Here is a 56900-nt window from a genome sequence, read left to right as displayed (position 1 = left end):
TCTGGATAGGTTGGCAGCGGTATTTGGTGAAACTGATCGGGCGTGATGAGGATAACTTCATGCCCCAGAGCGGATAACTCGCGGCGCGTGATCTCTAAAACACGAACCACCCCGTTGATCTGCGGGTGCCAGGCATCGGAGACAATGACAATTTTCATCGGCCTATCCCCGCCAAGCTACCAGAGGGACAGGCAAGGGATTTTAGTCGTGTCGCAGCGATCAGAGTATTTTCTCGCAATATCAGTCACTTCCTCAAGCAACCGATCACTCAGCGTGATTGGCTCCAGTCCCATCTCCAGAAATTTGTGATTGGCCACCATCAAATCGTTTTCTGCAGCTTCCTTGCGCGGATTTTCCAGATAAGCAATTTCAACATTCGCCATATTGGCGACCATCTCAGCTAGATCACGAACCCGGTGAACCTCTGTCATCTGGTTGAGGATCTTTACACGATCTCCACGCTCTGGTGGATTTTCGACAGCGAGCTGAACGCAGCGGACAGTGTCCTGAATATGGATGAAGGCCCGCTTCTGGCCGCCTGTGCCGTGTACGGTCAGCGGATATCCAATTGCGCCTTGCATGAGGAAGCGGTTGAGTACGGTGCCATAGTCGCCGTCATAATCAAAACGATTGATGAGCCGCTCGTCCAGTGAGGTCTGCTCGGTCTGTGTGCCCCAGACGATACCCTGATGCAGATCGGTTATCCGCAATCCATAATTCTTGGCATAGAACTGGAAGAACAGCTGATCCTGCGACTTGGTCATGTGGTAGATGGAACCGGGGTTTGTGGGATAAAGGATTTCCTGCTCGCGCATATCTCCGTTCACATCCAGATGAACCCGCAAGTATCCCTCGGGGATTTCGCAGCCCACCGTGCTGTATCCATAAACCCCCATAGTACCGAGATGCACAAGGTGAGTATCCAGCTCCGCTTCAACAATTGCAGAGAGCACATCATTGGTCGCGTTGAGATTGTTTGAAACCGTGTAGCGCCGATGCCAGGAAGATTTCATGGAGTAGGGCGCTGCCCGCTGCTCTGCAAAGTGGATGATTGCATCCGGCTTCTCGTGCTTCAACAACTGCAACAGGCGGTCATAATCTGTGCCAAGCGTTATATTGGCAAAACGAATGGTGTTGCCCGTCAGCTCTTCCCATGTTGCCAGCCGTTCGCTGATCGGCTCAATGGGAGTGAGAGAGGAAACCTCAAGCTCTACGTCGATCTTGCGGTGAGAGAGATTATCGACAATGACGGTATCGTGGCCAAGGCTGGAGAACAACAGACTCGTGGGCCAGCCGCAAAAGCCGTCGCCGCCCAGTACCATAACTTTACCCACGAAATCGCCCTTCCCGCCGACTCACCCATGTCTGGATGAGGTAGCATCCGATTGGTACAGACTGATGACCTCGCCTTCTGCGGATGGCGAAAATCCTGCATGATTAGCCCACGTTCTTTCAAGTGGTCACAATGCGCAGTCCAAACACACGCTAGATAAGCACGTGTGCGGGTTGGCTTCATCTCCCTAAAATCAAGGGCAAAGATCGCTCAATATGCAGGCAGCAACGCTGTAACCTGAACTGTACCGCGTACGTCATGTTTATAACTTGGAGAATTTTCGTTTGAATTTGCGCAAATGTTTTGGGGTCGTCGAAACGTAATTTTGAGAGGAGTTGGTGAGATGTAACCCCTGTGAAGTTTCACGGGAACGTAACGGTCACTGGGAGTTTGCCGCAAGGTCTCGCAGACAAGAGGCGCTTTTCTTGCCAGCTGGAATTGAGAGATCTGGACAATATAATTACATTTTCTCAGCAATACCGGCCTGTACTTCCGCAAAAAACACGCTCTAATATACCACATATTTCAAGAGATTTGTTTTGGGAGAGGGACACCAATGAGAGTAAAACTAATTTCAATGCTGGGCGCGGCTGCGCTTTCCTTGTCATGCGCCACCGCAATGGCTGCAGATACAATTCGCGTTACTTTACAGCTGCCTGAAAGCCATAGCCTTGGCCAGAACTGGAATGCCTTCAAGGAAATCATTGAGGAGAAATCGGGGGGAGACCTGAGTCTTCAGCTGTTCCCGTCCGCTCAGCTGTTTAAGGACAAAGAGGTGCCTGAAGCTGTTGGTTCCGGCGCTATTGAAGCTGGCTCAGCGTTTCTTGGTCGTTTTGCTGGCTCCGTTCCTGCCGTTGAGATTGTCAACTTGCCGTTCTTCTTCCGTGATGAAGATCACCTGAGAGCTGCTGCTGCCAACGGCTCGCCGATGCGTGAGATTCTTGACAAAGCCGTACTGGAAGAAACCGGTGCCCGCGTTTTGTGGTGGCAGGCTTATGGCCGTAACATCTACCTCAACAACGGTGATCCGATCAGAACCCCTGAAGACATCAAAGGCGAAAAGGTTCGAACCTACGGCAAAGTCCTTGGTTGGACTGTCGAGGCCCTCGGCGGTGCACCAACTCTGATGTCTGGTTCCAAGCAGTTCCTCGCTTATCAGCAGGGTGCAGTTGATGTGGGCATGACCGGCACTTCTGGCGTAACCAGCCGCAAGCTCTATGAAGTTATGGAGAACATGACCCTCTCCTATGATTTCGCCATTGAGTTTGTTGCCGTGATCAACAACGAGTTCTTTGAGAGCCTTTCAGCTGAAAACCAGCAGATCATTTTGGATGCAGCGGCAGTTGTCGAAAAACAACTGCGTGATCAGGTGTATTCCGGTGAAGATGCTTTGGTTGAAAGCGTCAAGGACAAGATCAACGTGATCCGCTTGAGCGATGAAGAACGCGCCAAATGGGTGGAAGCAACAGCGTCTGTTCAGGACCGTTTTGTTGAAGCGGCTGGCCCTGTTGGTCAGCAAGCCATTGATGCTGCAAAAGGTATGTAAGATTTACGGGCAGGTTTGCCTGCCCAGGTCTTCAACTTGATTTGGAAAGGGAGCCATGCGGCTCCTTTTCTGCCCATCCTGTTTTAGGATCCCCTTTATTTTGAGGGAGCCGACTGCACATAATGTTCACTCCAAACAGTGCGTGTCTGCTCTCCGGCAAATCCATTTGGTGCTCAGCCGTGATTAAGCTCATAGATCATATTTCCGAATTCACCGGCAAGTTGGCTGCCTGGATGTTTTTCGCAATTGGTTTTTTCATCTGTTATGAAGTTGTCTCCCGGTACGTCTTCAACAGCCCGACTGTGTGGGTGGATGAAGTCTCGCGTATCGGTCAGATCTGGGGGGCTTACCTTGCCGCAGCCTTTGCGCTCAAGCACCGCGAAATGATCGTTATCGATGTGGCCTTTCGGCGCCCAGATACGGTGTTGCGTAAGGTGGTTGAGACCTTCTCCATTCTGGTGATCCTGATCTTCTGCATAACCGCGGTTTGGTACGGCTACGGCCTTTGGCTCAAGTCCACTTTGCGCGGTCACACCACAGATACTTATCTGGCTCTGCCCAAGTGGTTTACGCATGCCTCAGTCTGGGTTGGCTTCGCTTTGTTGGGCCTGCAATCCATTGCCGAGGCTGTAAAGATTTGGCGTGATGGGGTGCCTGCTGATGACACCTTGCAACATGAGATCTAGGGGCTACACATGACTGCGTTTCTCATTCTCGCAGCCCTGCTGCTGCTTCTTGTTCTCCGTGTTCCTGTTGCATTTGCGCTTGGCTCGCTCGGAGTTTTCCTGCTCTGGTATTTCCCGCTGCCACTGAATGCCGTCCCCCAGCGCCTTTATGGCTCCATGGACAGTTTTGAACTGCTGGCAGTGCCCATGTTCCTGCTCATGTCCAACGTGCTGCTGAAAGGCGGGGTTGGCAAAGACTTGTTTGCAGCTGTGCAAAGCTGGGTCGGTCACTGGCCGGGTGGACTTGGTGTCGCAACTATTCTGTCTTGCGGCCTGTTTTCTGCCGTTTCAGGCTCTTCCGTGGCGACTGCTGCAACCATCGCGACGGTGGCGATCCCCGAGATGACCTCGCGGGGATACGAGCGCCCGTTTGTGCTGGGTATGTTGGCGGCTGGTGGAACGCTGGGTATCCTCATTCCGCCGTCTATCCCACTGATCCTTTACGGCATTGTAACCGAAAGCTCGATCCCGAAGCTGTTCCTTGCAGGTATTGGGCCCGGCCTTTTCCTAGCTAGCGTGTTCATCATCTACGGCATGCTCTACTCGCGCTTTAACAGCAATTACGAGCGCATTGAGAAAGCGAGCTGGGCAGAACGCAGACGTGCGACCTTCATGGCTCTGCCGACCGTGCTGCTGGCTGGATCCATCATCGGGTCCATCTACATGGGCATCGCCACACCTTCGGAGAGTGCTGGCATTGGCTTTGTCATGGCGCTTCTCATCACATTCGTCATGGGGCGGATGAACTGGGAGAAGATGAAGGAAGCCACCTATAAATCCATGAAGACCACCACCATGGTCTTCCTCATCATTGCGGGGGCAAAGGTCTTCTCCTACGCCATCACTCTTTATCGTTTGCCGCAGGATATCTCCACACTGCTCACCACCAACATCTCTGAGCCGGGCCTGTTTATTCTCGCCGTTGGTCTGGTGTTGCTGATCGTTGGCTTCTTTCTGGAATCTCTCAGCATGTTGCTGATCATGGTGCCAGTCCTGTTTCCTGCGCTAGTGGGAATGTCCATTGATCCGATCTGGTTTGGCATCTTTTTCGTGGTGCTCATCGAGACTGCGCTGATTACACCACCCGTGGGAATGAACCTCTTTATTATTCAAGCTGTTGGCGGGGCGAAATTGTCAGAGGTCGCCAAAGGTGCGTGGCCGTTTGCACTCATGATGCTGGCAACTGCCGCCCTGCTTTACTTTTGGCAAGGGCTTGCCCTGTATATCCCTTATAACACATAGAAGATGGGCACATAAAAATGTCAAAAGCTCAGGTGCTTAAAGATCTGTTCGAAAGCGGCAAACTGAATGTAACGCCTTGTTGCTGGGATGCCCTCTCCGCTCGCCTGATTGAGCAAGCCGGTTTCCCCCTCGCCTTCATGAGTGGGTTTGGTGTTTCCGCGGCTCGTCTCGGACAACCGGATGCGGGCCTTATCTCCTATGCTGAAATGGTTGATCAGGCCCGTAACATTGCCGGTGCGACCGACATTCCCGTGATTGGGGATGGTGATACAGGTTATGGAAACGCTCTCAACGTCAAACGCACTGTCAAGGGCTATGCCAATGCAGGCATGGCTTGTGTGATGATTGAAGATCAGTTGGCGCCCAAACGCTGCGGTCACACGAAAGGCAAACACGTGGTGGATCGTGAGGAAGCCTTCATGCGCATTCGTGCCGCTGTCGATGCGAAGAACGAAGGTGCAGATATTCTGGTGCTTGCCCGCACAGATGCCCGCGCCGAGCATGGCCTGGATGAAGCCATAGAGCGCGCCAAAACCTTCCGGGAAATCGGTGCTGACATGACCTTTGTGGAAGCGCCGCGGACCGTTGAAGAAATGAAACGCTACTGTGATGAAGTTGAAGGTCCTAAAATGGCAAACATGCTGGAGGGCGGACTAACACCATTCCTTCAACCAGTTGAGCTTCAGGAGCTTGGTTTCGCCATCTCAACCTATCCGTTTACCGGCCTGATGGGTATGATCAAAGCGCAGCAGGAGGCCTTGGATAAGATGAAGCGAGACATCTTCTCTGACCCTGCCATGACCTTTGAAGACCTGCAAAAGGCTGTCGGCTTCGATGCGTATTATGAGGCTGAAGAGCGATATCGGCATTGAATATTTATTTGGAACGGTATGCGTCAGTGACAGCAACCTAACTTTGCAATGCACTGCGAATAATTAACTAAACTAATGAATTGAGCAAAGATGGAAATATGAGTGATTGCTTTGCAGTTATGCATGATCTTAGAATTATTAAAATATATCAATAACCTATGGAATATGACAACGCATTAAAACACAGCAAGAACTCGCGGATTTATTAGTCTGACATTTTCCATTCAAATTGCACCATCAAGTTTGTGAAATTTATTTTCTCAACAAAGTGGTGGTGCTTAAAATGTCAGAGAGTGTTCGGATATTCATTGGTTATGATTCCAATGAAACGATTGCCTATCATGTGCTTGTTCAAAGCGTAATTGAGAACTCATCCCTCCCACTTTCCATCACGCCCATTGCTCTGAATAACGTACGCAGTATCTTCAAGCGTGAGAAGCATCCTCTTCAATCCACCGAGTTCTCATTCAGCCGCTTTCTGGCGCCGTATTTGTCCAATTATGAAGGCTGGTCGATCTTTATGGATTGCGACATGATCGTGCGAAAAGATATTGCAGAGCTTTGGAACATGCGTGATGACGACTATGCCGTGATGTGCTGCAAGCATGATTACACGCCAGTGAGTGATACGAAGTTCCTCAATAACGTCCAGTCCAAATATGAGAAGAAGAACTGGTCGAGTGTTATGATGTTCAATAATGCCAAGTGCAAAGCTCTCACACCAGAATATGTAAACACTCGGTCAGGCCTCGAACTGCACCAGTTCAAATGGCTTGGAGATGACAAGCAGATAGGTTCTCTGCCGCTTGTCTGGAACCATCTGGTCGAGGATTATCCATACAACCCAGAGGCTGCCCTTGTTCACTACACCTATGGTGGCCCTTATTTCGAAGAGTATCTGGACTGTGATTACGCCGAGGACTGGCAGCAATACAAACGCAGCACTCTTCATGCAACACAGCGAGCTAAAGCAGAGCCTGAGCTGGCATAGGCTGGCGGTTCACTGATACTCCAAAACGTCCTCGCAGGTGAGCAACGCTTGCAGGGACGTTTCGATTTCTTTTGAGAACTGCCATAGGGGAAAGAGAGAGCCCAGCTCTTCCTACTCAGGCACCTTCTCCCCATCTCGCAATGTCAGCACTTCAAAGCCGTCGTTTGTCACCAATACGGTGTGTTCCCATTGGGCTGAGGGTTTGCGGTCGAGGGTTTCTACGGTCCAGCCGTCTTCTTTGGTAACGGTGAGGTCGGTACCTGCATTGACCATGGGCTCGATGGTGAAGGTCATGCCCTCTTTCAGCACAACGCCAGTGCCGCGTTTGCCAAAGTGCATCACGGAAGGGCCTTCGTGCATGTCGCGGCCAATGCCGTGGCCGCAGTAATCACGCACGATTGAGTAGCCGGCCTTTTCTGCCAGTTGTTGGATGGCAGCACCCACATCGCCCAGTCTTGCGCCGGGGCGGACTTCCTTGATGCCGGCCCACATGGCCTTGTAAGTGGTCTTGACCAGCTTTTGTGTTTTACGGGAGGCGCCGGGCATCACAAAGGTGGTGCTGGAATCTGCAATGAAGCCATCCTTCTCCAATGTAATATCTACATTGATGATATCTGAGGCTGTCAGCTTGCGTGCCTTGTCAGGTATGCCATGGCAAACAACTTCGTTGATGGAGGAGTTGAGCGCGAACTTATAGCCGTATTGGCCTTTGCTGGCTGGGCGGGCTTGCAGTTCGTTGACGATGTAATCTTCTACCCGGTCATTGATCTCAAGCGTAGAGATACCAGGCTTCACGACGTCTTCCAGCATTTTGAAGACTTGCGCGAGAAGTTTGCCGGACTGGCGCATCAGGGCGATTTCATCGGCGTTTTTGATGATGATCGCGCTCATGTCTCGATCACCTCTGGGGGAGCGACCTTGCAAGCTTTGAGCTGTTGTTGAACCAGTTCTGTGTAGCTCAGTGTCGGGTTCAGCTCTGCCAGCATACCCATTTTGATCCAGAATTCTGCTTGCGCGTTGATGGAGCGAGACATGACCGTGCTCGCTTTTCTGATTTCCTCATGCAGGTCATCAGAGATTTTTACAATGCCCATGGAAATGGTCCTTTATATGATTGATATACATATCGTATACGAATCGCATAAAGGCAAGAGGTGAGTTGCAGTGGGTGCAGCAGATCAGAAAGACTGTTTTGCTCTATTCCTTCAGGTCGTAGGTGAAGGGGTGAAGACGGTAGTTTTGCTGGTACTGGCGTTTATGATCGTTGAGCGTATTTAAAAAGGTCCTCCAATCCAGATCAGGCTCTCCGGTCATGTCGCTCAGCCTGGTAAAGCTCTCGAACACGCTGTTGTGGTACTCTTCTAGATTGGCAGGGTTCTTTTGCAGGACACAGCCACCATTGGCGATTTCCCTGTTGATCTCATTGGCAGACGGTAGATCCAATTCTCCGCTTAAGATCTTTGCGCAATAAATGCTTTGCAGATGAATGTTGGCGAAGTGGACGGTGAACCGCGGCAGACCTAGGAAAATAAGGGTCGGGTCTGGTGGGTAAAACATGTTCAGATACAGCGGTCCCATGGAGCACCCGCTCAGTTCAATGTCATCCAGTGAACCTTTCAGGAAGGGGAAATTGTAGATGTATCCTGTACAAAGAATGATATCATCCACGTTGTGCAGGACTTCCCCGTTTTGCAGGTAGACTTTACGTCCTTCAATGCGTTCTGGCCGTGCATGCTGGCTTATATTGAGCCCCTCCCCGTAAAGCCCGTCGCGCACATAGCATTTGTGACCGTTTGGCGGGAACGTACCACAGATATACACCTGCTCGGCATGTGGGCTCAGGTCCAGCGATATGTCCTCTGAGGAAACGCAGGCTCCAATCAAAACAACGCGCTTGCCTTCATAAAGGTTCGGCAGGCGGTAAGACTGCGAATGAGTGACTGGTCCTTCAAAACTTTCCAGTCCTTCGATCTTGGGAATGTTGGGGTAGCTGTCCTTACCGGTTGCGACAATCACATGCGTGAAGATCTTTTCGGTGCCTTCAGTGCTCACACGCCAACCATCACCGGCCTTGGCAACGTGCTTGACCGGAGTGTTGAACTCGATGAGCGGCTGGATACCTGCTTCTCTGGCGGTTGCGTCAATGTAATCCAGCACATCCACGCGGCCCGGAAACAATTGCAAGTCTTCCGGCAGCTTGTAATCGCTGATTTGCATGGCGCGTTTGGGCAGGTTGGCCCAAAGCTTGGGGTACATTGCGGAATAGACGCTCTGGCTTTGCGGATCGCGTACATCAACGGGCTCGTCCGTGAGAACCTCATAGGCCCACTGTCCACCCAGACAGTTGCGTGCTTCAAATATAGTTGGAATTATGCCGCGACGCTTGAGCTCAATCGCAGCAGTGAGCCCGGTTGGGCCAGCCCCGATAATGGCGATGTTAGGAGCCATGAAACCCTCAGCCTTATTATGGTTGCAGCTACTATGGGCCTTGCGGGTTAATTGCCCGTTCGCGTGTTTGTTAGGATGCGAGATGAGTGCGCGGCTCTAAAATGCAAAAGGGAGAGCTGGTGCCCTCCCTTTTTTCGTTGATCTCAGATCCGGTGTGGTTACATGGCTCCAACGAGCCACAAAGAGAACCACGGGAACGCGATCAGCAGCGCGAGGCGTACAAGGTCGGATACCCAGAATGGGAACACGCCCTTGAAGATCGTGGAAAGTTTGACATCCTGGAGGACGTTGCGCAGCACGAAAACATTGAGCCCGACCGGTGGCGAGATCAGACTTATCTCGGTAACAACCACCACAATCACAGCAAACCAGATGAGCACGGCTTCCGGATCGTTCAGTACTTCTGTGCCAAAGTCCAACTCCAGAATGAGCGGGTAGAACACAGGCACGGTCAGCAGGATCATGGAGAGGCTCTCCAGCACACAACCAAGTACGATGTAGATGAGCACGATGCCGAGGATCACCATGTAGGCGTTGACTTCAAGCTCAAGCACCCATTCTGCCAGCGTGTCCGGCAGGCCAGCAAAGTTCACGAAGTTGGAAAACACTTCCGCGCCAATAATGATCATGAAGATCATGGCCGTGGTGCGGGCACTCTCCAGCATGGCTTGGTAGAGATTTCGAATGGTCATGCCACCCATCAGCAGCGCGATCAGGAACGCCGTTCCAGCGCCGATACCAGCAGCTTCGGTGGGGGTGAAGAGCCCGCCATAGATGCCAACCATGATTACTGCAAACAGGCCGAGCACAGCAAAGACACCGAGCTTTTCTTTGCGGGTGAATGGCTCAACACCTTCTGCTTTGGGCGCGAGAGACGGGTTGATCAAAGTGGCGACGTAGATGGCACCGATGTAAAGTAGAAGCCCCAGAATACCCGGAATGACACCAGCGACGAACAATTTGCCGATGTCGGACTCCGTCAGCAAGCCGTAGATGATCATCACAACAGATGGCGGAATGAGGATGCCAAGCGTACCGCCAGCGGCTATGGAACCAGAGGCCAGACTGTCTGCATAACCGTATTTGCGCATGGACGGCATGGCCACTTTGGACATGGTGGCCGCTGTCGCCAGAGACGATCCGCAAACAGCTGAGAACCCACCGCACGCCACAACTGATGCCATGGCAAGGCCTCCGCGCGCGCCGCCCAACAGGCGGTTTGCAGCAGCATAAAGGCCGTGGCTGACACCGGAGATGGTGAGCAGGTTGCCCATGAGGATGAACAGCGGAACAACGGAGAGCGAATAAGACAGGCTGGTTTCAAAACCCACGCTGCTGACAACAGACCATGTGGCAGACCAACCGCGCAGCCACGCAAAACCAGCCGCCCCGATAAAGATCATAGCGAAGGCGATTGGCACACGCAGGAAAATGAGGACGAGCAGAGCTGCAAAGCCGACAAGGGATTCGAACATGACTTTAAAAACCTCTGCGGAATGCTTTTTTGAAGAATACGAATGTGTAACCGGCGCTCAGCAGCGCAGAGACAGCAGCGATCCAGGCAAGGGGTGCCAATGGGATGTCCAAAGCATTGGTGACGGCTCCATCTTCCATGAGGCGTTCTGCGTGTGCAGCCAGCCGCCAGGAGAGGATCAGGAGCGTGACAGTGGAAACAGACCAGGCAATGCCCTTCATCAGAGACTGCATGACCGGCGGAACCATGCCGTAGATCATGTCCACTTCAACATGTTCTTTACGAGAGGTTGTCAGCGGCAAAGCTGTAAAAACCAGAGCGCCAAGCATCAGCTGGGTGATCTCAAAAGCACCGCGAACAGGAGCGTTGAACCAGTAACGGCCAACAACATCAACGACTGTAAGGCCAGTCAGACCCGCGAGGAGTAACGCGCAACATATTCCAAGGCCAAGCTCAATGAGGTTGGCGAGGGAGCGCACCCGCGATGCGCCCCCTGAAGAGTTGTTAGACCCGATCACTTTTCTACGCCTGTAGATTTACGGAATTTTTTGAGAGCAGCAGTGCCGTCAAAGCCATCTTCTGCAACAGCCTTTGCCCATTCGGATTCGTAGGCAGCAGCTTTTTCCTTGATGGCCGCAACCATTTCAGGAGAGGCATCATAAATTTCGATGCCAGCTTTGTTGATCCGCTCGATTGCTTTCTCATCCGCACCGTTCCATGCCTTGCCAACACGCTCAGCAAAAGCATCGCCGGAGATTGCCATGATGGCAGCCTGATCTTCAGCAGAAATACCGTCCCACTTGCCTTCGTTCATGACGAGGAACCATGTGGTGTTGTAGATGCCACCTGGAACGCGCATGGAGTATTTAACGTGGTCCAGCAGTTTGAACGCGGTCAACGCTTCATAAGTGAAAGTCACACCGTCGATGATGCCGCGAGACAGGGTCTCATAGACTTCGCCGGATGGCATGAACAGCGGAGACGCGCCAAGATCGCTTGCCAGATCAGCAATGTAACCGCCCGGTACACGGATCTTCAGGCCTTCGATGTCTGCTGGAGTGTTCAGCTTGCGCACGTTGTTATGGAACACGCCCGGACCGTGAACGAAGAGACCAAGAACCTTGGTACCTTTGTGCTCAGCCTGTGCATCCAGATCGTTTGCGTAAACATCCCAAAATGCTTTGGAGCCGGAAACAGCGTCATCTCCTAGGAAGGAGAACTGGCCGATGCGGGAGCGCTGGAAACGGTTGTCTTTGGTGAAGGAATGCAGACCGTAGGTGATGTCGACAACACCATCCGCAGCCATGTCAAAGTGCGCAGGTGGTGCGCCAGCAGATTTCGCCAGAACGCGCACAGAAACGCGGCCATCGGTAACCTTCTTAACTTCCTTTGCCCAGGGCTTGATTGCGTTGACCACAATCGGGTGGCGTGGTGGCAGCCAGCTGGAAAGAACCAGCTTGGTTTCTGCGTAAGCAGCGGTTGCAAATGCAGTCGGCGCCAACATGGCAGCTGTTGCCATGCCAAGCAGCGTGCGGCGGGCAACTTTCGTCTTCAAGAATTCCATGGCTCCCTCCCTAAAGATACCAATAAAATCATTTTGTTGGGTGAAGAACGGGAACCTCCCAGTCCCCATTCTTCAGGCAGTCCTAATCCTAGGCTTTGCCGAGTTCTTTTGCGTGCAGCCAGTCAGCGTGTTTTGGCGCTTTCTTGGTGCGGCTCCACTCTTCCAGCATGTCCCACTTCACCGCATCGAGACGCTTGAGTTTCTCTTCTTCTGCAGGATCCGGACATGCCAGCTCGACGCGGTGTCCGTTTGGATCGAAGAAGTAAATGGAGTGGAAGATAGAGTGATCTGTCACGCCCAGCACATCAATGCCGTTGCCTTCAAGGTGTTCTTTAAACTCGATCAGAGTTTCACGGTCCTTCACTTTGAAGGCAATGTGCTGCACCCAGATTGGTGTGTTCTCGTCACGGCCCATTTCTGACTTGGTTGGCAGTTCAAAGAATGCCAGCACGTTGCCGTTGCCTGCATCAAGGAACAGATGCATGTACGGATCAGGCTCGTGTGTGGAAGGAACCTTGTCCTCTGCAATGGCCAGTACGAAGTCCATGTTGAGGTTTTTGGTGTACCACTCAACGGTCTCTTTTGCGTCTTTACAACGGTAGGCAACGTGGTGAATTTGCTCAATTTTCATAAGACTCTAACCGAGGCGATTAAGCCTCGCCTCCTCCCTGTATTCTGGCCTGTGTTTTGGAAGCCAGGTCCATTGCTTCACGAAGAACACTTGCATCCCCGATGTGGTTAGCAAGAATGAGAACCAGCTTGGCGTTGAGCGCTTCGCTTTCCTCTTCAGATCGTCCTTCATGCAGAACCAGAAGATCGTGATAAAACTCGTCCGGTTTGGCGATGTTTGCTTTTGTATTCAGATGGCTCATTGTGCGGCCTCCTGCTCAAAAATACCGATAGCGCGGTTCAGGGCCTGTGCGACGTTGGCACCGTCATAGATTTCCCAACGGGCAGCAACGTGCTGGTCCGGGCGCATCAGATAAACAGCGGAAGACTTGTCTCCCAGATAACGATCAGCAATTTCATCCGTCGCGTTGACACGCAGCGCTGAAACGGTCACGCCGCCAACGTCGACAGTGTCCGGCACATCCGTGTTGATTGCCAGCAACTGGAATTTGTTGCCCAACTGGTCCAGCAACCAACCATCAGCAGTTGGCGCATCCGCTGCCGGAGAGCCCGGACGGGAGCGCACTGGCATACCAGCGCAGTCATTGCTGTTGAGCGAAGATCCGTCATAGGTAGCTGGAACGGACAGGCGACCGGAGTTTACCAGCGGGCGTGCAAATTCAGCAGCCTCGGAGAGGTCCAGCACAGCATTGCGGAACACACGGCTGATCGCAGATTTCGGCGTGATGAAGTCAGTGGAGCGGGAAGAGTTCAAAATATTCTCTTCAGCAGCAAACACACGCTCTTCATCATAGGTGTCCAGCAGGCTCATCGGAGCCGTACCGTCCATCACCAGCTTCAGCTTCCAGATCAGGTTGTCTGTGTCCTGCAGACCGGAGTTCGCACCACGGGCACCAAACGGAGACACCTGATGAGCGCTGTCACCAGCAAAGATCACACGGCCTTTGCGGAACTGTTCCATACGGCGGCACTGGAAGGTGTAGATGGAAACCCACTCAAGCTCGAAGTTCACATCCTCGCCTAGCATGGCTTTCAGGCGTGGAATGACGTTTTCCGGCTTCTTCTCTTCTTCCTTGTCGACATCCCAGCCAAGCTGGAGATCGATGCGCCACACATTGTCTGGCTGCTTGTGAAGAAGAGCGGACTGACCACGGTTGAATGGCGGATCGAACCAGAACCAGCGCTCTGTCGGGAAGTTCGCTTCCATAACCACGTCAGCAATCAGGAAGTTGTCTTCAAAGATGCGGCCTACAAAATCCAGACCCATCATGGCACGGATTGGAGAGGCAGCCCCGTCACAGGCGATCACCCAGTCGGCTTCAATGCAGTAGTTGCCTTCCGGTGTTTCCAGCTCAACAGTTGCAAAGTCATTGCCCTGATCAACGGAGACAACCTTGTTGTTGCCGCGGATCTCGATAGGCTTGCCCTGGGCCTGAAGTTCTTTAACCCGGTCAACCAGATATTCTTCAAAGTAATACTGTTGTAGGTTGATGAAAGCCGGACGTTTGTGACCGTCTTCCGGCAACAGGTCAAACTGATAGACCTGACGCTCGTCAAAGAAGACCTTGCCCACGTTCCACTGAACGCCTTTGTCGACAAACTGGTCACCGCATCCGATGCGATCGAGGATTTCCAGCGGGCGCTTTGCATAACAAACCGCGCGAGAGCCCCAGCTCACCTTGTCGTTGTCATCAACAACAACAACTTCAACATCCTGCATAGCCAGTTCAATTGCTGCGGCCAGACCAATCGGGCCTGCTCCCACCACAACAACCTTATGGCGCACTGCCTTTTCCGCATCCTGATCCGGCGACCGGACATATGGATAAAGCGGAACTTCGAAAATCTTTTTTTTCGTCATACGCTGCCTCCCAGCAAGTGTGATGCCTCAGCCAGCATCCGGCAAAACATCAATCAACTTTGGAGTGCCGGTTGGAACTTGGGGTCCATCCGGCGCCCTGACGCATATGGGGTGGCTTTCGCCTGCGGTATTGAAGGTGGAAGGGGCCAGCAAAATTGGTGTTCAGGATAAACACTGCCAAAATGCTGAGAGAGACAAGAACTCAAGGTGTTGCCGTGAGCCAGTATTTTCTATTTCTTGGACGCATTCGCTCTGTTGCGAGTGACCCAAATTCTGTAGTTTCCTGTCGTCTCTCTTTAGGTCTTCCACCTCGAATTTGCTTGAGCTTTGCGGTCTTTATCCCTTGAAGGGGAAAAGGTGGTGAGGAGGATCTTGGACATCCTCACCTCGGCTCATTCATATTAACCTTGCAACGCTGCCCACATTTCCTGATCGCGTTCAGCGGTCCAGATGCGTGGGGTGTCGATGCCGCGAGCCTCATCAAAAGCGCGTGCGACATTGAATGGCAGACAATGCTCGTAGATTGCGTAGTCAGCGAATTTCGGATCGCATTCAGCGCGCACTGCGTCCCATGCTTCTTTCAGTGTGCCGCCTCGTACTGCCACGCGGGCGGCTGGTTTATAGGTGCTCTCAACAAAGTCGCGCGTGTTTTCAATGGCTTTGTTGACCATGTCCTGACCCACAAGCGCATCACCGCGACCCGGTGCAATTGCGTCTGGATTGTAGGCTTTGATTGCGTCGAGCGTGTTGCCCCAGTCCTTGAAGTGACCGTCGCCGCAGTAACAAGCAGAGTGGTACTCAACAATGTCACCAGTGAACATCACGCCTTCATCGGGAACCCATGCAACAATGTCGCCTGCAGTGTGGGCACGGCCCAGATGCATCAGCTCAACCTTGCGGCTGCCCATGTTGATGGTCATGCGGTCTTTGAAGGTCATGGTTGGCCATGTGAGGCCCGGAATGGAGTCTGCTGCATCAAACAGGCGTGGGAAGCGACCGAACTCGGAGTCCCAGTCTTCCTGACCGCGCTCATAGATCATGCCCTCACACTTTTCAGAGGCAATGATTTCTGAAGCGCCGTAACCGGACGCACCCAGCACGCGCACAGCGTGGTAGTGAGACAAAGTCACGTATTTGATCGGCTTGTCAGTCACTTCGCGGATTTTATCAACCACGAGCTGAGCCATGACAGGGGTTGCCTGCGCATCAACCACCATGACGCTGTCATCACCAATGATAACGCCGGTGTTTGGGTCACCTTCAGCGGTGAACGCGTACAGATCGCGTCCAACTTCGGTGAAGGAGATCTTTTTGGCTTCCATGTCGCCACTGGATGCAAATGCTTTAGCCATCGTCACTATCCTAATTAAGCTTTGAAATCTGGAGCTGGCAGAATTTTACCGGTGCATTCGCCGAAGCCAATGCGGAAGCCATCGCCCTGCGCCCAGCCTGTCAGCGTCAGGGTGTCACCATCCTCGATGAACGTGCGGCTTTCACCGCTGTCCAGAGTGATTGGTTCTTTGCCACCCCATGTGAGTTCCATCAGGGAGCCAAACTCGGATTTTTCTGCACCGGAAATGGTGCCAGAGCCGAGCAAGTCGCCCGTGTTCATTTTACAGCCGCCAATGGCATGGTGTGTCAGCTGCTGTGCCGCAGAGTAGTACATGCGGTTGTAGTTGGTGTGGCAGAGCAGTGTCGCTTTATCAGCGCCTTCCGGCTGCATGTAGGCCTGTAGCTCGATGTCGTAGATCATCGGACCCGGCTCATTGAGGTAAGGCAGAAGTTCCTTTTCACGCTCCGGTGTGCTGGTGCGGAAGGATTCCAGCGCTGCCTTCGTTACAACCCATGGGCTGATGGAGGTTGCGAATGCTTTTGCCTGAAACGGACCAAGCGGCTGGTATTCCCAGCCCTGAATGTCACGGGCGGACCAGTCGTTGAGCAGCACGTAACCGAAGATCATGTCATCGGCTTCCTGCACGGTGATCGGCTGACCCATGGTGCTTGGCGTCCCAACAACAGCGCCCATTTCCAGCTCAATGTCGAGGCGCGCACAGGCTTTGAAAGATGGGATCTGAGCGGTTGGCGCTTTGGTCTGGCCCAATGGGCGCTTGATATCTGTACCGGATACAATGACCGTTGAGGCGCGGCCATTGTATCCGATTGGGATATGCAACCAGTTTGGTGGTAGTGCATTCTCAGCGCCGCGCAAGATGGTGCCAATGTTCATGGCATGCTGCTTGCCGGCGTAAAAGTCGGTGTATTCGGAAACTGCAAAGGGCAGATACATCTGCGCCGCGCTCATAGGCACCAGCGCTTTTGCTTTCAGCGTATCGTTGCCGGAAAGCGCGTCATTGCCGCCTTTAGCAAACAGGGAAGTCAGCTGCTCACGAACGCTGTCCCAGGATGTTTTGCCAAGGCCCATGAAGTCATTCAGAGTTGGCTTATCGAAAACGGTGGTGGTGCCGCCCGCCTTGAGCAGACCGGCAGATTCCAGCACAGCCATGTCAACAACCATGTCACCGATCGCAACACCACATCGTGGCTCTTCTCCGTTTTTGGCAAACACACCGTAGGGAAGATTTTGGATTGGGAAATGGCAGTGCGGTGCGTTCGCACTCTCGATCCAACTCGTCATAACACATCCTTGGCAATTGAAGATCACAGCAAAGTCCTCCCAGACTCAGGCAATCTGTAATTTATCTAATCTCAGAATAGTTTCACTTGTAACTTTGTCAATAACATTTTCCGCCAAAACAAATTCCCTAAGCGTAAGAAAGCGGGCTAAAATGCTGAAAAATGGCTAAAAATAGCTGATTATTCTACTTTTGGATATATATCAGAGGCGCTGATCAAGCTCTTGACATATAGTTGCAATTGATACTATCAGGATAATTGTGCAAGTATGAGTGCGCAATAGTTTCATTTTAAACCAACGAGACATGAACATGGTGACTGCGAATAACACGATGGACAAGGAAGACTTCCAGCTTGGGTCGTTCTTTCCCTATAAGGTCCGTGTTTTTGGCACTGCCGTTAGTACTGCTGTCTCAAGTGTTTACCGGGAACGGTACGGCCTCAGCGTCTCTGAGTGGCGCACCATGGCAATTCTGGGTCGCAATCAGGCGCTGTCCGCTTCTGAGATTGTCGAGCGCTCCAGTATGGACAAGGTGAATGTCAGCCGCGCTGTGCAGGCCCTTCGTAAGAAAGAGTTCCTGCGCCGCGACATTGACGGAGAAGACCGCCGCAAGTCCGTCCTGCGCCTGACCGAAAAAGGCCTTGCCGTTTTCAACGATGTTATTCCGTTGGTCCGGGATGTGGAAGCAGCACTGACTGGGAACCTTTCCGCTGAAGAACAGGCGGTTCTTCTGACATTGATGGAAAAGGTTCAGAAAAACGCAGAGGGACTTATTGGGGAAATAAGTGCCGAGGCTGCCGACGGGACCTAAAGCGTATCTCCCAAAAGTCGGGAACCGACTCTCGGGGAAGGATACGCGTAAGATCATGAATTGAGCTCTGGGAGGGGGCGCCAATACGATGAGCAACATAAAATTATATGATTACTGGCGTTCTTCCGCGAGCTACCGGGTCCGCATCGCACTGAACCTGAAAGGGCTCTCCTACGATATGGTCACGGTCAATCTGCTCAAAGGCGAGCAGAAGACCGATGAAAACCTGAGCCGCAATCCGCAAGGCTTTGTGCCGTCGCTGGATCTGGACGGCGATATGCTGACCCAGTCGCTCGCCATCATCGAATATCTGGATGAGCTGCACCCATCCCCTGCCCTGTTGCCATCCACCGCCCGCGAACGGGCCCGCGTCCGCGCGCTGTCTCATGCAATCGCGATGGATATTCATCCGGTTTGTAATCTGGGTGTCGTTCAGCGCATCGTAGAGCTGGCTGGCGGAGACGATCAGATCAAAATTGACTGGATGCGTGAGTTCATCGCCAAAGGCCTCGATGCATTTGAGCAGATGCTGGCAGATAGGCAGAGCGGTAAATTCTGTCATGGGGATCAGGTGGGACTGGCTGATATCTGCCTTGTGCCGCAGGTTTACAATGCGGATCGCTGGGGCGTGGACCGCTCTCACCTCACTCGCATCAATGCTATTTTCGAGCAAACAGAGCAGATTGAGGCCTTTCAAAAGGCAGCGCCAAAACAAAATGCGTGAGGGAAAATATCCCTCAGTTCAATGAATGAGCTTCATTTTTAACGCGGTGTTGGAAAAATATTCCTGCGCCGCGTTTTCGCGTTTGAAGAGCATCATTCCAGAATACATCAATAGTTTGGCTCCGAGATTGTTAGAATACCTCCAAGCTTCCTAGGAAGGATGGGCGCAAGTTTCTCTCAGTGAAACTGCAATTTTAGCAATATTTCACTTCTAAACTATCTCCCCGCATAGATTTGTTGTCATGAAAATTCTTCTTTACTGAGTTTTGCCTCTTGCCAACAGAGATATATCAGAGATAATACTGATATATCACCGGTGGCTAATGGAATTTTTGGGAGAGGCCACCACCTGCACGCCACCATGCATCATAAAATAATAAGCAGGTCCGGCGTGTATCAATTGAGGGGACTATCATGAAGACTTTGTTGATTGCCGCGCTTGCAGGCGTGTCGATGCTCGCCATCAATTCGGCTCAGGCCGTGGAACGTGGTGGCACGCTCACCTTTGCCCGCTATGATGATTCCAATCTGGTTGATCCAGTCTATGCAGACCGGAACCCGGATATCTGGATGGTCACAAACCTCTATGATACCCTGCTCCGCACCAAGGCAGATGGCAAAACCATCGTTCCAGGCCTCGCATCCGGTTATGAGGTTTCCGCAGATGGTAAAACCATCTCCATCACCCTACGCGACGGCATCAAGTTTTCCGATGGTTCCGCGATTACTGCGGCAGACGTGAAATTCTCTTTGGAGCGCGCCACCAATCCTGATTTCGGTCCATGGTCCGGTCTTCTGGGCTCTGTTGAAAGTATCACTGAGACCGACAATGGCGTGACGCTCGCCATGAAGAACCCTGATCCGACCATCATCTCAATTCTGGCGACCTTCAACACCGCGATCGTGTCCAAGGCCGCGTTTGACGCTGCGCCAGGGGCAAACGATCAGGAAAAGGCAACTGCCCTTTTCGCTCCGGGTACGCCTGTTTCCGGCCCGTTTACGCTGAAAGACCGTAGCCGCGGCAGTACCATGACGTTCTCTGCCAACCCGCATTACTGGCGTCAGGGCGAAGACGGCAAACCACTACCGTATCTGGATGAGGTCAGCTTCGTCGTGATTCCGGATGATGCAACCCGTATCCTGAAACTGCAGGCAGGTGAAGTGAACGGTGCTGAGTTTGTTCCATTCTCTCGCGTGGCTGAGCTGAAGGCAGACCCTGCGATCAACATGGAGCTGTATCCATCCACCCGCATCATCTACAGCCCGATCAATTCTCGTGAGACCCGCGCAGATGGCTCTCCAAACCCGATGGCAACCAAAGAGGCGCGTCAGGCGCTGAACTATGCCATCAACAAAGATGCGCTGGTTCAGTTGATTACGCATGGCACTGGCAAGTCGATGACATCCCCACTGATGGCATCGACAACCCAGCTGGCACATGATGGTGGCCCGCTTTACCCTTATGATGTTGCCAAGGCGAAAGAACTGGCTGCTGCATCAGGTCTTGAAGGGGCTGAAATCACGCTGACCACACTTGCAGGCTCTTCTGATGACGCAACTCTGTTTGCTGCCATCCAGCAGATGTGGGGCGCCATTGGCGTCAACGTGAAAGTGGAGCAGGTTGATAACCCGACCCGCGGCGCGAAGAACCGCTCCGGCGAGTTCGACATTCACACCTATGGCTGGGTGAATGATGTGAATGATCCGGCACAGGTTGCAGGTTGGCTGGGCTATTACCCAACCCGTAAAGCTGTTGGGACTGGTTGGAACAATGCGGAGTTCAACTCCCTGTTTGAGGCCTCCAACACCGAGATCGATCCGGAAAAACGCAGTGAGCAATATAAGCGCATGCAGGAAATCTATGCAGATGCGGCCCCGCTTCTGTTCCTCTATGAAACGCCATTTGCTGTTGCACTGTCGGCCAACGTGAACGGTTATCTCCAGACACCGTTGGGGAACAATGAGTTCTCCTCGGCGTGGATTGCAAAATAACTCCTCCTCTGAGTGCACCCGGCCTGCATCAACAGGCAAGCCGGGTGTGAAGTAAACGGAGCGGGTGGTCTGATCAGAAAACGGCAGGACCAGACCGTCTGCCCTATGCAATCCGGAAAGCCGAAGCGTCAATCCCATTATCAGTCGCTTCGGCTCTCAATGCTCACGCCCTATTAGGACTCAGGAATGTCGTCACTTTCCTATCTGGTGTCACGGCTGCTGCAGATTATTCCGACCTTTCTTCTTGTGATGGTCGTTATCTTTCTGCTGGTACGTATGCTGCCAGGGGATCCGGCCATCGCCATGGCCGATGCCAAAGCCACCGAAGCTCAGCTGGAACTCATCCGCCAAAAACTCGGGCTAAATGAACCGCTGGTCATGCAGTTCTTTTATTTTGTCAGGAACACTTTGAGTGGAGATATGGGCACATCCATTCTTCTCAAAGCGCCAGTTCTGGAAGTCATCATTGAACGCATTCCAGTCACTGCGTTCCTCACGCTCTATGCCGTTTGTCTTTCCATTCTCATTGCTGGCCCATTGGCCTTTGTCGCCGCGCTGAACAAAAACCGTGGGCTCGACATTGCCATTCGCAGTGGTTTTCAGGTCGGCTTGTCGACCCCTGTGTTTTACATCGGCCTGTTGTTGCTCACGTTCCTTGCAGCGTCCCTGCGATTGTTTCCGGTTGGTGGTTATGGCACGACGTTTTTGCAGCACCTGCACCACTTGATGTTGCCCGCGCTGACGGTCGCGCTCTACACCTCTGCCATCATCATGCGGAACTTGCGTTCTGCGGTGATTGAGGTGCTGGATGCGGACTATGTTCAGTTCGCCCGCTCCAAAGGGTTATCCCGAAGCGTTATTCTGGGTCGCCATGTCCTGCGCAATGCGCTCATTTCCACCGTTACACTGCTCGGCCTTTCTATCGGGAATCTGATGAGCGGAACGCTGGTGACGGAGACGGTGTTCGCGGTTCCCGGTCTTGGCCGGTTGATGCTGGAGGCGATATTTGCCCGTGACTACCCGCTGATACAGGGCCTCACCCTCACCTTCGCTGTTATGGTTTCTCTCGTGTTTCTGTTCACCGACATGGTGCAGGCATGGCTTGATCCGAGGTTACGCCTGTCATGACCCAGCTCGATACACTCCAAGCCAGCACGCCGCAGAAGAAAAAGCTCCATCCACGGGTCAAAGCTCTGCTTCGTCCAGGCTTCCTGCTTGGCTTCTTCATCCTGTCCTCTTCCATCCTGCTGGCTGTGTTCCCATGGGCGTTTGCGCCGTATGATCCCAACGCCTTTGACTTCAATGCGATCCAGAAGTCACCAAGCTGGGCGCATCCGTTTGGCACAGACAATCTGGGCCGTGACACGCTTTCCCGCGTGATCTGGGCGTATCAGGTTGATATGCAAATCGCGTTTTTTGCCACCTTCTTCGCCATGGTGATTGGTGTAATTGTTGGATCGCTGGTCGCCTATCACGGCGGCATTGCAGATGTGCTCTTTGGCCGCTTGGTGGATGTGACCATCACCTTCCCGTTTCTGGTGTTGGTCATTGCAGTTGTAGCGGTTTTGGGGCCGGGGCTGACCAACATGTATGTGGCGGTGACGCTGGTGCAGTGGGTCTACTATGCCCGCCTCACCCGCGCTGAAATCATGACGCAGATGACCAGCGATTACGCCTCTGCCGGACGGGTGATGGGATACTCCTCTGGCCGCATCATCTTTCGCCATTTGCTGCCCAACGCCATGACGCCGCTCATCACCTACTGGATGACTGACATGGCTCTCGCCATCCTGCTCGGGTCCTCTCTTGGCTACCTCGGCCTTGGCGCGCAGCCACCGCAAGCAGAATGGGGAGTTCTGATCGCAGAAGGCCGCAACTTCATCACCACCGCCTGGTGGATGAGCCTGATGCCGGGCATCGCGATCGTGTTGACGGGGCTTGGATTCTCTCTTGTTGGAGACAGCCTTGCCGATGTTCTCAGACCACGGGGGGCATCCTGATGACCAACCAAAACGAGAGCCTGTTACAGGTTCGCGATCTCACCACCACCTTTCACAGCAAAGGCCGCGTTCTGCGCGCTGTTGATGGCATTTCGTTTGATGTACGTGCTGGTGAGGTGCTAGGACTGGTGGGCGAAAGTGGCTCTGGCAAATCCATCAGTTTGCGCTCCATCATCGGCCTTGCCCGCGACTATGGCACGGTGGAAGGCAACGTTTACTGGAAGGGTGAGGATCTGCTCACTCGCACAGACAAACAGTTGCAATCTGTTCGTGGCAGCCAGATCTCCATGATCTTTCAGGAGCCCATGACCTCACTCAACCCGCTGCTCACTGTTGGGTTGCAAATTGAGGAAAACCTGAAAGCCCGCACCGATCTGGACCGCCGCGCCCGCAAGGCACGTGCCATAGAACTGCTGGATATGGTGGGCATCCCCAGCGCGTCATCACGGCTCAAGGACTTTCCGCACCAGTTCTCCGGCGGCATGCGCCAGCGTGTGATGATCGCCATCGCACTGGCGTCCAATCCGGAGCTATTGCTGGCGGATGAACCCACCACGGCGCTGGACGTGACCATTCAGGATCAGATCCTACAGCTGCTGTTGTCGCTGGCCAAGAACCTCAATATGGCGATTGTGCTGGTGACACATGATCTGGGTGTGGTCGCGCAAACCTGTGATCGCGTGGCGGTGATGTACGCTGGTCGCTTGGTAGAGACTGGTTCCGTTCGTGATGTCCTGAAACGACCTCAGCACCCTTACACACTCGGCCTTTTGAAGTCGGTACCGGAAAACATTCCACCCCGCACACCACTCTATTCTGTTCCCGGTACACCACCGGCGCTGGATGCCTTGCCGAAAGGATGCGCCTTTGCGCCGCGCTGCCACAAAGCGGAGGATGTGTGTCTTGGTAGCAAACCACCTCTCTCCCAGTTGGGAGATGGAATTTCATCTGCCTGCCATTTCACTGCAGATATTCGTGAGGAGGTGCTGGCATGACCTATGAAGCTCCTGTTCTGGAAGTTGAGGGCCTGCATTTACACTTTCCGCTCAAAAGAACCCTCTTCGACGCAATTCAACGCAAAGAAAAACGCATCGTCAAAGCACTCAATGGGGTAAGCCTTGAGGTGAAACGGGGTGAAACCCTTGGCATTGTTGGCGAATCCGGCTGCGGGAAGTCCACTTTAGCCCGCTGTCTGGCCCGCCTTTATGAGGCAGATGCGGGCAAAATACATTATGACGGGCAAGAGGTTGCAGCCAAGGATGCCGCTGCCTTGCGGGAGTATAACCGCAAGGTTCAGATGATGTTTCAGGACCCGTATTCTTCCCTCAATCCCCGCATGACAGTGCGGCAGGTCTTGAGCGAGGCGCTGCGTGTTCACAACATGCGGCCACCTGAGCAGATCAATGATCGGATTGCCGAGTTGCTGGACTTGGTGCGCCTGCCGCAAGATGCTGCGGATAAATTGCCCTACGAGTTCTCCGGTGGGCAACGTCAACGCATTGCAATTGCACGCGCTTTGTCGGTTGAACCAGAGGTGCTGGTTGCGGACGAACTGGTGTCAGCTCTGGATGTATCAGTTCAGGCACAGGTGGTGAACTTACTGCTGGAACTGCAGGACAAACTGGATCTGACCATCCTGTTCGTGGCGCATGACCTCAGACTTGTCCGCCATGTCTCCCACAGGGTCGCGGTGATTTATCTGGGCACAATTGTTGAGATCGGCGATTCAGAACAGCTCTTTAACGCCCCAAAACACCCTTACTCCAAGGCTCTTCTGGCAGCTGCACCTTCTCTTGATCCAGACAAACGCCATACTCGCCCGTCAATCTCTGGCGAACTGCCCAGCCCGCTCAACGTGCCAAAGGGCTGCGCGTTCCATGCAAGATGTCCCCATGCCTCAGGGCGATGCCAAAGTGAAACTCCCCGATTGAGGGCATTAGATGAGCTCGGTAATGTGGCTTGTCATCATGCCGAAGCTCTTTTATCAGCATAAAACCCCATCACACGATCGAGCAAAAAATGTTGGAAAATCAGAAATTTGAAAGAACCACAGATCGCTTGAACCTCATAAGAGACGAGCTGAAGCGCAACGGACTGGATGCAGTTATCATCCCGCGTTTTGATGAGCATCAGGGGGAATATTGCGCCCCGCATGACGAGCGTCTGGCATGGGCAACTGGCTTCACTGGCTCCGCTGGTCTGGCGATTGTCACGGTAGATCAAGCGGTTATGTTTGTTGATGGCCGCTACACCGTTCAGGTGCGCAACCAATGCAGCAGCGAGTTTTTCTCCTACCAGCATATCTTTGATGAACCATTGGAAAACTGGATTTCTGCCAATATAAAGGCAGGACAGCAAATCGGCGTCGATCCGATGCTTATCCCCTCCGCATGGTGGGATCGCTTCGCTGGTGGCGCAGACGAAGCAGGCGCTACCCTGATCGCTACTCCTGGCAACATCATCGATGCAGTCTGGGCTGATCAACCAGACAAACCACTCTCACCCATCACACCGTACTCCCTTGAAAAGGCTGGGAAAACAAGTCTGGAGAAACGCGCTGAGATTGCAGCGCAAATGAAGCACAAAGGCGCAAAGGTGCTGGTTGAAACCCAACCCGACAATATCGCCTGGCTTCTCAATGTCCGCGGTGATGACGTCGAGTTCAACCCCATCCCACACTCCTTCCTGCTCCTGAAAGATGATGGTTCCGCCAGCTGGTTCGTAGATTCTCGTAAGCTTTCCAATAGCTTGGATGAGTATGAGCTTGAAAATGTAGAGACCGCAGATCCTATGAGCTTCATCGGCTCATTGGAAAAAATGACCGGAAAAGGAACGCAGGTTCTGATCGACCCGATGTTCTCCCCCGTCGCAACCCGTCTTGCTGTTCAGGCTGCTGGTGGCGTTCCAGTCATGGAACAGGGTGCAATCACGCTCACTAAATCTAAGAAGAACGGGTGTGAACTCAAAGGGTTACGCGACTGTCATGTGCGTGACGGCATTGCGTGGACCGAATTTTCTGCGTGGTTGAAACGGGAGGTTCTGCAAAGAGCCAAGGCAGGCGATCCGGTGCACGAGCTGGAAGCGGAAGAACGTATCCTGACCGAGCGTAAACGCCAGAAAGACTTTGTTTATCCAAGCTTTAGAAGCATCTCTGCTGCAGCCGGCAATGCCGCAATGTGCCATTATGCAGCTACGGATGCCTCCAATACCGCGATCCTTCCTGAACACACATATCTGCTGGATTCTGGCGGTCAGTACCAGGACGGTACAACGGACGCCACGCGTACCTTTGCTTTTTCGGAAACATCCGAAGAGTTCAAAGCCGCCTACACCGCTGTTTTCAAAGGCTTTGTGGCATTGGCTTCTCTGCGTTTTCCAAAGGGAACGCAAGGCCATCACATCGACGGGTTTGCCCGCAGACCACTTTGGGATCTGGGGCTCGATTATGATCACGGTACCGGTCATGGGATCGGGCACTTCCTTTCCGTTCACGAACAGCCGCAACGCATCGGCAAGCCGTACAATCCGGTGGACCTTGTTGCTGGCATGGTGATGTCCATTGAACCGGGATATTACGTTGCAGATCGATACGGTATCCGGATTGAGAACCTTTTTGAGATCGTAGAGGAAGACGATGGTTTCCTCGTTTTCAAGAACCTCTCCTACATCCCGATTGAACCGCAGATGCTCAACATGGTTGATCTCACCCGCGCTGAAATCAAATGGCTTGGCGACTACAATGCTGATTTAAAACGGGTTCTTGGCCCGGAACTGAGCCCGGACGCCTATGACTATCTGATAAGTTGTTGTGAACTGCCGGAGTAATTGCGGTTGACAAAAAAAGCCCCGCAGAGCTTGAAGCTTTGCGGGGCTAGTCGTTTGTAAGTTAGAGAGAAATCAGGCAGAAACCTGTTCTCCAATCGCTTCAATGAGCAGAGCTTTCGCAGCGTCCAGCGTAAACTCGACCGGATTGCCGCCAGCACTTGGATCTTTCACTGCTTCTTCTGCAAGCACGTCAATCTTGTCAGTACCCACGCCAAGCTCGGCAAGGGTATTTGGCACGCCCATATCCGAGCGCATCTTCATAACGAAATCGAAGAAGCCGTCGAAACCGCCGGGAATATCAAGGTAAGCCGCTAGTTTCTCAATGCGCTCTTCAATCGCTGCACGGTTGAACTTCAGCACAGTTGGCATGATCACAGCATTGGTCAGACCGTGATGGGTGTTGTAAACCGCACCTACCGGATGTGCCAGCGCGTGAATACCACCAAGGCCCTTCTGGAAGGCCACTGCACCCATAGCTGCTGCACTCATCATTTGGCCGCGAGCTTCGATATCATTTGGATTTTCAAAGACTTTCGGCAGGTTCTCCTTAACAAGGCGCATGCCTTCCAGCGCGATGCCCTGAGACATCGGGTGGTAGTGAGGAGAGCTATAAGCTTCGAGACAGTGCACGAATGCATCGATGCCGGTACCAACTGTGATCATCGTCGGCATGCCAACAGTCAGCTCAGGATCACAAATTACCACGCTTGGGAGAATCTTCGGATGGAAGATGATTTTCTTCACGTGGCTTTCAGAATTGGTGATAACGCTTGCACGGCCAACTTCAGATCCGGTACCAGCAGTTGTTGGAACCGCGATGTTTGGATAAATCGCATCCGCATCAGCCCGTGTCCACCAATCGCCAATGTCTTCAAAGTCCCAGACTGGACGGGTTTGACCTGCCATGAACGCAATCAGCTTGCCAAGGTCGAGGCCTGAGCCCCCGCCAAACGCGATAACACCGTCATGACCACCAGCGTTGAAGGCTGCAACGCCCGCTTCCAGATTGATCTCGGTTGGGTTTGGATCAACCTCAAAGAATATGGCACGGCCAAGACCAGCCTCTTCCATCACATCCAAAGTGCCGGCAGTGACAGGCAGATTTGCAAGGCCTTTGTCAGTGACAAGCAGCGGCTTTTTGATACCAGCAGCAGCACAAGCATCGGCCAGTTCCTTAATGCGCCCGGCACCAAAGCGGATGGCGGTCGGGTAGCTCCAGTTTGCTGTCAGAGTCATTTTTCTTATGCCTTTTTAAGGTGATATGATTTTGGACGGGTCAGGTTCTGGTAGCCGATCTCAGACAGAGCACCGCCGCGGCCCGTGTCTTTGCAGCCTGTCCAGCACAGAGCCGGGTCCAGATAATCCGCGCGGTTCATGAACACGGTACCGGTTTCGATCTGGGCGCCGAGCTTTGCTGCTCGTGCAGGATCCTGTGTCCACAGCGATGCCGTCAGGCCGTAGTGGCTGTCGTTCATAAGGCGGATTGCTTCTTCGTCGCTCTCCACTTTCATGATGCCGACCACAGGACCGAAGCTCTCTTCGCGCATCACTTCCATATCATGGTTCACATCCACGAGGATTTGAGGTGCGAGGTAAGCGCCACCATCATCTTCCGGGAAGAGGCCCGCGTCGATCATAGGCTTTGCGCCCTGCTCAACAGCATCTGCCACCTGCTTACGTACCAGCTCAGCAAATCGCACGTTCGCCATCGGGCCGATGGTGGTTTTCTCATCCAGCGGGTTGCCGAGTTTATAACCGGAAACGATCTCGACAGCCTTCTTTACAAAGGCATCGTACTTGGAAGAATGGACATAGATGCGCTCGATACCACAACAGCACTGGCCGGAGTTGAACATAGCACCATCAATGAGTGTTTCAGCCGCAGCCTCAACATCCGCATCATCCATCACGTAGCCCGGATCTTTACCACCCAGCTCAAGGCCAAGGCCCGTGAAGGTGCCCGCTGCTGCGATCTCCATCGCACGACCGCCACCAACAGAGCCTGTAAAGTTGACGAAACCGAAATTGCGGCCTGCGATCAGGTGGGAGGTGGTGTCATGATCCAGGAAGAGGTTCTGGAATACCTCTGCCGGAACACCTGCCTCTGCAAAGGCACTTGCCATACGCTCACCAACCAGAAGCGTCTGGGTGGCATGCTTCAGGATCACCGCGTTGCCAGCAATCAGGGCCGGAGCAACGGTGTTGATCGCAGTCATGTATGGATAGTTCCATGGTGCGATCACGAGGATGACGCCGTGCGGTTCCTTCTCGATACGACGCTCGAAGTTGTCGCTCTCTTCGGCAATGATCGGTTTCAGGCTTTCTTCCGCGATCTTTGCCATGTACGAGGCGCGCTCGTTAAAGCCGCCGAACTCGCCACCGTAACGGACCGGGCGGCCCATCATTTTTGCAAGTTCCGGAACGATTTCGTCGTTCTGTTCACCAATCTTTGCGACGCCAGCCATTACCAGTTTGATACGCTCTGCAAGTGGACGCGCTGCCCACTCTTTCTGCGCGCTCTTGGCACTGGCAATGTCGGCTTCTGCTTCTTTCTGGCTTGCCACCGGACGTTCTGCAAATACAGAACCATCAACCGGCGAAATACATTTTAGTGTTTTTGTCATGGTCAACTCATCATTCACAGCGTGGGCTGATTTTATCAGGCCCGTTCAAACCCGCGCGCAACTTCCCAGTCGGTTACACGGCGGTCATATTCATCCTGCTCGATCTTGGCGGCATGTGCGTAGTGATCAATCACATCGCCCCCAAACGCAGCACGAAGCATCTCGGAAGACTTCATCTCGGTAGCAGCATCGCGCAAAGTTGTCGGAATTTCGCGAGCACCCTCACCTCCGTAAGCATCGCCTCTGAACTCTGGCTCCAGCTCAAGTTCGTTTTCGATGCCATCAATACCAGCAGCGAGCAGCGCGGCCATTGCCAGATATGGGTTCAGGTCTGCGCCGCCAACACGGCACTCAACACGAACAGCCTTGGTGCCATCGCCACATACGCGATAGCCAGCGGTACGGTTGTCCATGCTCCAGATTGCTTTGGTCGGCGCAAAGGTACCAGCCGCAAAGCGCTTGTAGGAGTTGATGTTTGGCGCAAGGAAATAAGTGATCGCACTTGCGTGCTTCAGCAAACCAGCGAGGTAATGGCGCATCATCTTGGACATGCCGTATTCGCCGGATGGATCGTAAAACAGAGACTCACCATCCTTGCCCCAAAGAGACTGGTGCACGTGGGAGGAACTGCCGGAAGCATCATAATGCCACTTGGCCATAAAGCTGATGCTCTGGCCGTTCTGCCATGCGATCTCTTTACAGCCGTTTTTGATGATGGAATGGCGGTCTGCCATGTTCAGCGCATCGGAATAACGGACGTTGATCTCTTCCTGACCCGCATCGGCTTCACCTTTGGAACACTCGACCGGAATGTCGGCGCCGTTAAGGCCGTTACGGATGGCACGCATCACGTTCTCTTCCTTGGTGGTCTGGAAGATGTGATAGTCCTCATTATAGGCGGAGACTGGCGAAATATTGCGGTAACCCTTGGCGTGGGCTTCTTCAAAACTCTCTTTGAACAGGAAGAACTCCAGCTCGGTTGCCATGTTAGCGGTCATACCCATGCCTTCAAGGCGGTCGACCTGGCTTTTCAAAATGGCGCGCGGAGAATGTGGAACTTCTTTATGGGTGTGGTGGTCCAGCACATCACACAATACCAGTGCAGTGCCTTCCAGCCATGGAACAACGCGCAAGGTGGCAAGGTCCGGCTTCATGACGTAGTCGCCATAGCCCGCTTCCCAGCTTGTGGCCTTGTAGCCATCCGGAGTGGCCATCTCCATATCTGTTGCAAGCAGATAGTTACAGCTGTGGGTCTCTTCCCAGGCGCTGTTCACGAAGAACTCACCCTGAAAGCGCTTGCCCATCAAGCGGCCCTGCATGTCCACTTGTGCGGCAATAACGGTGTCTATCTCACCGGTGTCGACCAGCTCGCGTAACTCGTCGAGGGTCAGTTTTCCGGTTCTACGTGTCTTTTTGGTTTCTTCTCGCAACATACCTGTTCCCCGAGGACCCTGTTAAAGCGGCGGATGCCTGTGCCTCTCCTGCATGGCATCACCGACACTGCTTCGTTACTGTGTGGTGTGGTCAGCCCAAAAACCGGGCTGACCAATCTTGGAAAAACAGCTTAGCCGTAGCGGTAAGGACGACCAGCTTTTGCCATTGCTGCGTTGTATTCCTTCAGGATTTTAACAACGCGGGCGTTACGCTCGGACTTGGCTGCAATCTCGTCCCAGAACTTGAGAGCTTCGTCTTCAACAGTTGCCCACTCTTCATCCGGAATGGAGGTCAGCTCCATCTTCTCGCCTTGTGTGCGCAGCTTGGCTTCGCCTGCCCAGTACCAGTGCTGGCGGTAGTAGTGAGAACTATCCATGCACAGGTTAAAGAGGGTCTTCAGGTGATCTGGCAGCTCATTCCAGCGCTCTTCGTTGGCAAAGTAAGAGCCAGCCCATGCACCGGAGATGTTGTTGGTGAGGAAGTAGTTGGTCACGTCAGCCCAACCTACAGTGTAATCCTCAGTGATACCGGACCACGCAATACCGTCCAGTTCGCCAGTCTGCATTGCAACTTCAATGTCTTCCCATGGCAGGGTGACCGGAACAACGCCGAAGCGTGTCAGGAATTTACCAGCGGTTGGGAAGGTGAAGACGCGCTTGCCTTTCAGGTCAGCAAGGCTGCGGATCGGGTCTTTTGTCGCAAAGTGACAAGGGTCCCATGCTCCAGCGGAAAGCCACTTAACGCCTTCAACTTCGTCATAAGCTTCTTCCCAGATTTCTTTCAGGCCCCAGTGGTTAAACAGGGCTGGAACATCAAGGCTGTAACGGGAAGCGAATGGGAAGTAGCCACCGAAAACAGATACATCTACTGGTGCTGCAATGGAGTCATCATCAGACTGTACAGCATCAATGGTGCCGCGCTGCATGGCACGGAAAAGTTCACCAGTTGGTACCAACTGGTCCGCGTAGTACAGCTCGATCTCCATCTCACCATTTGCCGCCTTGTTGAAGGCGTCAATGGATGGCTTGATCACATGTTGAGCAAGTGCTGCACCAGCATATGTCTGAAGGCGCCATTTGATAGGACGACCTGCAGCATGAACAGCCGGGGCTGCAAGGGTAGATGCACCAGCAGCGGCGACGGTTGTTAAACCAGCTTTCTTAAGAAAATCACGTCTATTCGTCATACTCAATTCCCCTTGGAATATGAATTTTTGGATCCCTCAGAACCGGTGGACTTTTTATAGCGAGGGGTGTGATTTTTATCTGTCTCCATCCGGAATTCGCTAATTACTTCAATGGGTACGTTTGTGGTGCCTTGTCATGTCACCTCGCGTAGTAAAGGTTGGGCAGCCAGAGCGCGATTTGCGGGAAGACCGTGACCAGAGCCAATCCAAACACCATGATTGCCACGAATGGAATGATGGATTTGTAGATGTCTGTCAGCGAGATCTCCGGCGGCGCCATGGCACGCATCAGGAACAGGTTGTAGCCAAAGGGCGGTGTCATGTAGGCGATCTGACAGGTGATGGTGTACAGCACGCCGTACCAGACCAGATCAAACCCAAGCACTTTGACCAATGGCACGTAAAGCGGAGCCACAATCACCAGCATCGCAGTGTCATCCAGGAACATGCCCATCACGATGTAGGAAAGCTGCATCAGCAGAAGGATTTCCCATGGGCCAAGACCGAGGTCACCCACGAAGAAGCCTTCAATCGCACGCACAGCGCCCAATCCGTCAAACACAGCGCCAAACGCAAGAGCTGCAAGAATGATCCACATGAACATACAGCTGATCTGCAGCGTCTTTTCAGTGGTGATGTGCAGCAAGCGGAAAGTGAGACGTCGTTTGAATGCAGCGGCCAGTGTGGCAGCTGTTGCACCAACGGCGGAACTTTCCACGAGACTGGTTACACCCATCAGGAACAGGCCTGTCATCGCAAAGAAGATGAACAGCGGGATCACACCAGCTTGTAACAAGCGGATCTTTTCGGACCACGTGATCTCTTTGCGCTCTTCTTCAGAAAGGGTTGGACCCAGTTCCGGCTGAAGGCGGCAACGCACCACGATGTAAAGAATGAACAGCCCTGCCAGCAGCAAACCCGGAATAGCACCTGCGAGCCAAAGCTTGCCGACAGGTTGGCGGGCAATCATGCCGTAAAGAACCAGAACGACACTTGGCGGTACGAGAATGCCCAGTGAGGAACCAGCCTGAATAACGCCGGTCACCATGACCTTGTCATAACCACGACGAAGCAACTCAGGCAGCGCGATGGTTGCGCCGATGGCCATACCGGCCACAGACAGACCGTTCATGGCTGAAATCATCACCATGAGGCCGACTGTGCCGATGGCCAATCCACCATGAAGGCCACCTGTCCAGACATGGAACATCTTATAAAGATCTTCGGCAATGCCTGATTCAGAGAGCATATAGCCCATGAAAATGAACAGTGGCAGCGTGAGGAGCGGGTACCACTTCATCAGCTTCATGCTGGCGGAGAAGGCGATTTCGGAGCCACCATCACCCCACAAAAGAAGGGCGGCGATAACAGCAACGGAACCAATTGCAGCAAAAACACGTTGCCCGGTCAGGAGCATCAGCATCATGCTGGAGAACATCAAAATTGCGATCAGTTCATAACTCATGGCGCCGGCCTCCCAAGGGCTGCGGCCAAGTCTTTAAAGAACGTCGCGATTGCCTGAAGCAGCATCAAGAATATTCCAAAACACATAATGGCTTTGATCGGCGCCATAGGTGGTGCCCAAGCCGAGTAGCTTTCCTCACCGTATTTGACTGCGTATTCCAATGAGGAAAGACCGCCGTAAAGGAGGAAGATGAGGTACAAAATCAGAAGCAGGATGGTCATGACATCCATGGTAGCTTTACGCCGTGGAGACCAGCTTCCGTAAAACAGGTCCATGCGCACGTGAGACTGTGTCTGCATGGAATAGGCGCCACCCAGAAGGTAGTAGGCTGCCATGGTGAACTGGGCTGTTTCCAGCGTCCAGAGCGGCGGTGCGAAAAAGGTCTTCGCGATGGAGGAATACAACAGCACCCCCAGCATCACGAAAATGAGGTACATGGCAAAACGGCCAACATATTTGTTGATCCAGTCCACATACCTGACGAAAACAACTATTCCCCTTGGCATTAATCTGCTGCCCTTGCTTTTGTTGTTGCTCCCTGCCCGCTCACAGTTGTTTCAGCGCTAAACTGTGGCAGGACTTGCAGAATTGCCTCTCCTAACAAGTCTGCAATTTTCTCCTGGTCTGCTCGCTTTGCGATTAAGTCGTTGCGCACTTCAATCATAACGTTTAGCAGGCCGCGGGATTGTGCCTGATCAACGAGGGTATGCGTAACCCCGTCTTCCGGCCCATATGGTTCGTTTCTTTGGATGTCGTAGAGATCTGACGGGCACAGTGCTTCCAGCAGAGCATCAGCAAAGCGGGTATCGCTGTCATGCAGTACACCCACCTCAACGGCTCTTTTCTTGCCGTTGTAAACAGGTGTGAACGAGTGGATCGTGACCATCACCGGGAGTTGACCCTCGGCGCGTTTGGCGTCGATCACCTGTTTTACTTCTGACTGGAAGGGACGATAAAATTTGTTGGCCCGGTCTTGCCGCTGTTCATCATTCAACGAAACATTGCCCGGCACCTCGTAGATCTCGCTTTTTTCCGGCATGGCACTCGGTGCTTCCGGTGGGCGGTTACAATCATAAACGAGGCGCGAAATTCGTTGAGCGACCAAAGGTGCGTTCAGCTTGGCGGAGAGAAGCTTGGCAATCGCCAAAGCTCCTGGATCCCAAGCCGCATGGCTGCTTGCAGCTTCTTCACTTAGACCGAGGCCATTTAGGTATGCAGGAATAAACTTGGATGCATGTTCGCAGACCAACACAACTGGAGCCGTTCCTCCTGTATTGATCGTTTCAACAGTGTCGTTGCCAACAAATTCTATCTGGTCAGTTTTGACTTCAGACAAGAACAGTCCCCCCGAATGCATCTTGTTTTTCCTTGTACTTTCAGTCTTTTTATTCGTAAAAGAGTTTCTGAAAGAAACGTTTCCGAGGAGACTAATCTGAAAGGAACGTTTCACAAAGCCTAAAAACTAGGCAAATATACATACATCAGGTAGGTGAGAGACGTGCGAGACCCAAATGAACAGACCGTTGCAGAAAAATTACGCGGACATTTTAATGGGTTAACTCGTGCAGAGCGTCAGCTGGCCGTCTCCTTGCTTGCAAATTATCCAGTCAGCGGATTAGGCAGCGTGTCAGAGCTTGCAAAGTCGGCAAATGTTTCTGGTCCAACGGTGGTCAGAATGGCGCAAAAGATTGGTTTTGCTGGATTCACCGAGTTGCAATCAGCCTTGAAGTTGGAAGTGGAAGAAACAATTTCCAACCCGATTTCCAAACAAGAGCGCTGGACCCGAAATGCACCCGATGCACATATTCTGAACAGGTTTGCTGACGCGGTCATCGACAATCTGAAACAAACCTTACAGCAACTCGATACGCAGGATTTCGATCAGGCTGTGGGTTTGTTGACGGAGCGCGAGCGGGCTGTCCACATTGTTGGTGGCCGCATTACACGCGCTTTATCGGACTATTTCTTTACGCATTTGCAGGTGATCCGTGACGATGTAATTGCCATCGCCTCCAACTCCAACACGTGGCCGCACTATCTTCTGAACATGAAACCGGGTGATGTTGTGGTGGTGTTCGATATCCGTCGATACGAACACGACATTCTGCGCTTTGTCGATCTGGCGCGCGAACGCGGGGCGGTTGTGATCGTCTTTACCGATCAGTGGACTTCACCAGCAGCTGTTAATGCGGAATATGTTTTCAACGCTCGCATTGAAGCACCATCGGCCTGGGACAGCAGCGTTGTCATCATGTTTATTCTGGAAGCCATGATTGAAGCCATGACCACCTCCACATGGAAGGTGACCAAGGAGCGGATGAACACGCTGGAGAACCTGTTCGACAAGACCAAGATGTTCAGCAAGTCCAGTTAGTTGGTCTGCTGTCCCGTTGCACGCGCTGGCAACAGAGCCGGTGCGAAGAATGTCAGGTATTTGAAGCTGACATAGAGAACGACGGCTGTTGCCACATAAAGTTCAATGTGCGCCAAGGCTCTGATCTGCGCGACAAGATTGGCATTGGCGCCCAGACTTTCCATCCATGTTACCGTTTTAAAGAGCGCTGTTGCGCCAATTACGAGCGGAAATGTGAAGGCGGAAAAGCCCGGAGAAAACGGCAAGCGGAACAAGCGCAGGAATGAGATATAAATCAGCGCCGTCATAGCAACTGCAATTCCGCCAAGCACGGCGACCATAATTGGAGATGGATTGCTCGTCAGAGTGAGATAACCAGCAAGCGAAAGACTGGCAGGTGCGGCGAGGATCGCGATGGTTGGTTTCGCTGCATCGGGCACTTCGGCGTGAAAAATCAAACGATACAGCATCATTGGTAACATCAGCGCATAGGCGACCAGACCAAACCAGAGCAAGGCGTTCGCAAAGCCTTCAAACACACCGCCGGGAAAAGCAACAGCTGCCACGATGATTCCAACTGGTGGCACAAACCAGCTTGGGACCATGTGCTGTAGACTGAAGCTTTTTGCACGATGATAAATGAACACAGATAAGAACGTGAGATGCAGGGCAATACCCAATAGCCAAAGCATCTGCCCGATTGTGAAATTGTATTGCGCGATTGCGTAGGATACGATCATCAGCGCCATTGCGGTTGTCGGGAGCACACTGCCAACAACTGGATGCCTCAGATCTTCAAAAACTGCGGTGTGCGCAAAAAAGATTTTTCCAAGCAGTAGCACGAGCAAAACGCTCGAAATCAATGCGCCCGTGAGTTGCAGCGCCCCACCAAAATTGCCAGCATTTTCCATCGACCAGCCGAGACTTGCTATCCCTAGCGCGAGACCACCGAGAGGGGCCGGAACGTGAGCCAGTTTGTTTCGAAGAGTATTCATAGGAAATGCCAATAACCTGAGGGTGAGAAGACAAAGTATGCAACTCAAGTTCCTAGCTGATTTGATATGTCCTGAAAATCTGAATATATTGAATAGGTGGTTCAGTAAAATTGAACCTCATACAATACTGTCCCACAGATTGGCCTTGAAAAGAAATGAATGTAACGTTTCGTCAGCTCAAAGTGTTTGTTTCGATTACGCAGGAAGGCTCGATCACAGCTGCGGCAGAAAAACTGTTTCTCACCAAATCAGCCGTTTCCATGGCTCTTGCTGAGCTGGAACGTCAACTGGGGTGGAAGATGTTTGATCGTGCCAACAAGCAACTCATCTTAAACGAGCAAGGCCGCCGTTTACTCCCTCTGGCGGATGAACTGCTGGATAGATCTGAAGCGATCACGCAGCTTTTTGAAGGCGATGATGCAACCAACGGTAATTTGCGGATTGGGTCCAGTTACACAATTGGCAACCATCTCTTGCCGACCTTGCTTGGAGATTTTCGCGAAAACACGGGGTATCTGCATCAGTCCATGAGTCTCTCCAATTCCACCAAAACCTGCAGAATGCTGCTGGATTTTGAGTTGGATCTTGGGTTCATTGAGGCAAAGGTCAGTGACAAACGTCTCAAGGTTGAGCCGTGGATGACGGACGAAATGGTAGTCGTCTGCGCGCCATCTCAGTGTCCCGCTTCCGATAAGCCGCTTGAGTTAGATGCGCTCGAAGGCAAGAGCTGGGTTTTGCGGGAACCGGGATCTGGCACACGAGAATATTTTCTGACTGAAGTTGCAGCGAACCTGGAAGAGTGGACAGAAGCGTTCGAGCTCAACAGCACCACGGCTATCGTCAACTCAGTCATCGCAGGGCTCGGTCTGACTGTGCTTTCTCGCCGCTCTGTCAATGCTGCCGTTCAAGAGGGTCGCCTATCGATCGTTCCCTTGAAGCACAAGATGATCCGACAATTCTCGCTGGTCTATAACACGGAGAAATACCAGAGCCCCGTCTTCAAATCCTTTCGGGAGTTCGCCCACAGCTGGACTTTGGGTCGGGAGTAACGGGCAGCTTGCGCAATATTAATTTTATGGAATTGCAAATAATCAGCGTTTGAATGTATTTCGAATATCGTACTCACTCCTGTGGTTTAATGGCCGTTCTTTCTAATAAAGCAATTATTTTACAACAATATATCCAAAGCGTGCTTAGTTGAGCTTATAGTTGAAACTGACTTAGTCTGAGCATGAAATAAGCGATTTATAGGAAAATGCATATATCTGGCTTGATTGCTGTTTAGATTCTTTCTAGCATTCCCCATGGTTAGGGGAGGCGCCAGTGTGTATTCAGATACCTTCAACTCAATCCTGCCGATATGAGCTGGATGAATGGAACACACGGCTGACTGAAATCTGTGGTCACTTTGTTACAAACACAGAAGACGGAAGTGTCATGGGAAATGCCTCCATACTCCAGCTTGGCGATGTTGATTGCGCCCGCGTCACTCACAATGCAAGAGAGATCACCCGTGGACCTGCTGATATCAGCAAGGATGGCGAGGCCTATTATTTTCTGATTCTGCAGCTTCGGGGAGAAGCTGAGCTGGAACAGAACGGACAAACCGCGCTGCTTTCCAAGCCCGGAGACATGACGTTGATCGATTCCGTCAAATCCTCCACTTTCCGGGCAAACCGTACTTTAGGGTCTGACCAGATATCCATTCATATCCCGCGCCATTTGCTGCATCGGTATTTCAATTCTGCTTATGCCTGTGGTCGCAAGGTCTCCGCGTTTTCCGGGGCTGGCCAGCTGATCAACGCCCACCTAAATCTGCTGCTTGAAGCGCAGCCGGGAAGTCAGAAACAACATTTGCTCTCAGGCGCTTTCAATGATGTGGTGAGTGCGACCTTTCTTGAAGAAGACACCAGTGCTTTGCAGGAAGGATATGACAAGCTGCAGTTCCTGTTGTCTCTTATTCACGACAATGCGTTGGAAGAGAGCTTCAATATCGATGAGCTTTCAAAGCTTTCCAGCATGTCGCGCAGTAGCATTTATCGTCTTTTCAGAGAACACGGATTGAGCTGTAACGAGCAGATCGCCAAGGTGCGTGTCGGGCGGTTCAAACGCGAGTTATCGCGCCGTCTGCACTCCCGGCAGGCCTTCAGAATCTCTCAGCTGGCGTTTGAGTTTGGCTTTCGTGACCTGTCGACCTTCAACCGAGCATTTCGGGCACAGGTGGGCATGTCTCCACGGACCTTTGCAGAGCAGATCCGGCAGAACGAGCCAGCTGTGAACCGATATGCCTAGTAAATTGCACAGGATGCGCAGACACAGCGATCCGGGCTCGCCTAAGCTTTGATTGGACGGATTTAGGGGGAGAAGACACAGGTGGGTTCATCTCCCCTTCCGATGGGAGGGAACCAATGACTTTAAAGATGCTGGGGGGGCTTGTGGCCGCCTCAATGCTCACGTCTGCCGCGTATGCTGCAGACCCTCATCCACTCGATGGCCTGACGGGAGACGAACTTAATGCGGTTCGTGCAACCCTGATTGTAGCCAATGCTGCCAGTGATAAAACCCTTTATCCGCTGATTGAGCTGTTGGAACCGCACAAGAAAGCGGTCATGAGCAATGCGACAGATGGGAGCCTTGATCGCAGAGCGACTGTTCATTTTCAGGAAGATGGCAAATTTCACCAAGCGGTGGTGAATATCACCAAAGGTACTATCGAAAGCAGATCAGACCTTGAAGGCCAGCCCATGATCATGCTGGCGGACTTTTTGTCGGCTATGGAGATCGCGCTGGGAGATGAGCGCATGGTTGCCGGGCTCGCCAAGCGCGGCCTGACGCCAGATGACGTTTATTGCCTTCCACTGACTGCCGGTAACTTTTTTACTGACGCAGAAAAAGGCAAACGCCTGATGAAGGTGCCTTGTTATGTGAACCCGACAAGCTCCAACTTCTATGCCAAACCGGTTGAGGGGCTGGTGGCTGTGGTGGAGCTTTCTGAGCGTAAAGTTTTGGAAGTTATCGATGAAGGCGCCGTCCCTCTTCCAGAAGATGATTGGGGCTACAACGAGGATGAAGTCGCCAAACGTACAGCATTGAGAGCCAAAACCAATCCGGCACGCCTGCGTCAGGAGGGTGGTCCAAACTTTACCATTGATGGCAGTGAGATCACCTGGGACATCTGGAAGATGCGGTATCGCGTCGACAAACGTCCCGGTCTTGTTCTGTCGCAGGTCAAAGCCAATGATGGTGCGAACTGGCGTTCAGTGCTCTATCAAGCCTCTTTGTCCGAAGTGTTCGTGCCGTATATGGACCCCTCCGCTGGCTGGTATTGGCGGACCTATATGGACAGTGGCGAATACGGGTTTGGCCTCTTCTTGACACCATTGCGCAAGAATGTGGACTGTCCGGATTACGCAACTTTCCTTCCGGCATTAATCCATGATGATATGGGCCAGCCACTGGAGATCCCTGATGCGATTTGCATCTTCGAGCGAGATATCGGAAACCCTGCATGGCGCCACTTTGAAGTCTTTGCCCAGTCAGAAACGGAATTTGTGCCTGCTGAAGGGCGGCCAGAAACAGAACTGGTCATTCGGACCGCCTCTGAGGTTGGCAACTACGACTACCTTATCGACTATCGCTTCAAGCAGGATGGCACGATTTATCTGAAGGTTGGCGCATCTGGTCTGGATGCCGTGAAGGGCGTTGCGTCCAAGTCCTTACAGGATCCAACCGCTGCCGAAGACACGAAATATGGCTCGCTCATTGCGCCCTATCTGGTTGCTCCATTCCACGACCACTACTTCAACTTCCGCCTGGACTTTGACGTAGATGGGCCGGACAACACCATGATGGTGCAGGAAATCGTTGGTGGTGAACCTCCGGTCAATGTGCCACGCCGCTCACTCTGGACGGTTAAGAACACACCGGTCAAAAGTGAGATGGAAGGCCGCTTCCGCCTAAGCTCCATGAAGCCGAAAGCCTTTATGGTGATGAACGGAAATGTGGACGGCTACCTTGGCCACAAACCAGCATACATGCTCCACCACGGTAGCGTGTCCTATGCCCCATTTGACTTTGAAAACGATGCTCCGTTCGTGCGTAACCGCTACATCGAGTACAGTGTCTGGAACACTGCTTACGATCCAAATGAGCGTTATGCAGCTGGCGCGCTTGCCATGGGGTCTGATGGGTCTGATGGTCTGGCAGAATGGGTCAAGCAGGACCGCGAACTCATGAACAAAGATGTGGTCACGTGGTTCACTGCTGGCTTCCACCATGTTCCACGTTTGGAAGATTGGCCGGTCATGTCAACAGAATGGAAGACCATCCATATTCAGCCGATGAACTTCTTCCCTCGCAACCCGGCTCTCACAATCCGGTTGCCTGACGAGTCCAGCTGAGGCTGAGCCCTTGGTTGGAGTATCCTCTATGATTGCTTTCAAACGGATGATGCTCTAACCGAGGCTTTTGTAAGTATACCCCTCACCGGGCACGGGTTTCACGCGCCCGGCCTTGGGGGGTAAATCTATTGTCACTCCGAGTTTTTCCATGAAGGCCTGCATCCACGTCCAAAGGCCATGCCACTCCACGCCGTAAACGATGTTTCCATCAACCACGACGCCTTCATATCCCAGCTTCTCGTAGGTGTTGCCCGCCATCTGAACCTCTGTCTGGCACACAAAGTTTCCCGTCATGGTCTTGCCCTTCAATAGGCCCGTGGCAAGCAGGATCTGCACCCCTCGGCAAATGGAGGCAATCGGTTTGTTTTCCTTGATGAAATGAGATGTTACATCACGGACAATCGGATACGTGCGTAAGTATTCGCACGAGCGACCTCCGGGAAGTACAAGGGCGATGTAATCGGCAGGATTCAGATGCTCAAGAGACACGTTGATGTTGATCCGATGCCCTTCCCATTCAGTGACTGTTTGATAGTCCTTATTGATATCGTGAATGGACGAGGCAACCGTTTCGCCCTCCCGTTTTTTAGGACAGGCAACATGAACTTCATAACCGATGGCTTTCAGCAGCATGAACGGAACAATGACTTCATAGTCCTCGCCAAAGTCACCGGTAATCAGCAGAATCTTGAGCTTCATAAGGACATCCCTCCAAAATAATTGGTGTGAAAGATGCCATGGTGCGCTGAGCAAACTGTTGGGCGATCAACTCAGTTTTGATCCGTGATTAAGTCAGATTGTGCCGAGTTGCTCGTTGATTGGTGGATGGAAGACAAACTGAATACTGAGGCCTTTACCAGAAGCAGGAGAGGATAAAACGAGTTCGGCTTGGTGCAGATCGGCAATGGCTTTCACCAAAGCAAGCCCTAACCCGGCGCCTGGTGTACTCCTGCTCTGCTCCATTCGATACATAGGCTCGACAACGCGTGGATAGTACGCCTCGGGTATACCCGGCCCATTGTCCCGCAGACCAATCGTGTTTCCTGAAACAAACAGCGTAACTTTGGCCTCTATGGGTGTGTGGCGTAAGGCATTTTCAATGAGATTAGCAAGTGCCTGAACAAGAAGCACCTGATCGCCGGATATGCTTCCAGCTTCTTCAATTTCGACGGAAAATGAACGGCCAGTTTCTTCAACCACAGCTTGATAGATTTCGGCAACATTATGGATCAGGTCAGCCAGTTGGATGTGTTGGAACTGTTTTTTTCTTTCGCCAGACTGAACACGCGAAATTCGCAGCAGGGCGTCAAATACCTCAAGCAGATCATCTGTTTTCTTAAGTGCTCCGGCAACGCTTTCTGCATCGCTGACACCTTTTTGGTTTTGCTCCTGTGTCTGTTCCAGTTGCGCTCTGAGACGAGTGAGAGGTGTCTTCAAATCGTGTGCGATATTGACTGACAAGTCGCGAACTTGCTGAAGTGTGGTTGAAAGTCGCTGTGTGGTTTCATCCAGTTTGACGGAAAGAATATCCAGATCGTCTCTGCAGCTTGGAGGTGCAATGCGGGTCGTCAAATCGCCTGCTGCGATCTGATCCAAAGCACGCGTTATTTTGGAGAGCCTCCGCTGCGAGCGCCAGCCAAACCAGAGACCACCGCTCAGCGTAATGAACATCATGACACCACCACTGAACAGGAATGCATAGGGCAATGTATTCAGAAGCTGGTTACGGGCGCGAAGACTGGAACCGATAGCTAACCTGCCTCCCGGGATAGTGCCAATATATACACGCCAACTGGTCTCAGTTTCTGCGTGCTCTTCGGTTTCTTCCTCGTCCTCCTCGTGAAAGTAATAGGGAGCGAGGTTTATAAAGCCTGTCTTTCCGTAAACGTCTGGGATTGGGTACCCATATATTCTGCCAGAGTCTGACTTGAAGCTGACAAACTCATCAAGGCTGAAGTGCTCACTCTCAGATTGATAGGATCCTGCAATGGATTGGTAGGAAACACCTTTAGCGAGATCAGCTTTGATCTGATTGAACTTTGTAAGAAGGTCGTTGTCGATGGTTTGGTTGAGGTTGGCGCGAATAGAAACATCTGCCAGAAAGCCTGTTGCAACCAAGACTCCCAAAAATACCAGTGTGAGCGCAAATGTCTGACGCAGCGCGGACATCTGCCAGAGATGTTTCAAAGAGCTAGTCATCAAGAATATACCCTGCTCCGCGGATTGTTCGAATAAGCTCAATATCAAACGGCTTTTCGATTTTGGCGCGCAGCCGACTGATGTGAGTCTCCACAACACTGCTGGTCGGGTCGAAGTTCATGTCCCAGACCTTCTCCAGCAACATGTTCTTGGTCAGAACACGGCCTTTATTGCGAATGAAGGTTTCAAACAGACGAAATTCTTTGGCATTGAGCGGAACAGGTTGACCAGCCCGCGTACATTGTTGTTTGAGCAAGTTAAGCTGAAATTTTTCGACCTCCAGACAACTAATCGTTTCAGATGAGTTGGTGCTTGGCCGCCGACCGAGGGCAGACACGCGGGCCAACAACTCGGAAAAAGCAAAGGGCTTGGGCAGATAATCATCTCCGCCAGCATCCAGCCCTTCAACGCGATCTTCGACCGAACCTAGCGCTGTCAGAAACAGGACGGGAACTGCATTTTTGGTTGAGCGCAATGCTTTCAGAACCGAGAGGCCATCAAGGCCTGGTGTCATTCGATCCAGAACAATGACGTCGTAGTCCCGTGTTGTTGCATTCAGGAATGCATCGTGCCCGTCTTTGACCCAATCGATGACATGGCCGGCTTTGGAAAGACCATCCTCAACCCATGTTCCGATTTCAACGTCGTCTTCAAGCAAAAGAATGCGCATAAGATACTCTGGCTATAGCTCTGAGATGTGTTTGCACCAACGGTTTGGTTCGGTCAAGCAAGCGCACCAACGCTCAGGAACGTTGATGCGCCCTTCCTCAGGTAATGTTGGGGACTACCCGCGGGAAGTCTCAGCTGTGAGAGCGGCTGGAGCGTTCGTGTTCATGTTCGCGCTGCACTTTATCATCGTGATCGTCACAGTCATTGTGATCGCGATCATCGTCGTAGCCTTTGTCTCCGTCGTGTACATCATGTTCTTCACGATCGTCATGACGGTCTTTGTCATGGTTGTTGTCGTGTTCTGAGCTCTCATCGTAATCTTTGCAGGCCTCTGCTTTTTCGGTTTGGTGTTCTTCCCGAACAGAGCCTGCATCGGCAACAATAAATGGTGTTTTGATCTGGAGGCCTTCTTCCAGATTAGAGGAACCAGCGGCAGCAACAAAACCGGTTGAAGCAACGGTCAAAAGAACGGAACTCATCAAAATACTAATTGTCTTCATAATGTATCTCCTTGGGGGCGTTATTGCCGGGACATCCAAGGAGTACTCATTCAGTTTTTCAGCTGCCGGACATGAACTTTACAAGTTTGTAAACTTACGCGAATTCGTCAAACTCAAATCAATAGAAGCTTTGAGCTTAGTGAACGGGAGAAAAGCGTATCAACCTTGCTCAACATCGTGCGGCCTCAACTCCGTGATTGCATGCTAGCTTTTCCGCTGAGTTCCTGAAGGAAGCTGACTTTCAGCTCTAAAAGAGTTCGCAAACCAGCGTGTGGAGAGCGTTTATGGACGACCCCCAGCAACGGAGAGAGGATGCTGCTCCTGCTCTACAGGATGATCGTTTGATCATTCTCAATGGGGCGTTGTGTTGTTTCGCACGCAACGGTTATTTCAACACCACTTTCAAAGAAATTGCCAAGGAAACCGGGCTTTCACAGCAAACTATCGGATCCATTTTCGCCAGTAAGGATGAGATTCTGGCGGAATATCTGCAAATGTGTGACGACGAGATCGTTCAGCAAATTAAAGAAGAAACTGCATCAGATACAGATGTTCTGGAACGGATTCAGTCCATTTGTGTCACCACCCTCATCTATCTTGGTACACATTCTGAGCTGACCGCGATTTGGGTGGAGTTTTACAAGCACCATGTGGCGCGTGTGGTTTTAAAGAAGTTCTTTGGTCTGCTTCGCACGCGTATTAGTGAGCAGATTATTGAGGGAATGGAAAATGGCGTTATCCGGCAGGCAAATGCAACGCATATCGTGGAGGCCATTGTCGAGTTGTTTGAAGGGACTCTGATCCTCAGCCGTTTGGAAGGCACGAACAATGAAGTAGAACGACGCTTCCTTGCTTCCTGGGAGGTGATGGTGGAAGGGCTCGTACAGAAATAGCAGGGCTTGGTAAGAGCCCGTGATTACCACAGGCTCTCTGTGTTTTACTGAGCTGCAACCACAGTAAACTCAACCAGAATGTCTGGACGAGCCATGCGTGCTTCAACGCAGGCACGTGCTGGCTTTTCACCCTCTGCAACCCAGGCATCCCACACGGCGTTCATCGCAGCGAAGTCTTTCATATCGCGCACATAAATGGTGGTGGACAGGATCTTGTTGCGATCGCTGCCAGCTTGTTCCAGCAGGGCATCAACTTTGGCCAGACAGCGTTTTGTCTGTTCGGTGATGTCCCAGCTTGGATCATCAGCAGCCGTCTGTCCGCACAGATAAATTGTGCCGTTGTGCTTCACGATCTTACTCATGCGGTGGTTGGAATCCACACGTTCAATTGTCATGGTTTACTTTCCTGTTGTCTTGGAAATCTTGGGAGCTAAAGAACCTTGCGTTCAAAGCGGTCGATGCGGAACGGGTTCAGGTCAAAACTGGTTTTTCCTGTGGTGATCAACTGCGCGAGTACATCACCAACGACTGGTCCGAGCTGGAACCCATGGGCCGAAAAGCCGAAGGCATGGTAGGCATTGCGCGCATTCACCACTGCCCCAATCACAGGCAGGTTGTCGGGCATGTAAGCTTCCAGTCCAGCCCACATCCGGTTGATGACGGCTGTCTTCATGATTGGGAAAAAGGTTTTGGTTGTCTCAGCTGCAAGGGCCAGCTTCTTGTAATCCAGTGTCGTGCGATTGTTGTCGCGATCCGCAAAACCTTTGGCGCCACCACCGATGAGCACAGTGCCATTTTCGAACTGCTTGAACGACAGCTGACGAGAGATGGCGCCTACGACCGGACCAGCAAAATGCGGCATTCGGGCGGTGATCATCAACATAGGCGCGCTGTAAGAGAGCGGGGTGTTGTCGCCCATCATCATGGCAGTTTTGTCCGCCCATGCTCCAGAGCAGTTGATCACAGTGCCTGTGTCATAGCTGGCTTTGTCGGTTCGCACCTGCCAGGCATCGCCAATTTGGCGTAGGTTTGCGAGCGTCTCACCTTCATGAAACGTTGCGCTAAATCGCTCAGCTGCACGGCGAAAAGCACTGGTTGTCTTGTAAGGGATAGCATAGCCGTCTTGTTCTGACACAACGCCGCCCACACAGTTATGCGCCACATGAGGCAACCGCTCGCGCAGTTCCTGCTGGTCGATCTGTATTTCGTGATCGTAACCCAATCCGGCGAGCTTAGTGGTCCGTGTCCTGATCGTGCTCATGTCTGTGTCATCAATGGCAATGTTGATCAGGCTACGCCTGCGAAAACCAGTATCGCCCTCAAGTTCATCATCCAGTGTTTGCCAGCGGGACATGGCTTCTTTGGAGAGCGGCACCTCAGCAAAATCTCGGCCTAACAACCGCACACCACCTGCGTTGACACCGGAGGCATGACGGCCAACATAGTCCTTTTCCAGCACCAGCGTCTTCATACCAGCCTTGGACAGATAGTAAGCCGTTGCGCTGCCGTGAATGCCGCCGCCAATGATGATTGCATCAAAATTCATGCGGACACCTCAGCCGGGTTTTGTGCTGGTTTGACGTTTTGGAACTGACTTAACTCATCAACACTGAGTAACCTTTGCGGAGAGCGCAGGCGATAATAGCCGATGTCAGAAACAGGCTTGTTCTGCCAGTCAGCAAGCAACTCACTGACGGTATGCCCGCATTGGCGGCCCTGACACGGGCCCATTCCACAGCGGGTCAATGCTTTAAGCGCGTTCGGGTCTTTCGCTCCTTGCTCAAATCCAGCACGCAGCTGACCCATTGTTTGCTCTTCACAGCGGCATACCAGCGTGCTGGACGCAGCAGGGATGCGATGCTCTGGTGTTGGTGCATAATACGCATCAAGAAAACTGCGGAAGGCTTTGAAGGACTTCATGGCTCTCAGATGATCAGAACTTTGTTGCTGCAGACTTGCCTCGCTGAGTTTGCCAAGTTTGCTCATGGCCTTAAGTGCTGCAAGGCGTCCGGCATGTCGCGCAGCTTCCGCCCCCTGAATACCAGCTGCATCACCGACCACTGCAATGTGTGGGATCGAGCTTTGGCCCCAGTCGTCCAGTGTCGGTGTCCAGCACAGTTGTTGCTCTGCCCAATGATGTTCCATACCAAGTGCGCGGGTCATGTTGAGGTTGGGTATGACGCCCTGATGCAGGAAGATATGATCTGCGTTGACGGAGTGGGTTCGTCCATCCTGTTCAAACTGAAGGCCAACGGCCTTGCTTTCTCCAAGCACGCTCAGGTTTGAGGCATGGCGGAAGACGGGAACACCAGCACGGCGAATTTCATTGAGGAGCATCAGACCTTTGATGAGGTAGGCTGGTTTGCGGAGCGCACCACCAATGTACTGCATCGCGCGGCCAACACCACCTGCTGGCGTTGTGTCCACTACAGCGTTGACGGTTACACCAAGCCGCAGATACTGAGCCACGATCAGGTAAAGCAAAGGTCCGGAGCCAGCAAAGATAGCACCATCTTTGACCATGCCGTCAGACTTGAGCATCACTTGTGCGCTGCCTGCTGTCATCACTCCTGGCAAATGCCAGCCTTCAATAGGGAACGGGCGTTCCATCGCGCCCGGACTGATGATGAGTTCACGTGCAACAAGACGGCGGGTCTGATTGTCTTGGGAGTACAGGACCTCGCCGTTTTCTCCGATATGCCAGACATCCGCATTTTGGTGGCGGTCAATGTCTGCCTCCATAAAGGCTTCAACCAACTCCGCGCCCTCGGTGTATTCACTCCCGAGAACGGACGGGTCCAACAAGGGGCTTTGCGTCACGTCCCGGTAGATCTGCCCGCCGGGAGTTGCCTTGCGATCAAGCACCGCGACCGAGGCTCCCTGCTGTGCTGCCTCTAGTGCGGCGGACATGCCGGCCGGGCCTGCCCCGATGATTGCGATATCAAAAATGTCACTCATGATCAGCACTCTCTTTTTGATGAAGTGCAGCAATGGATTGTTCGGTCAGGTCTTGGCTACAGACGTGCATGCCCTCTTCTACCGTCGTCAGGCAGGCCTGCTGGTTAGGCACGCCATTGACCTCAACGAGACACTCAAAGCACACGCCCATGGCGCAATAAGCGGAGCGTGGTTGGCCCGAGACTGAAGCAAGGCGGGTTTGTGTTTCACCGTGCAACGCCATGGCTGCCCAAAGGCTGGAGCCTTCAGCAACCTGAACCATCTGCCCGTTGATGTTGATGGAGACGCTTTGGGTCTCGGGTTTGCGCAGTGAGCGGAACATTGGACCTGACCTTTAGTGGCAAGCTTTAAAAACAAGTGGGTTTCCCAATGAAACCGGGAGGATCAGGCAGCTCAGGTGAAACCGGGATTGGGATCCGGTTAGGGAACAAAGTTGCCTGATCCTTTGGAGACCTATCGGTCTGGACTGTTAGTTCTTGATTTTTTCAAGAATGGACTGACCCCAGTCAGCACCAACATCGTTCAGGATCTGTGGCCATACGTCTGCGCGAACTTTCTTGGCCGCTGCTGCCAGCTCATCATCCGAGAGATTGACGATGGTTGCTCCGTAGTCTGCCAGTTTCTGCTCAAACGCACCCTGATCGGATTCCGCTTTAGCCCAACGCTTGGCTTCAAACTCTTTTGCTGCTTCTACGAGTGCTTTGCGGGAGCTTTCGTCAAGACCTTCAAAACGTTCGGAGTTGATGATCAGGTACCAGACTTCGAAGTGCGTGTTCACCGGGATGTAGGTTTTCGCAACATCGCGGAAAGAGGCGTAATAACCTTCAGCACCGGAGCCCACGACACCATCAACAACACCGGTCTGAACAGCGGTGAAGGCTTCTGAGAATGGGATTGGGGAGCTGATGTAACCCAGAGCATCTGCTGTCAGCTGGAAGCTCTTGATGCCAGGTACACGAACTTTGATGCCTTTGTCAGCGTTTGGATCACCTGGAGCCACCGCATCACGATTCAGCGCGATACCGCCGAAGTACACCGGATAAGCTGCCAGCATGGTGATGTCCTGCTTGGCGTAAAGCTCTTTCATCGCGTCATGTATTGCGCCTCCCGGACCGTAAATCTTTTGCGCCTGCTCCCAGTTTTCTGCCACATATGGGAAGGCACTGATCTGCATTTTACGCTCAACAGCGGTTGCTGCTGGCTGTACGGCCATGTCGATCGCACCAACGGAAATACGCTCTTGCACAGTGGTGTAGTCACCCAGTGCGCTTGCTGCGAAGATCTTCATCTTCAGGTCGCCATTGGTTGCTTTCTTCAACTCTTCAGCAAGGTCTTTCACTTCCAGATCAACAGTTGCGCCTTGCGGACGGATGTGGCTGATCTTCAGCGTTTTGGCGTGTGCGACGGATGCTGCACTTACACCACCAATGATGGTTGCCAGCGCAAGGGTCGTTTTCAATGCCTTCAAAATCATAGATCACCTCTGTGTTTTGTTTTCAATCGCAACTGAGGTTGCTGTTATCGGAGCTGCTCCCACAGCTCGCTTTGGGCTCTTGTCTGGTGATGGGGTCAGTAACCAAAGAGCCGGGGAATGAAGAGAGACAGGTCTGCCCAGAAGGAGGTCAGGAACACCACTGGCAGATAGCCAAACAGGATCAGGATCATGGCCGGGCGGATCACCTGTGTGACTGGCACCTTGCCGATGCGTGCGCCCAGATAGAGGATCGAAGCGTATGGAGGGGTTACGCCGCCCATAGCTGTGTTAACGCCCATGATCGCTGCAAACTGGATCGGGCTGATGCCGATGGCTTCCATGAGCGGCAGCAGCAGCGGGGCAATCAGGATGATCGCAGTCACGTCATTCACCACCATGCCCACAAGGAACAGCAGGATGTTGATGAGGATCAGCAGCAGTACCTTGTTCTCCGTAATGGAGAAGATCGCTTCAACCAGCTCCTGCGGCACACTTTCCAGCACGAACATCTGGGAGAGAATCATGGAGAACAAGATCATCAGCATGATCGCGCCAACGGAGGTTGCTGCCTCTTTACCCGCACCGAGGAATGTTTTGGCATCCAACCCGCGGTAGATAAGGAAACCGACAGGGATCGCGTAAATCACTGCAACAGCCGCAGCTTCTGTCGGGGTCATGATGCCACCGTAGATGCCGCCGAGGATGATAACGGGCATGAGAAGCGCTGGAGTTGCCTTGAACCCGCGGTGGCTGGCTTCCTGCACAAATGCTTTGCCGCGTGGGCGGTCTTCCAACTTCAGGTCAAACTTGCGGGCCAGGCGCAGGTTTACAACGGAGAAGCTGGACATGATCAGCAGGCCCGGGCCAAGCGTTGCGAGGAAGCAGGCGAGGATAGACGTGTCAGTTACCCAGCCGTAGACGATCATGGTCACGCTTGGTGGGATCAGCAGGCCAAGCAAGGATGCGTTGGCGATGAGCGCAGTTGCATAGGCACGCGGGTAGCCCTGCTTTTCCATCTCAGGAATGAGGAGTGGACCAATAGCGGCAACGCCAGTCAGGCCAGAGCCGGAAATCGCACCGATCAACGCACAGCTGACGGTGGCCACAACGCCCAGACCGCCACGCAAATGGCCGATGAAGATGTTGACGAAGTTGAGCAAACTGGCGGCGATGCCACTGACGCTCATAATTGTGCCCGCCAGAACAAACAGCGGAATAGCAAGCAGCACCGGGTTGCCGAGCTGCTGGAAGCCCCAAAGCATGTTGCCCTTCATGATGACGTCACCAGCGAAGTACATGGTCATCAGGCCCGCGCCAAAGCAGTAAGGCAGCGGTACGCCAAGAGTGAGCAGAATTACGAGAACTGCAACGGAAAGAAGTGCGATCTCAACCATATCAGGCCAGCTCCTCTTTTGGGGATTCTGTGGTGGTTGGGAGCGGCTCAGGGAACGTCCCTGTCAAAACCTGATGGATGTGTCGGCCCAGCTGAATTGCGGTGAACACCATCATCAGGACAAGGCCAGTGATCAGCGCGATGTCCACGTAAAAGGTCGGGATGTAGAGGGTCGGGCTCTCGCGCCATACACGCATCGAATACTTGGTAAAGTCCCATGCCCAGTAGGTGAGCCAGCAGCCAATTGCGAGGCTCAGCGCTTCACCAACGAGGGCGAGCACGGCCACTTGCTTCGGCGTTTTCAGGAAGATTTCCAGAACATTGGCACGGATATGACTGTTCTCGCGGGAGGCATTAACTGCGCCCACCATGTAGAGCCACATTGTTGGATAGAGCAGACTTTCTTCCAGCCCCAAAACTGGAATCTCAAGCAGGTATCGCGTGATCACCTGTACAAATTGGCCCAGTGCAACAAGGCAAATCAGCCCCGTCAGCAGCAGGCTCATTAAGCGATCCATCAGCAATCCTCCCTAAGTAGATGTCCGCAGCGCTGTTCGGGGAAGATTTCGATTTTGACCTATAAAATCAAAGTGATTTAATCTATTAAGGTATAGGAAAAAGTTATGAGGTTGGTAATTGCCTCACAATAACAGGTGGTTACATGAACCTAAGTTTTCGACAGTTGCAGGCATTTCGTGAAGTAATGCGAACAGGCTCTATCTCCGAAGCAGCACGTACCTTGGGCCGAACGCAACCTGCGGTAAGTTCTCTCATTGCGAACCTTGAGCAGGAGCTCGGGATCGAACTGTTTGAACGTCAGCGCGGTAAACTGATCCGCAAACCGGAAGCGCAGTTCTTCTTGGGGGAAGCGGAAGCTATTCTGGACCGTCTGGCCCGTTCCACCCGCACCATGCGCGAGATCGGCTCTTTGCAACAAGGACGGCTCAATGTGGCGTTCATGCCTGCGTCTTCTCAGGTGCTCATTCCGCAACTGATCTCAGAGTTTGTGCATGACAAGCCGGAGGTGAAGGTTTCGCTGATGATGCGCGGGTCTAACGTGATTGAAGAGTGGGTCGCCTCTCAGCAATATGATGTGGGACTGGCAGAAACTCCCGCTCCCAACAGTGCGCTGATCACGCATGATTTCCTGCTCAATTGCATTTGTGCTTTGCGCAGCGATGATCCATTGGCACGCAAGGAGATTATTGAAGCGAAAGACCTTTCGGGCAAGCCATTGGCGACACTGCCAGAGATGCATCCAAATTGCGTTTCCACGCGGATGGCATTTGATGAGCAGAAAGCGGTGTTCAATCAACGCTTCGAGTTACGCAACTTCCTCCCTGCACTGAAGCTGGTGGAAGATGGCTTGTGCTATTGCATTTGTGACCCAATGACAGCGGATGGGTATCTGAACACTGCACGGGAACACAGCTCTCTCGTTTTCCGCCCGTTTGCACCCAAGGTGGTGCTGGCAATCTCAATCTTGCTGCCATCACAGCGGCCAGCGTCTGTCCTGGCAGATGCGTTCAGCGAAAAGCTACTGAGTGCGGTCACTGAGATTGAAAGGAAGCAATGGGGTGATTTTTATGGGGGGGCACAATAGTTGTGAGAGGTAGTGCGTATTCCCGATATTAGGGCCAGATAAGTTTCGGGAATACGCAGTAACGGGAGAGTTTGCTCACCCGCTATTCGATATTATCAGTTCGCTTGTACTGCGCTTTGCAGCTTATGGATTTGCTCTTGCAGTTCAGCGATCTTCTGTTCTTTTTCTTCCAGAGCGGATTTGATCCAATCTGCGTCGATGCGCACTGGAATGTGCTGCGGGCAGTTGGCATCCCATGCATCAACACTGAAGATAATTGCCTGCTCTGGTGCTGCACGATAGGGTTGATCGTAGTCCATCAGCTGTTCAATCAAGCCTGGGTCATCCTCGATGACCTTAGCTGTGCCCCAGATCTTGATCCGCGTCTTTTGCACGTAATCGATTAGAAATATGAAGGCTTTGGAATTATCCTCCAGATTTCCCTGACTGATGTACTGACGGTTGCCGCGAAAATCCGCAAACCCGAGGTGGCGATTGTCCAACACCTTAAGGAACCCGGTTGGGCCCCCGCGATGCTGAATATAGGGTTGGCCATCAGCATTGGACGTTGCCAGAAAGAAACTGCGCTGATCGGCGATGTACCGCGCCAGTTCTTCTGTTACTTCGTTCTTCCAACCACCGCCCTCTTCCATGCTGGCATAGCCGCGTCGCGAGCCTTTGCGGCTCTGGATCGCTTTCACTCTGGGAGTGAAGGCAATATCACTGGAATACATGGGGTTTCCTCCAGTTAAAGACCCAGATCACTCAGGCTTGCATGATCATCAGGGCGGCGACCCAGCGGCCAATGGAACTTGCGTTCTTCTGGTGTGATCGGATGCTCGTTGATGCTTGCAATCCGGCGCTTCATGAGGCCGTCCTCTGCAAACTCCCAGTTTTCATTGCCGTAGGCTCTGAACCACTGTCCGGAGTCGTCATGATACTCGTAGGCAAAGCGAACCGCGATCCGGTCTCCCTCAAAGGCCCATAGCTCTTTAATAAGGCGGTAATCGAGCTCTCGGGTCCATTTGCGAGTGAGCAGCTGCTCAATCTCAGGGCGTCCAGTTACAAATTCTGCTCTGTTCCGCCATTGGCAGTCTGGCGTGTAGGCCAAAGCTACTTTTTGCGGATCTCTAGAGTTCCAGCCATCTTCCGCCGCACGGATTTTGATGCTGGCTGTTTCCCGTGTGAATGGAGGGAGTGGTGGTCTGGTCATGACGATCTCCGGAAGGGTGGCAGGTGGATTGGGCTCCACCCGCCCGTGGTGTCAGGCAAGTTCTTTAACAGCAGGGAAGTCAACTTCGGTTCCCAAAACTTCGTTCATGTAGTTGGTCAGCGTGTTCAGAGCGACATGGCCAACAATTTCAACGAGTTCCGCATCAGAATAACCAGCGTCGCGTACAGCCCGCACCTGCGCATCAGAAACCTTTCCGCGGTTTTTGACGATTGCGACGGCAAACTCGACGGCAACGGCTGCTTTCGCATCTTCAGAACTGCCGCGGCGGTTCTTGGCAATTTCATCTGCAGAGAGTTTGGCAAGGTTGGATGCAAGGTAAGTATGCGCGGAGAGGCAGTAGTTACAGCCATTCTGCTCGCCAACGGCCAATGCGAGACGCTCACGCGTAGCAGCAGGCAGTGTTCCTTTGCCGAGCGCACCGTTCAAACCGAGGTAACCTTCCAGCGCCTGCGGGCTGTTGGCAACAATTCGGAACAGATTTGGCACCGAGCCGAGCTGAGAGTTGACGGCCTGAAGGGAAGTCTGGGAGCCCTGAGGAGCTGCCTCAATGGAAGATGGGGTAGGAATGCGTGACATTATTTTATCTCCATATTTTTGAAATCGGATGATGGTCTTCATGTAACCAATGTTTGAAAGGAAATAATTGGGCTTCTGTGCAATTCACTATTACACTCAGCGCAATAAATGAGCGTGATTGTGGGATTGAAATGGATAAGCTCGAAACAATGCAGGTGTTTGTAGAAGTGGCTGAACGGGAAAGCTTCGTGGAAGCCAGCAAAAAGCTTGGCCTTTCAGCTCCTGCGGTAACGCGCTCTATTGCCCGGCTGGAGCAATCTCTCGGAACAAGATTATTCAACCGAACCACGCGCCACGTCCGACTGACGGATGCAGGCAGGCACTATCTTTGCGATGTAAAAGGCATTTTGGAGAGTGTCGAGCAGGCAGAAGCGTTTGTCAGCGGCAGTTATGCCAAGCCGATCGGAGAGCTTTCCATCACAGCGCCCATACTGTTTGGGCAAAAGTACATCATCCCTCTGATCACAGAGTACCTCGACCTCTACCCTGAAGTGACTGCCAATGCCGAGTTCTACGACCGTATCGTCAATATGGTGGAAGATAATCTGGACGTGGCGTTCCGTATCGGACACCTGCAGGATTCCGGGCTTTATGCGACCCGCGTGGGCAGCATCCGCCGGGTGATTTGTGCTTCACCAGCTTACTTTAGCGTGCACGGCACCCCGCAAACACCGTCAGACCTTGCCGAACACAAAATCATCCAGCCGACATCGGTTGAAACGAGCAACCATTGGAAGTTTGCAGGAGAGAAGGCCGAGGTGGTGAAGATCAATCCGCATTTGCGCTGCAACCACAATTGCGCAGCTATTCAGGCAGCAACAGGCGGGGCTGGCATTACCCGATTGCTGTCCTATCAGGTGGCGAAAGACGTTTCGAACGGTGTGCTTCAGCTGGCGCTGGAGGATTATGAGCCTGAGCCGCTTCCAGTCCACATCGTTTATATGGAAGGCCGCCGTGCCAGCGCAAAAGTGCGGTCTTTCGTGGACTTCGCCGCTGAGCGCTTGCGAGACAATCCGTTTATCGGTGATTGATGTTTAAAAGGTGAAACGCCCGGAGTGCTGATATCGCATCCGGGCGTCTTTCGTTTAGTTAAGCGTCTTCCAGCTCTGCTTGCTCATTGAAGTTTGGCGGTCGCTTTTCAAGGAACGCGGCCATGCCCTCTTTTTGAGCGGGAGAGCCAAACAAGGCATGGTACATCTGCCGTTCAAAGCGGATACCATTTTCCAATGAGTTTTCATCCGCCGCATTCACGCAGGCCCGTGCCATCATGGTGATGTCCCGCGCATATCCCGCTATGGTTTTTGCGGTCTCATTCGCAACGGTCATCAGCTCGTCAGCAGGGATCTTTCGGCTGATGAGACCCATGTCGTAAGCCTCTTGCGCGTCAATCATGCGGCCCGTGAGGATGAGATCCATGGCGCGTGCTTTACCAACCAACTTAGTCAGACGCTGAGACCCACCGATGCCTGGAATACAACCGATTTTCACTTCTGGTTGGCCAAACCTGGCCGTGTCTGACGCCAAAATGATATCGCACATCATGGCGACCTCACAGCCGCCGCCCAAGGCATAGCCGGAGACCGCTGCAATCTTCGGGATGCGAAGCGCTGCAAAACGATCCCATCCGGCGAAGAAGTTGCTGGCGTACATGCTGGCATAATCCTGCACGTTGAGCTCTGCGATATCAGCACCAGCTGCAAAGGCTCGATCATTACCAGTCAGAATTAGGCAGCCGATGGCAGGATCTGCATCATACTTGGTTGCCGCATCCAACACCTCTTCCAGAACCTGGGAGTTAAGTGCATTCAGCGCTTTTGGCCGATTGAAGCGAATGGTTGCAACGCGCCCTTCAACGGATGTTTCAATGGTTTCATACATGATCAGCTATCCCAAATCGCGCCGTAAGCAGGAATGCCGAAGCTTTCCATGTCGTGAACGAGTTTGCGGGTCAGTTTCTGGTTGGAAATCACGATAACAGCCTCTGCACCGCTCTCTTCAACCGCTTTCAGAGTTAATGCGGTCAGATCAGGCTTTCCTTGAGAATCCGTATCCCAGATCACCGGATCCTCAGTGCTTGCCTCAATCTCATCAACGAAAGCATCGCCATAGGTTTTACGTGGGTTGCGTGTGGACCAAATCACCTTGTTCGGCACGTCACCTGCGAGCAGATGCGGCACGATTGGGCCAATGCCAGAACCTGTGCCCACATAGACCACCTTCTTGAACAACACCTCGATACGCGCAACACCAGAGGTGGTGATGCCCTTCACCCAAACATGGCTTGGCGGGGTTT

56 protein-coding genes and 1 pseudogene (1 of these 57 running past the window's edge) are annotated in these 56900 nt (G+C 52.7%); 20 read left to right on the top strand and 37 right to left on the bottom strand.

The features are described 5' to 3' along the window. Both PsW74_RS01055 and PsW74_RS01050 read right to left on the bottom strand, forming a co-directional pair. Nucleotides 1-158 carry the beginning of a glycosyltransferase family 1 protein gene (locus tag PsW74_RS01055; RefSeq protein ID WP_063287575.1) on the bottom strand. 904 nt of this gene lie to the left of the window's left edge, so 158 of the gene's 1062 nt are visible here — the first part of the coding sequence; its start codon is at nt 156-158; the stop codon falls past the left edge of the window. 18 nt (nt 159-176) lie between these two features. Further along, nucleotides 177-1322: an NAD-dependent epimerase/dehydratase family protein gene (locus PsW74_RS01050; RefSeq protein WP_063287576.1), complete on the bottom strand. Its 1146-nt coding sequence runs from the start codon at nt 1320-1322 to the stop codon at nt 177-179. 567 nt (nt 1323-1889) lie between these two features. Between PsW74_RS01050 and dctP (PsW74_RS01045) the strand changes: the two genes are divergently transcribed. From dctP (PsW74_RS01045) to PsW74_RS01025, 5 genes are all read left to right on the top strand, one after another. Next, nucleotides 1890-2879, top strand: a complete 990-nt coding sequence (gene dctP, locus PsW74_RS01045) for a TRAP transporter substrate-binding protein DctP (RefSeq protein ID WP_063287577.1) — start codon at nt 1890-1892, stop codon at nt 2877-2879. A 179-nt stretch (nt 2880-3058) separates the two neighbouring features. Next, nucleotides 3059-3565 (top strand): TRAP transporter small permease, encoded by a 507-nt coding sequence (locus PsW74_RS01040; RefSeq protein ID WP_063287724.1) that lies wholly within the window; start codon nt 3059-3061, stop codon nt 3563-3565. A 9-nt stretch (nt 3566-3574) separates the two neighbouring features. Further along, nucleotides 3575-4846, top strand: coding sequence for a TRAP transporter large permease subunit (locus PsW74_RS01035; RefSeq protein ID WP_063287578.1), 1272 nt, complete (start codon nt 3575-3577; stop codon nt 4844-4846). 17 nt (nt 4847-4863) lie between these two features. After that, the gene (locus tag PsW74_RS01030; protein ID WP_063287579.1) at nt 4864-5718 is read left to right on the top strand and encodes an isocitrate lyase/PEP mutase family protein; all 855 of its coding nucleotides are present in this window, start codon (nt 4864-4866) and stop codon (nt 5716-5718) included. A gap of 283 nt (nt 5719-6001) precedes the next feature. Then, nucleotides 6002-6709, top strand: coding sequence for a glycosyltransferase (locus PsW74_RS01025; protein WP_063287580.1), 708 nt, complete (start codon nt 6002-6004; stop codon nt 6707-6709). A 111-nt stretch (nt 6710-6820) separates the two neighbouring features. On the opposite strand, the gene map is transcribed toward PsW74_RS01025, so the two are convergent. The 11 genes from map to fahA form a co-directional block, all read right to left on the bottom strand. Continuing rightward, nucleotides 6821-7600 carry a type I methionyl aminopeptidase gene (gene map, locus PsW74_RS01020; RefSeq protein WP_063287581.1) on the bottom strand — a complete coding sequence of 260 codons (780 nt, stop codon included), beginning with the start codon at nt 7598-7600 and terminating at the stop codon, nt 6821-6823. After that, nucleotides 7597-7803 carry a ParD-like family protein gene (locus PsW74_RS01015; RefSeq protein WP_057461352.1) on the bottom strand — a complete coding sequence of 69 codons (207 nt, stop codon included), beginning with the start codon at nt 7801-7803 and terminating at the stop codon, nt 7597-7599. The genes map and PsW74_RS01015 overlap by 4 nt, the downstream gene beginning before the upstream one ends. Nucleotides 7804-7906: 103 nt before the next feature. Next, on the bottom strand, nt 7907-9157 hold the full coding sequence (locus tag PsW74_RS01010) for an NAD(P)-binding domain-containing protein (protein WP_063287582.1): 1251 nt from the start codon (nt 9155-9157) through the stop codon (nt 7907-7909). A gap of 158 nt (nt 9158-9315) precedes the next feature. Further along, nucleotides 9316-10632: a TRAP transporter large permease gene (locus PsW74_RS01005; protein WP_063287583.1), complete on the bottom strand. Its 1317-nt coding sequence runs from the start codon at nt 10630-10632 to the stop codon at nt 9316-9318. Between the two features lie 4 nt (nt 10633-10636). After that, nucleotides 10637-11149: a TRAP transporter small permease gene (locus PsW74_RS01000; protein WP_208987775.1), complete on the bottom strand. Its 513-nt coding sequence runs from the start codon at nt 11147-11149 to the stop codon at nt 10637-10639. Then, nucleotides 11146-12195 (bottom strand): TRAP transporter substrate-binding protein, encoded by a 1050-nt coding sequence (locus PsW74_RS00995; protein WP_063287584.1) that lies wholly within the window; start codon nt 12193-12195, stop codon nt 11146-11148. The genes PsW74_RS01000 and PsW74_RS00995 overlap by 4 nt, the downstream gene beginning before the upstream one ends. 88 nt (nt 12196-12283) lie before the next feature. After that, nucleotides 12284-12826 (bottom strand): VOC family protein, encoded by a 543-nt coding sequence (locus PsW74_RS00990; RefSeq protein ID WP_063287585.1) that lies wholly within the window; start codon nt 12824-12826, stop codon nt 12284-12286. A 19-nt stretch (nt 12827-12845) separates the two neighbouring features. Beyond that, entirely contained in the window at nt 12846-13067 is a 222-nt protein-coding gene (locus tag PsW74_RS00985; RefSeq protein WP_063287586.1) for a DUF2783 domain-containing protein, read from the bottom strand. Further along, nucleotides 13064-14686 carry an FAD-dependent oxidoreductase gene (locus PsW74_RS00980; RefSeq protein ID WP_063287587.1) on the bottom strand — a complete coding sequence of 541 codons (1623 nt, stop codon included), beginning with the start codon at nt 14684-14686 and terminating at the stop codon, nt 13064-13066. Before PsW74_RS00980 ends, PsW74_RS00985 begins: the two co-directional genes overlap by 4 nt. A 401-nt stretch (nt 14687-15087) precedes the next feature. Continuing rightward, the gene (locus tag PsW74_RS00975) at nt 15088-16038 is read right to left on the bottom strand and encodes an MBL fold metallo-hydrolase (RefSeq protein WP_057461345.1); all 951 of its coding nucleotides are present in this window, start codon (nt 16036-16038) and stop codon (nt 15088-15090) included. Between the two features lie 14 nt (nt 16039-16052). Then, nucleotides 16053-17321 (bottom strand): fumarylacetoacetase, encoded by a 1269-nt coding sequence (gene fahA / locus PsW74_RS00970; protein WP_063287588.1) that lies wholly within the window; start codon nt 17319-17321, stop codon nt 16053-16055. A 310-nt stretch (nt 17322-17631) separates the two neighbouring features. Here fahA and PsW74_RS00965 point away from each other — a divergent pair, with 310 nt between their 5' ends. The 8 genes from PsW74_RS00965 (at nt 17632) to PsW74_RS00930 (ending at nt 26672) form a co-directional block, all read left to right on the top strand. Beyond that, nucleotides 17632-18132 (top strand): MarR family transcriptional regulator, encoded by a 501-nt coding sequence (locus tag PsW74_RS00965; RefSeq protein WP_208987774.1) that lies wholly within the window; start codon nt 17632-17634, stop codon nt 18130-18132. A gap of 88 nt (nt 18133-18220) precedes the next feature. Further along, the gene (maiA, locus tag PsW74_RS00960) at nt 18221-18856 is read left to right on the top strand and encodes a maleylacetoacetate isomerase (protein ID WP_063287590.1); all 636 of its coding nucleotides are present in this window, start codon (nt 18221-18223) and stop codon (nt 18854-18856) included. A 413-nt stretch (nt 18857-19269) separates the two neighbouring features. After that, nucleotides 19270-20847 (top strand): ABC transporter substrate-binding protein, encoded by a 1578-nt coding sequence (locus PsW74_RS00955; protein ID WP_063287591.1) that lies wholly within the window; start codon nt 19270-19272, stop codon nt 20845-20847. Between the two features lie 186 nt (nt 20848-21033). After that, entirely contained in the window at nt 21034-21975 is a 942-nt protein-coding gene (locus PsW74_RS00950; protein ID WP_063287592.1) for an ABC transporter permease, read from the top strand. Next, a complete protein-coding gene (locus tag PsW74_RS00945; protein ID WP_063287593.1) occupies nt 21972-22847 on the top strand; it encodes an ABC transporter permease in 876 nt (291 codons plus the stop codon). The genes PsW74_RS00950 and PsW74_RS00945 overlap by 4 nt, the downstream gene beginning before the upstream one ends. Continuing rightward, nucleotides 22847-23842 (top strand): ABC transporter ATP-binding protein, encoded by a 996-nt coding sequence (locus tag PsW74_RS00940; protein ID WP_063287594.1) that lies wholly within the window; start codon nt 22847-22849, stop codon nt 23840-23842. The genes PsW74_RS00945 and PsW74_RS00940 overlap by 1 nt, the downstream gene beginning before the upstream one ends. After that, entirely contained in the window at nt 23839-24840 is a 1002-nt protein-coding gene (locus PsW74_RS00935) for an oligopeptide/dipeptide ABC transporter ATP-binding protein (protein ID WP_063287595.1), read from the top strand. The genes PsW74_RS00940 and PsW74_RS00935 overlap by 4 nt, the downstream gene beginning before the upstream one ends. Before the next feature lie 26 nt (nt 24841-24866). Continuing rightward, nucleotides 24867-26672 carry a M24B family metallopeptidase gene (locus PsW74_RS00930; protein ID WP_063287596.1) on the top strand — a complete coding sequence of 602 codons (1806 nt, stop codon included), beginning with the start codon at nt 24867-24869 and terminating at the stop codon, nt 26670-26672. 72 nt (nt 26673-26744) lie between these two features. On the opposite strand, the gene PsW74_RS00925 is transcribed toward PsW74_RS00930, so the two are convergent. The 7 genes from PsW74_RS00925 to PsW74_RS00895 all read right to left on the bottom strand — a co-directional run bounded on the left by PsW74_RS00925 (nt 26745) and on the right by PsW74_RS00895 (nt 34717). Then, nucleotides 26745-27908, bottom strand: coding sequence for an iron-containing alcohol dehydrogenase (locus PsW74_RS00925; protein WP_063287597.1), 1164 nt, complete (start codon nt 27906-27908; stop codon nt 26745-26747). Between the two features lie 5 nt (nt 27909-27913). After that, nucleotides 27914-29296, bottom strand: coding sequence for an aldehyde dehydrogenase family protein (locus PsW74_RS00920; RefSeq protein ID WP_063287725.1), 1383 nt, complete (start codon nt 29294-29296; stop codon nt 27914-27916). A gap of 35 nt (nt 29297-29331) precedes the next feature. Further along, nucleotides 29332-30729 (bottom strand): glutamine synthetase family protein, encoded by a 1398-nt coding sequence (locus PsW74_RS00915; RefSeq protein WP_063287598.1) that lies wholly within the window; start codon nt 30727-30729, stop codon nt 29332-29334. Nucleotides 30730-30860: 131 nt separating this feature from the next. Continuing rightward, nucleotides 30861-31916 carry a TRAP transporter substrate-binding protein gene (locus PsW74_RS00910; protein WP_057461334.1) on the bottom strand — a complete coding sequence of 352 codons (1056 nt, stop codon included), beginning with the start codon at nt 31914-31916 and terminating at the stop codon, nt 30861-30863. Nucleotides 31917-32055: 139 nt separating this feature from the next. Beyond that, nucleotides 32056-33381, bottom strand: a complete 1326-nt coding sequence (locus PsW74_RS00905; RefSeq protein WP_063287599.1) for a TRAP transporter large permease subunit — start codon at nt 33379-33381, stop codon at nt 32056-32058. Then, nucleotides 33378-33887, bottom strand: coding sequence for a TRAP transporter small permease subunit (locus PsW74_RS00900; protein ID WP_063287600.1), 510 nt, complete (start codon nt 33885-33887; stop codon nt 33378-33380). The genes PsW74_RS00905 and PsW74_RS00900 overlap by 4 nt, the downstream gene beginning before the upstream one ends. Then, nucleotides 33887-34717: an N-formylglutamate amidohydrolase gene (locus PsW74_RS00895; protein ID WP_063287726.1), complete on the bottom strand. Its 831-nt coding sequence runs from the start codon at nt 34715-34717 to the stop codon at nt 33887-33889. The genes PsW74_RS00900 and PsW74_RS00895 overlap by 1 nt, the downstream gene beginning before the upstream one ends. Before the next feature lie 162 nt (nt 34718-34879). Here PsW74_RS00895 and PsW74_RS00890 point away from each other — a divergent pair, with 162 nt between their 5' ends. After that, entirely contained in the window at nt 34880-35755 is an 876-nt protein-coding gene (locus PsW74_RS00890; protein WP_063287601.1) for a MurR/RpiR family transcriptional regulator, read from the top strand. Here the strand turns inward: PsW74_RS00890 and PsW74_RS00885 are convergent. Beyond that, nucleotides 35752-36729 (bottom strand): TDT family transporter, encoded by a 978-nt coding sequence (locus PsW74_RS00885; protein ID WP_063287602.1) that lies wholly within the window; start codon nt 36727-36729, stop codon nt 35752-35754. The genes PsW74_RS00890 and PsW74_RS00885 overlap by 4 nt on opposite strands. 155 nt (nt 36730-36884) lie before the next feature. Here PsW74_RS00885 and PsW74_RS00880 point away from each other — a divergent pair, with 155 nt between their 5' ends. The 3 genes from PsW74_RS00880 to PsW74_RS00870 all read left to right on the top strand — a co-directional run bounded on the left by PsW74_RS00880 (nt 36885) and on the right by PsW74_RS00870 (nt 41129). Then, a complete protein-coding gene (locus PsW74_RS00880; RefSeq protein WP_063287603.1) occupies nt 36885-37778 on the top strand; it encodes a LysR substrate-binding domain-containing protein in 894 nt (297 codons plus the stop codon). Between the two features lie 274 nt (nt 37779-38052). Next, on the top strand, nt 38053-39021 hold the full coding sequence (locus tag PsW74_RS00875; RefSeq protein ID WP_063287604.1) for a helix-turn-helix domain-containing protein: 969 nt from the start codon (nt 38053-38055) through the stop codon (nt 39019-39021). Between the two features lie 116 nt (nt 39022-39137). Then, nucleotides 39138-41129 (top strand): tyramine oxidase, encoded by a 1992-nt coding sequence (locus tag PsW74_RS00870; protein WP_063287605.1) that lies wholly within the window; start codon nt 39138-39140, stop codon nt 41127-41129. 54 nt (nt 41130-41183) lie between these two features. On the opposite strand, the gene PsW74_RS00865 is transcribed toward PsW74_RS00870, so the two are convergent. From PsW74_RS00865 to PsW74_RS00850, 4 genes are all read right to left on the bottom strand, one after another. After that, nucleotides 41184-41828, bottom strand: a complete 645-nt coding sequence (locus tag PsW74_RS00865; protein WP_063287606.1) for a DJ-1/PfpI family protein — start codon at nt 41826-41828, stop codon at nt 41184-41186. A gap of 93 nt (nt 41829-41921) precedes the next feature. Beyond that, nucleotides 41922-43328: a HAMP domain-containing sensor histidine kinase gene (locus PsW74_RS00860; protein ID WP_063287607.1), complete on the bottom strand. Its 1407-nt coding sequence runs from the start codon at nt 43326-43328 to the stop codon at nt 41922-41924. Beyond that, nucleotides 43321-43998, bottom strand: coding sequence for a response regulator transcription factor (locus tag PsW74_RS00855; RefSeq protein WP_063287608.1), 678 nt, complete (start codon nt 43996-43998; stop codon nt 43321-43323). The genes PsW74_RS00860 and PsW74_RS00855 overlap by 8 nt, the downstream gene beginning before the upstream one ends. 130 nt (nt 43999-44128) lie before the next feature. Then, entirely contained in the window at nt 44129-44497 is a 369-nt protein-coding gene (locus tag PsW74_RS00850) for a hypothetical protein (RefSeq protein WP_063287609.1), read from the bottom strand. A gap of 284 nt (nt 44498-44781) precedes the next feature. On the opposite strand from PsW74_RS00850, the gene PsW74_RS00845 reads away from it, so the two are divergent. Beyond that, complete coding sequence (locus PsW74_RS00845; RefSeq protein WP_063287610.1) at nt 44782-45390, top strand: TetR/AcrR family transcriptional regulator; 609 nt, start codon at nt 44782-44784, stop codon at nt 45388-45390. A 44-nt stretch (nt 45391-45434) separates the two neighbouring features. Here PsW74_RS00845 and PsW74_RS00840 read toward each other — a convergent pair whose 3' ends face one another. The 7 genes from PsW74_RS00840 to PsW74_RS00810 all read right to left on the bottom strand — a co-directional run bounded on the left by PsW74_RS00840 (nt 45435) and on the right by PsW74_RS00810 (nt 51733). Continuing rightward, nucleotides 45435-45785: a RidA family protein gene (locus PsW74_RS00840; RefSeq protein ID WP_063287611.1), complete on the bottom strand. Its 351-nt coding sequence runs from the start codon at nt 45783-45785 to the stop codon at nt 45435-45437. Nucleotides 45786-45820: 35 nt separating this feature from the next. Further along, entirely contained in the window at nt 45821-46936 is a 1116-nt protein-coding gene (locus tag PsW74_RS00835; protein WP_063287612.1) for an FAD-binding oxidoreductase, read from the bottom strand. After that, nucleotides 46933-48348 carry an NAD(P)/FAD-dependent oxidoreductase gene (locus PsW74_RS30085; protein ID WP_063287613.1) on the bottom strand — a complete coding sequence of 472 codons (1416 nt, stop codon included), beginning with the start codon at nt 48346-48348 and terminating at the stop codon, nt 46933-46935. The genes PsW74_RS00835 and PsW74_RS30085 overlap by 4 nt, the downstream gene beginning before the upstream one ends. Then, nucleotides 48341-48670 (bottom strand): (2Fe-2S)-binding protein, encoded by a 330-nt coding sequence (locus PsW74_RS00825; RefSeq protein WP_057461318.1) that lies wholly within the window; start codon nt 48668-48670, stop codon nt 48341-48343. The genes PsW74_RS30085 and PsW74_RS00825 overlap by 8 nt, the downstream gene beginning before the upstream one ends. Before the next feature lie 147 nt (nt 48671-48817). Beyond that, entirely contained in the window at nt 48818-49822 is a 1005-nt protein-coding gene (gene dctP, locus PsW74_RS00820; protein ID WP_063287614.1) for a TRAP transporter substrate-binding protein DctP, read from the bottom strand. Nucleotides 49823-49917: 95 nt separating this feature from the next. Beyond that, entirely contained in the window at nt 49918-51216 is a 1299-nt protein-coding gene (locus PsW74_RS00815; RefSeq protein ID WP_057461316.1) for a TRAP transporter large permease, read from the bottom strand. A 1-nt stretch (nt 51217) separates the two neighbouring features. Then, a complete protein-coding gene (locus tag PsW74_RS00810) occupies nt 51218-51733 on the bottom strand; it encodes a TRAP transporter small permease subunit (protein ID WP_063287615.1) in 516 nt (171 codons plus the stop codon). Nucleotides 51734-51876: 143 nt separating this feature from the next. On the opposite strand from PsW74_RS00810, the gene PsW74_RS00805 reads away from it, so the two are divergent. Then, a complete protein-coding gene (locus PsW74_RS00805; protein ID WP_063287616.1) occupies nt 51877-52818 on the top strand; it encodes a LysR substrate-binding domain-containing protein in 942 nt (313 codons plus the stop codon). Between the two features lie 95 nt (nt 52819-52913). On the opposite strand, the gene PsW74_RS00800 is transcribed toward PsW74_RS00805, so the two are convergent. Genes PsW74_RS00800 through PsW74_RS00790 form a run of 3 tightly spaced genes read right to left on the bottom strand, consistent with a single transcriptional unit; the run spans nt 52914 to nt 54607 of the window. Then, nucleotides 52914-53531 carry a pyridoxamine 5'-phosphate oxidase family protein gene (locus PsW74_RS00800; RefSeq protein ID WP_063287617.1) on the bottom strand — a complete coding sequence of 206 codons (618 nt, stop codon included), beginning with the start codon at nt 53529-53531 and terminating at the stop codon, nt 52914-52916. Between the two features lie 14 nt (nt 53532-53545). Then, a complete protein-coding gene (locus PsW74_RS00795) occupies nt 53546-54010 on the bottom strand; it encodes a nuclear transport factor 2 family protein (RefSeq protein ID WP_063287618.1) in 465 nt (154 codons plus the stop codon). A gap of 51 nt (nt 54011-54061) precedes the next feature. Then, entirely contained in the window at nt 54062-54607 is a 546-nt protein-coding gene (locus PsW74_RS00790) for a carboxymuconolactone decarboxylase family protein (RefSeq protein WP_063287619.1), read from the bottom strand. Between the two features lie 131 nt (nt 54608-54738). Between PsW74_RS00790 and PsW74_RS00785 the strand changes: the two genes are divergently transcribed. Next, the gene (locus PsW74_RS00785; RefSeq protein ID WP_063287620.1) at nt 54739-55638 is read left to right on the top strand and encodes a LysR family transcriptional regulator; all 900 of its coding nucleotides are present in this window, start codon (nt 54739-54741) and stop codon (nt 55636-55638) included. A 58-nt stretch (nt 55639-55696) separates the two neighbouring features. On the opposite strand, the gene PsW74_RS00780 is transcribed toward PsW74_RS00785, so the two are convergent. After that, nucleotides 55697-56485, bottom strand: a complete 789-nt coding sequence (locus tag PsW74_RS00780; protein WP_063287621.1) for an enoyl-CoA hydratase-related protein — start codon at nt 56483-56485, stop codon at nt 55697-55699. 2 nt (nt 56486-56487) lie between these two features. Next, a pseudogene (locus PsW74_RS00775) lies at nt 56488-56900 on the bottom strand (hypothetical protein); the annotation flags it as partial.

Origin of the sequence: Pseudovibrio sp. W74 (assembly GCF_001623085.1) — a bacterium.
Classification (GTDB): Bacteria; Pseudomonadota; Alphaproteobacteria; order Rhizobiales; family Stappiaceae; genus Pseudovibrio.
The sequence above is the reverse complement of the archived record's forward strand: the minus strand, read 5'-3'. Positions and strand labels throughout refer to the sequence as shown.

What these genes read in the sequence shown, in the direction of transcription:
- PsW74_RS01050 (WP_063287576.1), bottom strand. Translation starts at nt 1,322, where the DNA reads ATGGTACTGGGCGGCGACGGCTTTTGCGGCTGGCCCACGAGTCTGTTG.
- dctP (WP_063287577.1), top strand. Translation starts at nt 1,890, where the DNA reads ATGAGAGTAAAACTAATTTCAATGCTGGGCGCGGCTGCGCTTTCCTTG.
- PsW74_RS01035 (WP_063287578.1), top strand. Translation starts at nt 3,575, where the DNA reads ATGACTGCGTTTCTCATTCTCGCAGCCCTGCTGCTGCTTCTTGTTCTC.
- PsW74_RS01030 (WP_063287579.1), top strand. Translation starts at nt 4,864, where the DNA reads ATGTCAAAAGCTCAGGTGCTTAAAGATCTGTTCGAAAGCGGCAAACTG.
- PsW74_RS01025 (WP_063287580.1), top strand. Translation starts at nt 6,002, where the DNA reads ATGTCAGAGAGTGTTCGGATATTCATTGGTTATGATTCCAATGAAACG.
- map (WP_063287581.1), bottom strand. Translation starts at nt 7,600, where the DNA reads ATGAGCGCGATCATCATCAAAAACGCCGATGAAATCGCCCTGATGCGC.
- PsW74_RS01015 (WP_057461352.1), bottom strand. Translation starts at nt 7,803, where the DNA reads ATGGGCATTGTAAAAATCTCTGATGACCTGCATGAGGAAATCAGAAAA.
- PsW74_RS01010 (WP_063287582.1), bottom strand. Translation starts at nt 9,157, where the DNA reads ATGGCTCCTAACATCGCCATTATCGGGGCTGGCCCAACCGGGCTCACT.
- PsW74_RS01005 (WP_063287583.1), bottom strand. Translation starts at nt 10,632, where the DNA reads ATGTTCGAATCCCTTGTCGGCTTTGCAGCTCTGCTCGTCCTCATTTTC.
- PsW74_RS00995 (WP_063287584.1), bottom strand. Translation starts at nt 12,195, where the DNA reads ATGGAATTCTTGAAGACGAAAGTTGCCCGCCGCACGCTGCTTGGCATG.
- PsW74_RS00990 (WP_063287585.1), bottom strand. Translation starts at nt 12,826, where the DNA reads ATGAAAATTGAGCAAATTCACCACGTTGCCTACCGTTGTAAAGACGCA.
- PsW74_RS00985 (WP_063287586.1), bottom strand. Translation starts at nt 13,067, where the DNA reads ATGAGCCATCTGAATACAAAAGCAAACATCGCCAAACCGGACGAGTTT.
- PsW74_RS00980 (WP_063287587.1), bottom strand. Translation starts at nt 14,686, where the DNA reads ATGACGAAAAAAAAGATTTTCGAAGTTCCGCTTTATCCATATGTCCGG.
- PsW74_RS00975 (WP_057461345.1), bottom strand. Translation starts at nt 16,038, where the DNA reads ATGGCTAAAGCATTTGCATCCAGTGGCGACATGGAAGCCAAAAAGATC.
- fahA (WP_063287588.1), bottom strand. Translation starts at nt 17,321, where the DNA reads ATGACGAGTTGGATCGAGAGTGCGAACGCACCGCACTGCCATTTCCCA.
- PsW74_RS00965 (WP_208987774.1), top strand. Translation starts at nt 17,632, where the DNA reads ATGGTGACTGCGAATAACACGATGGACAAGGAAGACTTCCAGCTTGGG.
- maiA (WP_063287590.1), top strand. Translation starts at nt 18,221, where the DNA reads ATGAGCAACATAAAATTATATGATTACTGGCGTTCTTCCGCGAGCTAC.
- PsW74_RS00955 (WP_063287591.1), top strand. Translation starts at nt 19,270, where the DNA reads ATGAAGACTTTGTTGATTGCCGCGCTTGCAGGCGTGTCGATGCTCGCC.
- PsW74_RS00950 (WP_063287592.1), top strand. Translation starts at nt 21,034, where the DNA reads ATGTCGTCACTTTCCTATCTGGTGTCACGGCTGCTGCAGATTATTCCG.
- PsW74_RS00945 (WP_063287593.1), top strand. Translation starts at nt 21,972, where the DNA reads ATGACCCAGCTCGATACACTCCAAGCCAGCACGCCGCAGAAGAAAAAG.
- PsW74_RS00940 (WP_063287594.1), top strand. Translation starts at nt 22,847, where the DNA reads ATGACCAACCAAAACGAGAGCCTGTTACAGGTTCGCGATCTCACCACC.
- PsW74_RS00935 (WP_063287595.1), top strand. Translation starts at nt 23,839, where the DNA reads ATGACCTATGAAGCTCCTGTTCTGGAAGTTGAGGGCCTGCATTTACAC.
- PsW74_RS00930 (WP_063287596.1), top strand. Translation starts at nt 24,867, where the DNA reads ATGTTGGAAAATCAGAAATTTGAAAGAACCACAGATCGCTTGAACCTC.
- PsW74_RS00925 (WP_063287597.1), bottom strand. Translation starts at nt 27,908, where the DNA reads ATGACTCTGACAGCAAACTGGAGCTACCCGACCGCCATCCGCTTTGGT.
- PsW74_RS00920 (WP_063287725.1), bottom strand. Translation starts at nt 29,296, where the DNA reads ATGACAAAAACACTAAAATGTATTTCGCCGGTTGATGGTTCTGTATTT.
- PsW74_RS00915 (WP_063287598.1), bottom strand. Translation starts at nt 30,729, where the DNA reads ATGTTGCGAGAAGAAACCAAAAAGACACGTAGAACCGGAAAACTGACC.
- PsW74_RS00910 (WP_057461334.1), bottom strand. Translation starts at nt 31,916, where the DNA reads ATGACGAATAGACGTGATTTTCTTAAGAAAGCTGGTTTAACAACCGTC.
- PsW74_RS00905 (WP_063287599.1), bottom strand. Translation starts at nt 33,381, where the DNA reads ATGAGTTATGAACTGATCGCAATTTTGATGTTCTCCAGCATGATGCTG.
- PsW74_RS00900 (WP_063287600.1), bottom strand. Translation starts at nt 33,887, where the DNA reads ATGCCAAGGGGAATAGTTGTTTTCGTCAGGTATGTGGACTGGATCAAC.
- PsW74_RS00885 (WP_063287602.1), bottom strand. Translation starts at nt 36,729, where the DNA reads ATGAATACTCTTCGAAACAAACTGGCTCACGTTCCGGCCCCTCTCGGT.
- PsW74_RS00880 (WP_063287603.1), top strand. Translation starts at nt 36,885, where the DNA reads ATGAATGTAACGTTTCGTCAGCTCAAAGTGTTTGTTTCGATTACGCAG.
- PsW74_RS00870 (WP_063287605.1), top strand. Translation starts at nt 39,138, where the DNA reads ATGACTTTAAAGATGCTGGGGGGGCTTGTGGCCGCCTCAATGCTCACG.
- PsW74_RS00865 (WP_063287606.1), bottom strand. Translation starts at nt 41,828, where the DNA reads ATGAAGCTCAAGATTCTGCTGATTACCGGTGACTTTGGCGAGGACTAT.
- PsW74_RS00860 (WP_063287607.1), bottom strand. Translation starts at nt 43,328, where the DNA reads ATGACTAGCTCTTTGAAACATCTCTGGCAGATGTCCGCGCTGCGTCAG.
- PsW74_RS00855 (WP_063287608.1), bottom strand. Translation starts at nt 43,998, where the DNA reads ATGCGCATTCTTTTGCTTGAAGACGACGTTGAAATCGGAACATGGGTT.
- PsW74_RS00850 (WP_063287609.1), bottom strand. Translation starts at nt 44,497, where the DNA reads ATGAAGACAATTAGTATTTTGATGAGTTCCGTTCTTTTGACCGTTGCT.
- PsW74_RS00845 (WP_063287610.1), top strand. Translation starts at nt 44,782, where the DNA reads ATGGACGACCCCCAGCAACGGAGAGAGGATGCTGCTCCTGCTCTACAG.
- PsW74_RS00840 (WP_063287611.1), bottom strand. Translation starts at nt 45,785, where the DNA reads ATGACAATTGAACGTGTGGATTCCAACCACCGCATGAGTAAGATCGTG.
- PsW74_RS00835 (WP_063287612.1), bottom strand. Translation starts at nt 46,936, where the DNA reads ATGAATTTTGATGCAATCATCATTGGCGGCGGCATTCACGGCAGCGCA.
- PsW74_RS30085 (WP_063287613.1), bottom strand. Translation starts at nt 48,348, where the DNA reads ATGAGTGACATTTTTGATATCGCAATCATCGGGGCAGGCCCGGCCGGC.
- PsW74_RS00825 (WP_057461318.1), bottom strand. Translation starts at nt 48,670, where the DNA reads ATGTTCCGCTCACTGCGCAAACCCGAGACCCAAAGCGTCTCCATCAAC.
- dctP (WP_063287614.1), bottom strand. Translation starts at nt 49,822, where the DNA reads ATGATTTTGAAGGCATTGAAAACGACCCTTGCGCTGGCAACCATCATT.
- PsW74_RS00815 (WP_057461316.1), bottom strand. Translation starts at nt 51,216, where the DNA reads ATGGTTGAGATCGCACTTCTTTCCGTTGCAGTTCTCGTAATTCTGCTC.
- PsW74_RS00810 (WP_063287615.1), bottom strand. Translation starts at nt 51,733, where the DNA reads ATGGATCGCTTAATGAGCCTGCTGCTGACGGGGCTGATTTGCCTTGTT.
- PsW74_RS00805 (WP_063287616.1), top strand. Translation starts at nt 51,877, where the DNA reads ATGAACCTAAGTTTTCGACAGTTGCAGGCATTTCGTGAAGTAATGCGA.
- PsW74_RS00800 (WP_063287617.1), bottom strand. Translation starts at nt 53,531, where the DNA reads ATGTATTCCAGTGATATTGCCTTCACTCCCAGAGTGAAAGCGATCCAG.
- PsW74_RS00795 (WP_063287618.1), bottom strand. Translation starts at nt 54,010, where the DNA reads ATGACCAGACCACCACTCCCTCCATTCACACGGGAAACAGCCAGCATC.
- PsW74_RS00790 (WP_063287619.1), bottom strand. Translation starts at nt 54,607, where the DNA reads ATGTCACGCATTCCTACCCCATCTTCCATTGAGGCAGCTCCTCAGGGC.
- PsW74_RS00785 (WP_063287620.1), top strand. Translation starts at nt 54,739, where the DNA reads ATGGATAAGCTCGAAACAATGCAGGTGTTTGTAGAAGTGGCTGAACGG.
- PsW74_RS00780 (WP_063287621.1), bottom strand. Translation starts at nt 56,485, where the DNA reads ATGTATGAAACCATTGAAACATCCGTTGAAGGGCGCGTTGCAACCATT.